This is a genomic window from Sulfitobacter sp. SK012 (assembly GCF_003352085.1).
Lineage (GTDB): Bacteria > Pseudomonadota > Alphaproteobacteria > Rhodobacterales > Rhodobacteraceae > Sulfitobacter.
This window is the reverse complement of the sequence record NZ_CP025804.1, coordinates 3,031,890-3,089,560: the sequence shown is the minus strand read 5'-3', so window position 1 is coordinate 3,089,560 and position 57,671 is coordinate 3,031,890. Positions and strand designations below refer to the sequence as shown.

General features: G+C 52.8%; 54 protein-coding genes and 2 pseudogenes (2 of these 56 cut by a window edge). 37 read left to right on the top strand and 19 right to left on the bottom strand.

What is annotated here, in order from left to right; translation table 11 throughout:
* The 9 genes from soxB to C1J03_RS15065 all read left to right on the top strand — a co-directional run.
* Positions 1 to 1,389, top strand: partial view of a thiosulfohydrolase SoxB gene (gene soxB / locus C1J03_RS15105; protein WP_114887341.1) — the 3' portion only. Its footprint begins 315 nt before the window's first position; only the last 1,389 of its 1,704 coding nucleotides appear in the window; its start codon lies beyond the left edge, outside the window; the stop codon is at positions 1,387 to 1,389.
* Positions 1,390 to 1,415: 26 nt separating this feature from the next.
* On the top strand, positions 1,416 to 1,850 hold the full coding sequence (locus tag C1J03_RS15100; RefSeq protein WP_114887340.1) for a DsrE family protein: 435 nt from the start codon (positions 1,416 to 1,418) through the stop codon (positions 1,848 to 1,850).
* A 36-nt stretch (positions 1,851 to 1,886) separates the two neighbouring features.
* Positions 1,887 to 3,155, top strand: a complete 1,269-nt coding sequence (gene soxC, locus C1J03_RS15095) for a sulfite dehydrogenase (protein ID WP_114887339.1) — start codon at positions 1,887 to 1,889, stop codon at positions 3,153 to 3,155.
* Positions 3,139 to 4,185, top strand: coding sequence for a c-type cytochrome (locus C1J03_RS15090; protein ID WP_114887338.1), 1,047 nt, complete (start codon positions 3,139 to 3,141; stop codon positions 4,183 to 4,185). The genes soxC and C1J03_RS15090 overlap by 17 nt, the downstream gene beginning before the upstream one ends.
* 3 nt (positions 4,186 to 4,188) lie before the next feature.
* Positions 4,189 to 4,893 carry a c-type cytochrome gene (locus C1J03_RS15085; RefSeq protein WP_114887337.1) on the top strand — a complete coding sequence of 235 codons (705 nt, stop codon included), beginning with the start codon at positions 4,189 to 4,191 and terminating at the stop codon, positions 4,891 to 4,893.
* Between the two features lie 27 nt (positions 4,894 to 4,920).
* Positions 4,921 to 6,186: an NAD(P)/FAD-dependent oxidoreductase gene (locus C1J03_RS15080; protein ID WP_114887336.1), complete on the top strand. Its 1,266-nt coding sequence runs from the start codon at positions 4,921 to 4,923 to the stop codon at positions 6,184 to 6,186.
* Positions 6,187 to 6,268: 82 nt separating this feature from the next.
* Positions 6,269 to 6,706, top strand: coding sequence for a DUF302 domain-containing protein (locus tag C1J03_RS15075; RefSeq protein ID WP_114887335.1), 438 nt, complete (start codon positions 6,269 to 6,271; stop codon positions 6,704 to 6,706).
* On the top strand, positions 6,706 to 7,926 hold the full coding sequence (gene hemA, locus C1J03_RS15070; protein WP_114887334.1) for a 5-aminolevulinate synthase: 1,221 nt from the start codon (positions 6,706 to 6,708) through the stop codon (positions 7,924 to 7,926). The genes C1J03_RS15075 and hemA overlap by 1 nt, the downstream gene beginning before the upstream one ends.
* Positions 7,927 to 7,998: 72 nt before the next feature.
* Positions 7,999 to 8,376 carry a methyltransferase family protein gene (locus C1J03_RS15065; protein WP_162798551.1) on the top strand — a complete coding sequence of 126 codons (378 nt, stop codon included), beginning with the start codon at positions 7,999 to 8,001 and terminating at the stop codon, positions 8,374 to 8,376.
* 52 nt (positions 8,377 to 8,428) lie between these two features.
* Here the strand turns inward: C1J03_RS15065 and C1J03_RS15060 are convergent, their stop codons facing one another.
* Entirely contained in the window at positions 8,429 to 9,190 is a 762-nt protein-coding gene (locus C1J03_RS15060; RefSeq protein ID WP_302661625.1) for a YeeE/YedE family protein, read from the bottom strand.
* Positions 9,191 to 9,286: 96 nt separating this feature from the next.
* On the opposite strand from C1J03_RS15060, the gene C1J03_RS15055 reads away from it, so the two are divergent.
* On the top strand, positions 9,287 to 10,534 hold the full coding sequence (locus C1J03_RS15055; protein WP_114883178.1) for an IS256 family transposase: 1,248 nt from the start codon (positions 9,287 to 9,289) through the stop codon (positions 10,532 to 10,534).
* Between the two features lie 34 nt (positions 10,535 to 10,568).
* On the opposite strand, the gene C1J03_RS15050 is transcribed toward C1J03_RS15055, so the two are convergent.
* From C1J03_RS15050 to C1J03_RS15030, 5 genes are read right to left on the bottom strand one after another with little or no spacing between them, the layout of a single operon-like run.
* The gene (locus C1J03_RS15050; protein WP_254694056.1) at positions 10,569 to 10,910 is read right to left on the bottom strand and encodes a YeeE/YedE thiosulfate transporter family protein; all 342 of its coding nucleotides are present in this window, start codon (positions 10,908 to 10,910) and stop codon (positions 10,569 to 10,571) included.
* 52 nt (positions 10,911 to 10,962) lie between these two features.
* Positions 10,963 to 11,364, bottom strand: coding sequence for a rhodanese-like domain-containing protein (locus tag C1J03_RS15045; protein WP_254694055.1), 402 nt, complete (start codon positions 11,362 to 11,364; stop codon positions 10,963 to 10,965).
* 4 nt (positions 11,365 to 11,368) lie between these two features.
* Entirely contained in the window at positions 11,369 to 11,863 is a 495-nt protein-coding gene (locus C1J03_RS15040; protein ID WP_254694272.1) for a rhodanese-like domain-containing protein, read from the bottom strand.
* Positions 11,864 to 11,871: 8 nt separating this feature from the next.
* The gene (locus tag C1J03_RS15035; RefSeq protein WP_114887329.1) at positions 11,872 to 12,816 is read right to left on the bottom strand and encodes an MBL fold metallo-hydrolase; all 945 of its coding nucleotides are present in this window, start codon (positions 12,814 to 12,816) and stop codon (positions 11,872 to 11,874) included.
* Between the two features lie 2 nt (positions 12,817 to 12,818).
* Positions 12,819 to 13,739: an MBL fold metallo-hydrolase gene (locus C1J03_RS15030; protein ID WP_174234504.1), complete on the bottom strand. Its 921-nt coding sequence runs from the start codon at positions 13,737 to 13,739 to the stop codon at positions 12,819 to 12,821.
* Between the two features lie 152 nt (positions 13,740 to 13,891).
* Here C1J03_RS15030 and C1J03_RS15025 point away from each other — a divergent pair, with 152 nt between their 5' ends.
* From C1J03_RS15025 to C1J03_RS14945, 16 genes are all read left to right on the top strand, one after another.
* Entirely contained in the window at positions 13,892 to 14,605 is a 714-nt protein-coding gene (locus C1J03_RS15025; RefSeq protein WP_114887328.1) for a cytochrome c biogenesis CcdA family protein, read from the top strand.
* Between the two features lie 16 nt (positions 14,606 to 14,621).
* Entirely contained in the window at positions 14,622 to 15,020 is a 399-nt protein-coding gene (locus tag C1J03_RS15020) for a thioredoxin family protein (protein WP_114887327.1), read from the top strand.
* 16 nt (positions 15,021 to 15,036) lie between these two features.
* Positions 15,037 to 15,834, top strand: a complete 798-nt coding sequence (locus C1J03_RS15015; protein ID WP_114887326.1) for a sterol desaturase family protein — start codon at positions 15,037 to 15,039, stop codon at positions 15,832 to 15,834.
* A gap of 155 nt (positions 15,835 to 15,989) precedes the next feature.
* Positions 15,990 to 16,721, top strand: coding sequence for a heme ABC transporter permease (locus C1J03_RS15010; RefSeq protein WP_114887325.1), 732 nt, complete (start codon positions 15,990 to 15,992; stop codon positions 16,719 to 16,721).
* The gene (gene ccmD / locus C1J03_RS15005; protein WP_114887324.1) at positions 16,721 to 16,879 is read left to right on the top strand and encodes a heme exporter protein CcmD; all 159 of its coding nucleotides are present in this window, start codon (positions 16,721 to 16,723) and stop codon (positions 16,877 to 16,879) included. The genes C1J03_RS15010 and ccmD overlap by 1 nt, the downstream gene beginning before the upstream one ends.
* 107 nt (positions 16,880 to 16,986) lie before the next feature.
* Positions 16,987 to 17,478, top strand: coding sequence for a cytochrome c maturation protein CcmE (gene ccmE, locus C1J03_RS15000; RefSeq protein WP_114887323.1), 492 nt, complete (start codon positions 16,987 to 16,989; stop codon positions 17,476 to 17,478).
* A complete protein-coding gene (locus tag C1J03_RS14995) occupies positions 17,468 to 19,462 on the top strand; it encodes a heme lyase CcmF/NrfE family subunit (RefSeq protein ID WP_114887322.1) in 1,995 nt (664 codons plus the stop codon). Before ccmE ends, C1J03_RS14995 begins: the two co-directional genes overlap by 11 nt.
* A gap of 3 nt (positions 19,463 to 19,465) precedes the next feature.
* On the top strand, positions 19,466 to 20,020 hold the full coding sequence (locus C1J03_RS14990; RefSeq protein WP_114887321.1) for a DsbE family thiol:disulfide interchange protein: 555 nt from the start codon (positions 19,466 to 19,468) through the stop codon (positions 20,018 to 20,020).
* Positions 20,017 to 20,484, top strand: coding sequence for a cytochrome c-type biogenesis protein (locus tag C1J03_RS14985; protein WP_114887320.1), 468 nt, complete (start codon positions 20,017 to 20,019; stop codon positions 20,482 to 20,484). The genes C1J03_RS14990 and C1J03_RS14985 overlap by 4 nt, the downstream gene beginning before the upstream one ends.
* Positions 20,484 to 21,629 (top strand): c-type cytochrome biogenesis protein CcmI, encoded by a 1,146-nt coding sequence (ccmI, locus tag C1J03_RS14980; protein WP_114887319.1) that lies wholly within the window; start codon positions 20,484 to 20,486, stop codon positions 21,627 to 21,629. Before C1J03_RS14985 ends, ccmI begins: the two co-directional genes overlap by 1 nt.
* A gap of 23 nt (positions 21,630 to 21,652) precedes the next feature.
* On the top strand, positions 21,653 to 23,959 hold the full coding sequence (locus C1J03_RS14975) for a DUF255 domain-containing protein (protein WP_114887318.1): 2,307 nt from the start codon (positions 21,653 to 21,655) through the stop codon (positions 23,957 to 23,959).
* 445 nt (positions 23,960 to 24,404) lie between these two features.
* Positions 24,405 to 24,590: a Y-family DNA polymerase gene (locus C1J03_RS14965; protein WP_254694054.1), complete on the top strand. Its 186-nt coding sequence runs from the start codon at positions 24,405 to 24,407 to the stop codon at positions 24,588 to 24,590.
* A 985-nt stretch (positions 24,591 to 25,575) separates the two neighbouring features.
* Complete coding sequence (locus C1J03_RS14960) at positions 25,576 to 26,709, top strand: ABC transporter permease (RefSeq protein WP_114887317.1); 1,134 nt, start codon at positions 25,576 to 25,578, stop codon at positions 26,707 to 26,709.
* A 5-nt stretch (positions 26,710 to 26,714) separates the two neighbouring features.
* Entirely contained in the window at positions 26,715 to 27,500 is a 786-nt protein-coding gene (locus tag C1J03_RS14955; RefSeq protein ID WP_114889029.1) for an ABC transporter ATP-binding protein, read from the top strand.
* On the top strand, positions 27,500 to 29,215 hold the full coding sequence (locus C1J03_RS14950; RefSeq protein WP_114887316.1) for an MlaD family protein: 1,716 nt from the start codon (positions 27,500 to 27,502) through the stop codon (positions 29,213 to 29,215). The genes C1J03_RS14955 and C1J03_RS14950 overlap by 1 nt, the downstream gene beginning before the upstream one ends.
* 4 nt (positions 29,216 to 29,219) lie before the next feature.
* Positions 29,220 to 29,831 (top strand): ABC-type transport auxiliary lipoprotein family protein, encoded by a 612-nt coding sequence (locus tag C1J03_RS14945; RefSeq protein WP_254694053.1) that lies wholly within the window; start codon positions 29,220 to 29,222, stop codon positions 29,829 to 29,831.
* Between the two features lie 405 nt (positions 29,832 to 30,236).
* Here C1J03_RS14945 and C1J03_RS14940 read toward each other — a convergent pair.
* A pseudogene (locus C1J03_RS14940) lies at positions 30,237 to 31,255 on the bottom strand (IS110 family transposase).
* Positions 31,256 to 31,396: 141 nt separating this feature from the next.
* Positions 31,397 to 32,557: an IS30 family transposase gene (locus C1J03_RS14935; RefSeq protein ID WP_114887314.1), complete on the bottom strand. Its 1,161-nt coding sequence runs from the start codon at positions 32,555 to 32,557 to the stop codon at positions 31,397 to 31,399.
* Between the two features lie 559 nt (positions 32,558 to 33,116).
* Here C1J03_RS14935 and C1J03_RS14930 point away from each other — a divergent pair.
* Positions 33,117 to 33,281, top strand: a pseudogene (locus C1J03_RS14930) (IS30 family transposase); the annotation flags it as partial.
* A 131-nt stretch (positions 33,282 to 33,412) separates the two neighbouring features.
* On the opposite strand, the gene C1J03_RS14925 reads toward C1J03_RS14930, so the two are convergent.
* The 9 genes from C1J03_RS14925 to C1J03_RS14880 all read right to left on the bottom strand — a co-directional run bounded on the left by C1J03_RS14925 (position 33,413) and on the right by C1J03_RS14880 (position 43,387).
* Positions 33,413 to 34,156, bottom strand: a complete 744-nt coding sequence (locus C1J03_RS14925) for a trypsin-like serine peptidase (protein ID WP_114887313.1) — start codon at positions 34,154 to 34,156, stop codon at positions 33,413 to 33,415.
* Between the two features lie 462 nt (positions 34,157 to 34,618).
* Complete coding sequence (locus C1J03_RS14920; RefSeq protein ID WP_114887312.1) at positions 34,619 to 35,116, bottom strand: isoprenylcysteine carboxyl methyltransferase family protein; 498 nt, start codon at positions 35,114 to 35,116, stop codon at positions 34,619 to 34,621.
* Positions 35,116 to 36,180 (bottom strand): type III polyketide synthase, encoded by a 1,065-nt coding sequence (locus C1J03_RS14915; protein WP_114887311.1) that lies wholly within the window; start codon positions 36,178 to 36,180, stop codon positions 35,116 to 35,118. The genes C1J03_RS14920 and C1J03_RS14915 overlap by 1 nt, the downstream gene beginning before the upstream one ends.
* A gap of 874 nt (positions 36,181 to 37,054) precedes the next feature.
* Entirely contained in the window at positions 37,055 to 37,459 is a 405-nt protein-coding gene (locus tag C1J03_RS14905) for a helix-turn-helix domain-containing protein (RefSeq protein WP_114887310.1), read from the bottom strand.
* Between the two features lie 443 nt (positions 37,460 to 37,902).
* Positions 37,903 to 38,640 carry an STAS/SEC14 domain-containing protein gene (locus C1J03_RS14900; protein ID WP_162798550.1) on the bottom strand — a complete coding sequence of 246 codons (738 nt, stop codon included), beginning with the start codon at positions 38,638 to 38,640 and terminating at the stop codon, positions 37,903 to 37,905.
* Between the two features lie 141 nt (positions 38,641 to 38,781).
* Entirely contained in the window at positions 38,782 to 39,189 is a 408-nt protein-coding gene (locus C1J03_RS14895) for a GFA family protein (RefSeq protein ID WP_162798549.1), read from the bottom strand.
* Positions 39,190 to 39,483: 294 nt separating this feature from the next.
* The gene (locus tag C1J03_RS14890; RefSeq protein WP_114887307.1) at positions 39,484 to 39,894 is read right to left on the bottom strand and encodes a hypothetical protein; all 411 of its coding nucleotides are present in this window, start codon (positions 39,892 to 39,894) and stop codon (positions 39,484 to 39,486) included.
* Between the two features lie 522 nt (positions 39,895 to 40,416).
* A complete protein-coding gene (locus C1J03_RS14885; protein WP_114887306.1) occupies positions 40,417 to 41,463 on the bottom strand; it encodes an MBL fold metallo-hydrolase in 1,047 nt (348 codons plus the stop codon).
* A gap of 439 nt (positions 41,464 to 41,902) precedes the next feature.
* Complete coding sequence (locus C1J03_RS14880; RefSeq protein WP_114887305.1) at positions 41,903 to 43,387, bottom strand: inorganic phosphate transporter; 1,485 nt, start codon at positions 43,385 to 43,387, stop codon at positions 41,903 to 41,905.
* A 403-nt stretch (positions 43,388 to 43,790) separates the two neighbouring features.
* Between C1J03_RS14880 and C1J03_RS14870 the strand changes: the two genes are divergently transcribed.
* Both C1J03_RS14870 and alaE read left to right on the top strand, forming a co-directional pair.
* Positions 43,791 to 45,713, top strand: a complete 1,923-nt coding sequence (locus C1J03_RS14870; protein ID WP_114887303.1) for a DUF3604 domain-containing protein — start codon at positions 43,791 to 43,793, stop codon at positions 45,711 to 45,713.
* Between the two features lie 197 nt (positions 45,714 to 45,910).
* A complete protein-coding gene (gene alaE, locus C1J03_RS14865; protein WP_254694052.1) occupies positions 45,911 to 46,255 on the top strand; it encodes an L-alanine exporter AlaE in 345 nt (114 codons plus the stop codon).
* 237 nt (positions 46,256 to 46,492) lie between these two features.
* Here alaE and C1J03_RS14860 read toward each other — a convergent pair whose 3' ends face one another.
* The gene (locus tag C1J03_RS14860; protein ID WP_114887302.1) at positions 46,493 to 48,202 is read right to left on the bottom strand and encodes a hydantoinase B/oxoprolinase family protein; all 1,710 of its coding nucleotides are present in this window, start codon (positions 48,200 to 48,202) and stop codon (positions 46,493 to 46,495) included.
* A gap of 4 nt (positions 48,203 to 48,206) precedes the next feature.
* Positions 48,207 to 50,285: a hydantoinase/oxoprolinase family protein gene (locus C1J03_RS14855; RefSeq protein ID WP_114887301.1), complete on the bottom strand. Its 2,079-nt coding sequence runs from the start codon at positions 50,283 to 50,285 to the stop codon at positions 48,207 to 48,209.
* Positions 50,286 to 50,664: 379 nt separating this feature from the next.
* On the opposite strand from C1J03_RS14855, the gene C1J03_RS14850 reads away from it, so the two are divergent.
* The 8 genes from C1J03_RS14850 to ugpB form a co-directional block, all read left to right on the top strand.
* Positions 50,665 to 51,231, top strand: a complete 567-nt coding sequence (locus C1J03_RS14850; protein ID WP_114887300.1) for a carboxymuconolactone decarboxylase family protein — start codon at positions 50,665 to 50,667, stop codon at positions 51,229 to 51,231.
* A 240-nt stretch (positions 51,232 to 51,471) separates the two neighbouring features.
* Positions 51,472 to 52,125 carry a DsbA family oxidoreductase gene (locus tag C1J03_RS14845; RefSeq protein WP_114887299.1) on the top strand — a complete coding sequence of 218 codons (654 nt, stop codon included), beginning with the start codon at positions 51,472 to 51,474 and terminating at the stop codon, positions 52,123 to 52,125.
* 2 nt (positions 52,126 to 52,127) lie between these two features.
* The gene (locus C1J03_RS14840; RefSeq protein WP_114887298.1) at positions 52,128 to 52,733 is read left to right on the top strand and encodes a TetR/AcrR family transcriptional regulator; all 606 of its coding nucleotides are present in this window, start codon (positions 52,128 to 52,130) and stop codon (positions 52,731 to 52,733) included.
* A 281-nt stretch (positions 52,734 to 53,014) separates the two neighbouring features.
* Entirely contained in the window at positions 53,015 to 53,344 is a 330-nt protein-coding gene (locus C1J03_RS14835; protein ID WP_114887297.1) for a hypothetical protein, read from the top strand.
* A 20-nt stretch (positions 53,345 to 53,364) separates the two neighbouring features.
* Positions 53,365 to 54,165 carry a DUF2145 domain-containing protein gene (locus C1J03_RS14830; RefSeq protein WP_114887296.1) on the top strand — a complete coding sequence of 267 codons (801 nt, stop codon included), beginning with the start codon at positions 53,365 to 53,367 and terminating at the stop codon, positions 54,163 to 54,165.
* A gap of 38 nt (positions 54,166 to 54,203) precedes the next feature.
* Positions 54,204 to 54,809, top strand: coding sequence for a TetR/AcrR family transcriptional regulator (locus C1J03_RS14825; RefSeq protein ID WP_114887295.1), 606 nt, complete (start codon positions 54,204 to 54,206; stop codon positions 54,807 to 54,809).
* Positions 54,810 to 55,018: 209 nt separating this feature from the next.
* Positions 55,019 to 56,299: an MFS transporter gene (locus C1J03_RS14820; RefSeq protein ID WP_114887294.1), complete on the top strand. Its 1,281-nt coding sequence runs from the start codon at positions 55,019 to 55,021 to the stop codon at positions 56,297 to 56,299.
* 208 nt (positions 56,300 to 56,507) lie between these two features.
* Positions 56,508 to 57,671 carry the 5' portion of a sn-glycerol-3-phosphate ABC transporter substrate-binding protein UgpB gene (gene ugpB / locus C1J03_RS14815; RefSeq protein ID WP_114887293.1) on the top strand. It continues 147 nt past the right edge of the window, so 1,164 of the gene's 1,311 nt are visible here — the first part of the coding sequence; the start codon lies at positions 56,508 to 56,510; the stop codon falls past the right edge of the window.

The following is a 57,671-nucleotide window of genomic DNA, read 5'->3' as shown; positions in this document are numbered from 1 at the left end:
CTGACTTACGATGATTTTGCTTCGCTAGCAAAAGGGTATGGTCGCATTGGCGGGGTGGATCGGGTGGCGACTGTCATCAAATCAATTCGTGCAGATCGTCCAGACGCATTGCTACTTGACGGTGGTGATACATGGCACGGTAGCTACACGTGTTATCAAACCCAAGGCCAAGACATGGTCAATGTCATGAATGCGCTTCAGCCTGATGCGATGACCTTTCATTGGGAATTCACTTTGGGTTCAGACCGGGTCAATGAAATCGTGGAAGGCCTGCCGTTCGCGGCACTTGGCCAGAATATATTTGACGCTGAGTGGGACGAGCCAACAGAACTTTTCCCGCCATACAAGTTTTTCGAACGCGGTGGTGTGAAAATTGCCGTTATCGGTCAAGCTTTTCCCTATATGCCTATCGCCAACCCTGGTTGGATGTTCCCGGAATACTCTTTTGGTATCCGTGATGAACGCATGCAGGAAATGGTTGATGAAGTGCGGGCAGCTGGCGCAGAGTTGGTTGTTTGCCTTAGCCACAATGGCTTTGATGTCGACAAAAAGATGGCTGGTAAAGTGACCGGCATTGACGTGATCCTGTCAGGTCACACACATGACGCGCTGCCAGAACCAGTTTTGATCGGCGAAACGGTCATCGTTGCGTCTGGCTCTACTGGTAAATTTGTGAGCCGCGTTGATCTTGACGTGCGTGATGGGCGTATGATGGGCTTTCGCCATAAGCTGATCCCGATATTTTCAGACGTTATCGAGCCTGATGCCGAAGTTGCAAAAGTAATCGAAGAACAGCGGGCACCCCACATGGGTGCGTTGACAGAGGTGATCGGTAAGACCGCTGAAGATCAGACCCTGTACCGTCGTGGTAACTTCAACGGCACATGGGACGACTTGATCTGTGATGCCTTGATTTCAGAACGAGACGCAGACATCGCCCTTTCGCCCGGCGTGCGTTGGGGCCCCTCGATTTTGCCGGGGCAAGATATCACACGTGAAGACATCTGGAATGTCACATCAATGTCCTACGGTGAGGCATACAGAAACGAAATGACTGGGGAGTTCCTTCATGTCGTTCTAGAAGATGTTGCCGATAACCTCTTCAATCCTGATCCTTACTATCAGCAGGGCGGCGACATGGTGCGTGTTGGTGGTCTTGGTTACCGGATCGACATTACAAAACCACAAGGTGAACGGATCACAGAAATGACTTTGCTTAAAACAGGCGAAGCGATTGATCCGTCCAAGACCTATCAGGTCGCCGGTTGGGCATCAGTCAACGAAGGCACTGAAGGCCCGCAAATCTGGGATGTTGTCGAGGCGCATATCGCCAAACAAGATGTTATCTCCCTTGATCCAAATAACAGCGTGAAAGTGGTCGGCGCTTAATACGGCCCGCATTTGGGAGTGAGACTATGATCAAATTACTTGCAACGGCAGTTCTGGTAACCACACTTGCGACAGGCGCGTGGGCTGAAGGTGTGACACACCGCGTTGCCGTTCATGTGGACGAAAACGATCCTCAGGTGATGAACATGGCGCTTAATAACGTGGCGAACTTGACTTCCTATTACGAAGGCCAAGGCGACAAAGTGATCGTCGAAGTTGTCACTTACGGCCCCGGCCTCAACATGCTTATCGACGGCAAAAGCCCCGTTGCAGACCGCGTCGCAACGATGTCGCTTGAAATGGAAAACCTGACCTTTGCAGCATGTGCAAACACGATGGCCGGTATGAAGAAGAAGTCCGGTAAAGATGTCGTTCTCTTGGATGAAGCAGAGGTGGTACCGTCTGGTGTGGTGCAGCTGATTTCGCTCCAAGAAGACGGCTATGCTTACATTCGACCTTAATCATCAAATTTTGACTATAATCGACACGGAGGCGACATGTCAGACCGCAAATCACGCAGAGCGTTTCTAACCAACAGCATAGCCGCTGGAGCGGCGGCTGGACTTGCAAGTAAAGCAAGTGCGCAAACACCTGATTTATTGATCACTGAAGTCCAACCATGGGCACAGGCATTCGGTGATGGTGTCGACGAAACACCCTACGGGCTGCCGATCGAATACGAAAGTGACGTTGTGCGCCGCAACGTAGAATGGCTGACAGCGGACACCGTAAGCTCGATCAACTTTACGCCAATCCATGCGCTGGACGGTACAATCACGCCCCAAGGGTGTGCGTTTGAGCGCCACCATTCTGGCGCGATCGATCTCAAGAAAGAAGACTATCGTTTGATGATCAACGGGTTGGTCGATAACCCGCTGGTGTTTTCCTACGCGGATCTGGAACGCTTCCCGCGCGAAAACCACGTCTATTTTTGTGAATGTGCCGCCAACACCGGCATGGAGTGGGCAGGCGCACAGTTGAACGGTGCGCAGTTTACCCACGGTATGATCCACAACATGGAATACACTGGCGTGCCTTTGCGCACTCTGCTGGAAGAAGCGGGCCTTGATACGGCTGGCGATCTCAAGGACAAATGGGTGTTTGTCGAGGGGGCGGATGCATCTTCAAATGGGCGCTCTATCCCAATGGAAAAAGCACTGGATGATGTGCTGGTGGCTTTCAAAGCCAACGGCGAGGCTTTGCGCAAAGAACACGGCTATCCTGTGCGCCTTGTCGTGCCCGGTTGGGAAGGCAACATGTGGGTCAAATGGATCCGCCGCATTGAGGTAATGGATGGTCCAGTAGAAAGCCGAGAAGAGACCAGCAAATACACTGATGTTTTGGAAGACGGTGTTGCCCGCAAATGGACTTGGGCGATGGATGCCAAATCTGTTGTGACAAGCCCCAGCCCGCAAGCTCCGATCACACATGGCACGGGACCTCTGGTTATCACGGGCTTGGCTTGGACTGGTCACGGTGCAATTACCCGAGTCGATGTCTCCAAAGATGGGGGTATGACGTGGGAGACCGCGCGTCTGGCTAAACCGGGTGAAAAGATGGCGATGACCCGCTTCTATCTCGACACAATTTGGGATGGTTCTGAGATGATGCTGCAATCGCGTGCTATGGATGACACGGGCTATGTTCAGCCAACCAAAACGCAGCTGCGCGAAGTCCGGGGTCTAAATTCCATCTATCACAACAACTGCATTCAAACATGGCTGGTACGCTCTAACGGTGAGGCTGAAAATGTCGAAGTTTCTTAAATCTGCTGTTCTTGTTGCGGCACTTGGATTGATCGCAAGCCCTGCTTTGGCGGAAAAACTTGGCTTAGGTCGAGCTGCGTTGCCTGAAGAAATCGCAGCTTGGGACGGTGACGTGAGCCCCGACGGCAAAGGCTTACCCGCAGGCTCAGGTGACGCAATCGATGGTGAAGAGATTTTTGCCACTCAATGCGCCTCATGTCATGGTGACTTTGCTGAGGGCATTGATAATTGGCCCAAACTGGCTGGTGGTGCTGGCACGTTGGATCATGATGACCCGCTCAAAACTGTTGGATCGTACTGGCCCTATCTGTCCACAGGGTATGACTATATCAAACGGTCCATGCCTTATGGCAATGCAGGCACGCTGAACGATGATGAAGTCTATGCCATTTTGGCGTACATCCTCTATTCCAACGACCTGATCGATGACGATTTCGTTTTGTCGAAAGAGACCTTCTTTGATGTTGAGATGCCTAATGCGGCTGGTTTCGTCGTCGATAACCGTGCCGAAGCGGAATACGCCCAGTGGACAGGCGAGCCTTGCATGGAGAACTGTAAGGATGAGGTAAAGGTGACCATGCGCGCGATGGTGCTGGACGTCACGCCCCAAGAAAAAGGTGTCGCAGAAGCCGCAGGGGTGGAAGTCGCTGAGGTGACTGAAGCGCCGGTTAAAGAAGAAGTAGAAGAGGTTGTGACTGCATCTTTTGACTCTGACTTGGCTGCCAAAGGGGAGAAAGTCTTCAAAAAATGTAAATCTTGCCATCAGATTGGTGAAGGTGCGAAAAACCGGTCGGGTCCAATCCTAACAGGCATTGTCGATAATGCAGCAGGCGCCGTTGACAATTTTAAGTACTCCAAGGCGCTCAAGAAAATGGCCGATGCAGGGCTGATGTGGACCGAAGAAGATCTTGTAGCGTTTCTTGCCAAGCCTAAAGCCTATATGAAGGGGACTAAAATGTCCTTTGCGGGCTTGAAGAAAGAAAGCGATCAGGCGGCGATCGTCGAATACCTGAAGTCGTTCGAGGACTAAGCATTGGGTATTCGTTTGCAAACTTCCTTGACCCTTGCTGCATTCTTCGCAGCAGGGGTCGCTTGGGCCAATGAATTTGGCGATCCTGAAAAGGGCGCTGATGTCTTCAAAAAGTGCAAGTCCTGTCACCAGATTGGTGAAGGTTCGAAGAGCCGTATCGGGCCGCAGCTGAACGGCGTTTTTGGCCGCGTCGCAGGGTCTGTGGACGGTGTTAAATATTCCAAGAGCATGTTGCGTGCCGGTGATGACGGTCTGGTTTGGACCGAAGAAACGCTAGACGCCTATATCGAAAACCCAAAGGCTCTTATCTCGAAAACGCGGATGAGCTTTCGCGGGATATCTGATGCGGAGCAACGATCAGACTTGTTGGCATACTTGAGGGTCTATTCGGACAACCCCTCAAACATTCCAGAGGCGGAACCGACTGCCACCGGAACAGATCACGATATCGATCCAGCAATTCTCGCAATTGTTGGTGACCCCGAATACGGCGAATACCTCGCCAGTGAATGCATGACCTGCCACCAAGTCAGCGGTGACGATGATGGCATCCCCGGCATCAATGGATGGCCTACGGAAGACTTCGTTGTTGCCATGCACGCTTACAAACGAAAACTCAGACCACACCCCGTCATGCAAATGATGGCAGGACGCTTGTCTGATGAAGAGATCGCAGCGATTGCTGCGTATTTTAAGGACTTCGAATAAGAGGTAATACTCTGGGAGGAGAAAACCATGAAACTGAATAGACGTTTATTCCTAGGTACGGGCGCTGCAGCAGCAGCGACGCTTGCCGCACCAACTGTATTTGCAGACGGCCACAGCAAACCGCGTGTAGTCGTCGTTGGTGGTGGTGCCGGTGGTGCAACTGCAGCGCGCTACATCGCCAAAGACAGCAAGGGTGAGATCGCCGTTACGCTGATTGAGCCAACGCGCATGTACTACACATGCTTCTTCTCGAACCTCTATCTGGGTGGCGTTAAAGAGATTGATGATCTTGGCCACTCCTACGGCAACTTGGCCGCCGGTGGCGTGAATGTCGTACATGATTGGGCCGTTGGTGTTGATCGCGATGCCAAAACTGTCGCATTGGCCGGTGGCGGTTCTGTGCAATACGACAAGCTGATCCTGTCACCCGGCATCGACTTTGTTGAGGGTGCCGTTGAAGGTTGGGACTTGTCCGCACAAAACGCGATGCCACACGCTTACAAAGGTGGCTCGCAAACTGAGTTGCTCAAAGCGCAGATCGCTGCAATGCCAGACGGCGGTACATTTGCGATGGTCGCACCGCCAAACCCGTTTCGCTGCCCTCCTGGCCCGTACGAGCGGGTTTCCATGGTTGCGCACTATCTCAAATCTAACAACCCAACAGCCAAGATCATCGTGGCCGACCCTAAGCCTAAGTTTTCAAAGCAGGGCTTGTTCCAGGAAGGCTGGGGAAACCACTATGAAGGTATGATTGATTGGATCGGCGAAGACTTTGGTGGTGGCAACGTATCTGTTGATCCGGCTGCAATGACCGTGACAATTGACGGTGAAGTCACCAAAGTTGATGTTTGTAACGTTATCCCAGCCATGAAGGCTGGGCGTATCGCAGAGCTTGCCGGTGTGACGGATGGTAACTGGGCAACAGTAAATGCGGCTGACATGTCAACTAAGGCGGATGCTGACATTTACGTACTCGGGGATGCATCGTCGCAAGGCGACATGCCGAAGTCTGGTTTCTCTGCCAACAGCCAAGCCAAAGTTTGTGCCAATGCAGTGCGCGGTGCTTTGACAGGATCCAAAGTGTTCCCCGCGAAGTTCTCGAACACCTGCTGGTCGCTGATTGATACTAACGATGGTGTCAAAGTTGGTGCAACTTATGAAGCGACGGGTGAGAAGATTTCTAAGGTCGACGGCTTTATCTCACAGACTGGTGAAAGTGCCGAGTTGCGCAAAGCGACCTACGAAGAGTCCGAGGGCTGGTACAAAGGTATCACCGCTGACATGTTCGGATAACAATCTAGAGAGCCATGATTTCTATCAAGGCTCTCTACCAGGGTTTTTGTAGGGTTAACCAACCAAAAGGGGGAACTAATTTATGAAGTCATTTTTGATAAGTGTGCTGCTAAGTTTTGCTATCACCGGGCTAGCCCAAGCAGATGGAACATCAACGGTCTATGATTTTGACGGTAGTTTTGACGATGCAACATTCAGCGTCGAAAGCGCGATTATCGGAAAAGGCCTAGTAATCGACTACGTCAGTCACACTGGAGAAATGTTGAATCGTACCGGTGCTGATACTGGCAGTGACGTGAAGCTCTTTGACGAAGCTGATATTTTTATCTTTTGCTCTGCAGTTGTCTCAAGAAAAGTCATGGAAATTGACCCCATGAATATCGCGCATTGCCCGTACGGGATTTTTGTTGCCGAACGTGAAGGCAAGGTCATGGTTGGATATCGCAACTATCCAGAGGGTGCGATGCAGGAAGTGCAGAGGTTGTTGGACGGGATTGTCCAAGAAGCGGTGGGGGAATAATGGATTATCAGACGTTTTTCAAAGGTGCGCTAGACCGGTTGCGCGACCAAGGTAACTACCGGACCTTTGCAGAGCTTGAGCGCCATTGTGGGTCTTTCCCTCGTGCCACATCACATGGCACCGCAAACGCTGACGTTATCATCTGGTGTTCAAATGACTATCTCGGAATGGGTCAACATCCCAAGGTGCTTGAAGCCATGCATGAAGCGCTTGACCGATGCGGGGCAGGGGCTGGTGGTACGCGCAACATTTCTGGAACCACGCACGATCATGTTTTGCTTGAAGCCGAGTTGGCCGATTTGCATGGCAAAGAAGCGGCTTTGCTTTTCACATCTGGCTACGTGTCAAACTCTGCTGCAATCAGTACGCTGGCAAGTCGTATCCCTGATTGTGTTATTTTATCGGATGCCCTTAACCATGCGTCAATGATTGAAGGTATCCGGCATTCTAAGGCCGAAAAGATAATCTGGGCCCACAATGATTTGACTGACCTAGAGGCAAAGTTGGCATCTTTGCCATTGAAACAGCCTAAACTGATTGCATTCGAAAGCGTGTACTCAATGGACGGTGACATTGCACCGATCGCCGAGATCTGTGATCTTGCAGACAAGTACAACGCGATGACTTATCTTGATGAGGTTCATGCAGTTGGCCTTTACGGGCCAAGAGGCGGGGGCATTGCTGAACGTGAAGGCCTGATGGACCGCCTCACCGTGATCGAGGGAACGCTTGGAAAAGCGTTTGGCGTAATGGGTGGGTATATCACAGCCTCAGTCGAACTTTGTGATTTCATCCGCAGCTTTGCTAGTGGGTTCATTTTCACCACGGCAATCCCACCGGCGATTGCTGCTGGTGCCGCGGCTTCAATCCGTCACCTAAAGAACAGCAATGTGGAACGAGACATGCAGAAAGAAAAGGTGGCACAGGTCAGAAACCGGCTTGAAGCACTCGGCATTCCGCACGTCAAAAACCCGAGCCATATTATCCCTGTGATGGTGGGTGATCCGGTGAAGTGCAAATATATTTCTGACATTCTACTGAAAGACCATGGTATTTACATCCAGCCTATCAATTACCCAACGGTACCAAAGGGGACTGAGAGACTGCGGATTACGCCATCACCCGTGCATTCAGCTGCGGACATTTTGCATTTGACCGATGCACTTGGGGAACTTTGGGAACAGTGCCAGCTGGCCCGTATGCCGCTGGCGGCACAATAGATGAAAGGGTTTCCTGATCTCCCCCCGTTATGGTGGCTGGGCAGTATTGGGATAGTTTACCTTGGCAAATATATGTTTCCAGGGTGGCATGTTACGTGGCCTGTTCAGACATTCATTTCTTGGGTGTTATTGATTGCGGCCCTGATCCTAATTTGTTGGTCTGGCATCTGGTTTTTCCGCAAGAAAACACCGATTGAACCGCATCACCAGCCGAAGGACCTGATTGTCGAAGGGCCCTACGGTATCTCGCGCAATCCAATCTACCTGGCTCTTGTGATGCTAACTGCTGCGTCTGCAGTCGGACACGGATCCATCCTTGGCTTGGTTTTAGCGGTGCTACTTTGGAAAATTCTAGACCGGAGATTTGCTGAACCAGAAGAGCAGGGCTTACGTCGAGCGTTTGGCGAGGCGGCTGAGCAGTATTTCAAGCAAACAGGCCGCTGGCTCTGACCACCTGCTAAAAAGGATTAAGCGGCAAATTGTGCAATCTCAAACATGAGCGCTAGACAATTCTGAAGGGTTTGCTGCGGCGATGCCCAATGGTGATGGCGAGCTGTGTGATACATGCGCCGACCCACATTGAGAACAAGGCAAGCCATGCCGTAAGTGCAAAGATAGAACCCCCAGACATCCCGGCCCCGACAGCACACCCTCCAGCCAACATGCTCCCAAACCCCATAAGAACACCGCCAGCAAGGTATCTTTCCATTGGCATATCTGGCTCAAACCTTTGAATGCGCGCCTCCTTAGTCATGATCGACATTAGGAGAGCTCCAAAGAAAACACCTGGGACCAGTCCGGACCCAAAACCCATTGGCAGGTCTCTTTCATTAATCAATCCCATCAATGTGTCAGCAGACGGGCCGGTAAATGTGATAGAAGAAATCGCAACGACGTCAAACGATGCCTGAGCGACAGCATACGTGCCTAACCATCCAAGACCGACTGCAATACCAACAAATAGTGCAGCAATGATCCTTGAGGGTTTGCAAGTCCGCTTCCATGAGAACCAGATCGAAATCAATAGGATCAAAAACGCAATATTAAAGACAGCCAAAGGTGATAGCTCGATATATGATAGAAGGTTACGTGAAGGCCCGCCTGACACTGTCCAAAGCGAACTTAGAACTTCACGGGCGGGCGCAAGTACCCCGCGGAGCGATGCCTGCGCGGTTAAAGTGAGAACGAGGCCTGTAACGAAGGCGCGAAGATTGCCCGTTGCAGAAAGGACCAATAGCCGACTGGCGCATCCACGAGGAGCTATGACTGAATCTGGTGTTTGGGGGATTTGAAGGTTGGCGGCGTATCTGGTTGATTTGTTGTTGCGAGACAGCAGCCCAACCGAAGGAGATACACCACCATGGAAACGACTAACATTGTTGATTTTTCGCGTCGAGACGGGATCACGGACGCGCTGACGGATTTATTGAGAACAGGAGCGCAGCAATTGATCGCAACAGCCGTTGAAGCTGAGCTTGAAAGCTATCTGTCTCAGTTTACCACCGCGCGCACTGAGGCCGGTCATGCGACTGTTGTGCGCAATGGGCATCATCCCGAGCGCCCGTTCCAAACGGGCATCGGCCCCGTGAACGTGCGCATTCCCAAGGTTCGCTCAAAAAACGGCCAGCCCGTGACATTCCATTCGGCCCTGGTGCCACCGTACGTGCGCAGAACCAAAACGTTGGAAGCGGCCTTGCCATGGCTGTATCTGAAGGGCATCTCCAGCGGTGAAATGGGCTCGGCTCTCAAGGTTCTTCTGGGCCCTGATGCGGCGGGATTGTCGGCAAATACGGTCTCACGGCTCAAGCGCGATTGGGCCAACGAATACGGCGAGTGGAGAAAGGCAGCGTTGGACGATGAGCCCTTGGTCTACATCTGGGCTGACGGTGTCCACAGCGGCCTTCGGGGCGAGGATGACAAGCTCTGCGCCCTTGTGATTGTGGGGGTAACAGCCCGTGGCAAGAAGCGGTTCTTGGCTATTGAGGACGGGGTGCGCGAGTCCACGCAGAGCTGGCGCGAGGCTCTCCTCAGCCTCAAAAGCCGGGGAATGAACGCCCCGAAACTTGCTATTGGAGATGGTGCCATGGGGTTCTGGGCCGCCATAGATGAAGTCTATCCTGAGACCCGTCATCAACGCTGTTGGCAACACAAAACTATGAATGTGCTCAACTGTTTGCCCAAGCTGTCTCAGCCAAAGGCCAAAGCTGCGATCCACAACATCTGGCAGGCTGAGACCAAAGATGATGCGGGCAAGGCCTTAGATTTGTTCATCAAAACCTACGAACCCAAATACCCCAAGGCGACGCTGTGCCTGCAAAAGGACCGCGAGGAACTCATGGCATTCTTCGACTTTCCAGCACAACACTGGCAAAGCATCCGCACCAGTAATCCAATTGAATCCGCCTTTGCCACGATCCGTCATCGCACCAAACGATCAAAGGGCTGCCTCTCACGCGACGGCATGCTGCACATGATGTTCAAGCTGGGGCAATGCGCCGAGCAAAACTGGAGGAAACTACGCGGCTTTGACTACCTCGCCAAAGTCATCACCGGCGTCGCATTCAAAGACGGAATTGAAGCCACTGAAAACAGCCAGATCGCCGCATGACCAGAAACCCTTAAACACCAGATTTGACAATAACTCATCCACGAGCAAGGATCATGCCGCTGCCGAATAATAGACCACCAATTATGGCGCCAGATAGGCTTCCGGTTGCAGCAATTTGTCGTGCCTCAGAAACGTCGAAGTATTCGGCCGCTATTAAGAACTGTACGCTGGCAACTGCTGCACCAAAGGCTACAAACCACGTCGCAATACTTACACCCCAACGGCGCTCAGAGAATTCTATCGCAGCAGAGCGCAAGCAAAAGCGCGAATGCTGGGCTGCGCCACCAAAGAGAATGCCTACAGCTAAGGCAATAATAAACAATACCGTGCCTGCGCCGAAGTGATCAACTAACTGTTCGATGTCCATACCGCCCATGACCTCGCTTATGTATGTTAAGTCGCTCAGCTAGTGAGCGCCTTGAGCCAGGTCAACGAAGTCGTCTCCAGTCTTCATATCCTCCTTGCAGAATGAGTAGATTCTCAAAGCCTAAGACTCTTAGTCCGAACACAACCTGTGCAGACAACGCGCCAGTGTTGCAAAACAAGATAGTTTTTTTGTCTTTGGGGATGTCTTCTATGCGCGAGAAGACATCCCGCCATTCGATGTGAATCGCTCCTTCGATTGTCGACTCCGCAAACTCTTCTTCAGATCGGGTGTCGACGAAAGTGAAGCTGCTGAACAGATCGTCAGTGATCTGTGCCGGGACAATAATGCCGGCGTCATAAGTTGCGAACTCGGTATAGTCCGCCATTGTTTCTAGCAACGTATTTTGAGCAGAGGCAGCTGTTGTGATCATTGACAATAATATGGTGAGAATGATTTTCCCCAAATCATCAGTCCTTTTTCAACATCGAAGCCGTGTGTTTGCCACGCGCGACCGTGACATCAACAATCGGAAGGTTTCGGGAGATCCACCCCGGCGCTATTCCATTCCCAGACATACCTTCAGATATATCAATGACACCGGACAGGCCGTTTTGTTCAAGAACGGTAGCGACATGATCGCTCCGCCCTCCAGTCGCGCAAATGAGGGCCAAGGACCTGTTGGGGTATCTCTCAATGATGCTTTGTAGGTTCGGCCCGAAATTCGGGCTATGCATTGTCACAGGCCATGCGCCCTTCGCGACGCCGGTTTCGGCCCATTCCCCGGGGCTTCTGATGTCGAGGATGATCAGGTCACCATTGAGTGTCGCGGAATGGGCTTCAATAGCGCTCATTTTTGGAGGTTGTGCGAAAACAACGGCTGTTGTGATGAACAGAACGAGGGCAGCAACTAAAACGGCCAGACAGATAACCGCAAGTTTACGGAGCACGGGCATTGATATCATCGGAGCCACTACTCAAACTCCATCTGCTCATAAACGCGACCTGCATTTTTTGTCGCAAGTTCTTCAAAAGTATCTAGATGCTCGTAGGGTGATTGGTCGATATAATAGGCGTCCGCCAGATCACCACCTTCGTCCAGATGTGCCCCAACCTTCTCGCGCAGATAAATCAGGTAGTCGCGGGTGTAGCGGCGCACTTGGTCCATATTAGTTGGGTGCCCATGCCCTGGAATGACGTAGGTGGCATTCAAAGCTTCAAATTGAGTGTCCCAAGTTTCGATCCAATCAGCGGTCATCGTATGCGAAAAGATGGGAAGCATACGTTCGTGAAATGCCATGTCGCCCGCGATAACAAGGCTCTTTTGTGGTAGCCAAACCACGATGTCACCGGGACTATGAGATGGTCCAAGATTGCGCGCCTCGATCTTTAATCCCCCCAATTCAATAGAATAGACGTCTTCGAATGTTTCGCTCGGCGCCACAACTTGCGTTTGATCTGCACGCTCTTTAACACGCGTCTGCGCAGCTCTCAGGGATTGGCCACCATTCTCTTCAAACTCGTGGGCCGCGTCCACGTGGGCCACAATCTTAACGCCTTGTTCTGCCCAGTACCCATTTCCGAGCATCGCATGTCCTTGCCCATTTTCGTTAAAGACCAGCTTTACGGGTTGATCGGTCACTAGTTTGATCTCTTGGTGCAGGGCAGCGGCCAGTTGATAGGATCCGCCTGCATTCACAACGACGACGCCATCGTTTGTCACGATGAAGCTCAGATTGTTGTTGTGGCCTGCATTTTCGTAAGTAGGTGGTGCCGTTGCGCCGATTGCAGAGAATACCCCCGGAATAAATTCGACGGGTTTGGCATATAGGACCGAGCTGGGGTATTGGTCGGGGATGTCTTCGCTTGCAAATGCGGGCCCGACGCACAAAAAAGTTATGAGGACGATTTTTTCCATCGTCATAGCTCCGGGACAAAAACGTAACCGCCAGGCATCTTGTCGACATAGCCAATGCCATTTCCCGACAGATGGTAACCGATCACGCGCATATTTTGGTGAGACAACTGATCCAAAAGTGTGATCCGTGTCGCCGCTGCGGTCTCTTGGTCCTGATCTGAACCAGAGTGCCATTCAGGCTTGGCGAACGCGATGTGATCGTTCCCGATGCAATCTCCCAAAATCATCAACGACTCAGATCCTTGGCGAACTTCCAGCGCCATGTGGCCCGGAGTATGACCGAACGTAGATCGGGCCAATACACCTGATATGATCTCGTCGCCGTCGGTGAAAAATTCAATGTGGTCTTCGATTAATTTGAGCCGACGTTGGGCCCCGACAGCGAAAGAGACGCGGGCCTCGCCGATCTCATCGATAGTATTTGGGCTCATCCAATAGTCCCATTCGGCTTTACCAATCATATAGCTGGCTTCTGGGAACAAGGGATCATCAAAGTCATCAAGCAAACCCCACAGATGGTCGGGGTGAGCGTGGGTAAAGACGATGTCAGTCACGTCTTCAGGGGCCACCTCAAGTACTTCCAAGGAGTCTAGGAGGATCCCGGAATTCGGCGAGAAATCAGGGCCAGATCCAACATCAAATAATATCGTTCGCTCCCCTTGGCGCATCAGTGTCACGTTGCAAGGAGGGGTCAAAACATCGACGGATTGCCCATACTTTTCCAGAATGGGCAGCAGTTCACTCTCCGGCATTGGTTCAAATATGAAACTCCCAGGAAGGGTAAGAGATCCATCACTGACAACATCAATTTTAATATCACCAAGCGTTACTTGCGCGTGCGCTGAACTTGAGTGCAAGCCGAACATTTTACCAGCAGTCAGTGCGGCACCACCTGCGATAAATTGTCTTCTGGGGAAACTCATTGAACTGTCCAATAATTCTTTTATATGAATATGAATGATTGTTTTGATTGCGGCAAGCAATTTTGCCAATCCAGATCATGTTGACGCTTTCGTGACGTCCCTGTGAGCGTATTTTTATTGCCTAAACGTCATTACATCTTCACATCAAGATAATGGAATTTGTTTTTGCTTATCTTGCCGGCTTGTTGACGTTGATCAATCCCTGCGTCCTGCCAGTTTTACCCATTGTCCTCGTCAGCGCCTTGAACGCAGACCGTTTAGGCCCGGTTGCATTGGCAGCAGGGATGAGTGTGTCATTTGTAACGTTCGGCGTACTTGTGACTGCATTCGGATCTTCCATTGGCTTAACGCAAGATCGTTTGGCACAGATCGGCGCGCTCCTAATGATCGCCTTTGGGGTCATTTTGTTTGTCCCGATATTTTCAAGTCGATTTGAAATGGCGACAGCAGGTGTCGCTGCCGGGGCTGATACGCAAATGAGGCAAATGGATGCTTCGGGCTTGAAAGGGCAATTTGTTGGTGGGTTGTTACTGGGTGCAGTTTGGTCACCTTGCATCGGTCCAACTCTTGGCGGCGCGATTGCCTTGGCTTCTCAGGGTACTAATCTGGGCTATGTTACTCTGATCATGATTTGTTTCGCCTTAGGGGTCTCGACCCTTATCCTTGGTCTTGGGTTGGGCGCGCGCGAAGCTATCCGGTCGCGGGCACAAAAGTTGCGTATCCTAGCAGAAAAGTCCAAGCCAATCCTTGGTGCCACATTCATCGCAGTTGGCCTGATGCTCTATTTTCAGTTTCACCACGTCATCGAAGCATGGGCGCTCGATGTTATGCCTATCTGGCTTCAAGACCTGTCGGTCGTCCTTTGAGAGTTTGGAGAACCTTATGAACCGCCGTATTTTTTTCGTGAGTATCCTCGCGACAACAATGATGCCAGTGATGGCATTAGCCGCAGATTTTGTAGACTATGAGCCTGGCATCATAGAAACTGCTCTTGAGGATGGCAAAACCGTCTTTGTCGACTATTCGGCACGTTGGTGCGGGACATGTAAGAGACAAGAGCGTGTCATCAATGCCCTTCGGGTAGCAGATCCCGCCTATGACAACGCCATGACGTTTGTAAAAGTGGATTGGGATACATACAAAAATCATGAAGTCGCCGTTTTTCGCGACATTCCGCGTCGGTCGACACTGTTGGTTTTACGTGGCGAGCAAGAACTCGGCCGCGTCGTTGCTGGTACTTCTGAAAGCCAGATAAAGGCTTTGATGGATTCTGGCCTTTAAGGTGGGGAAGTAGGTTTTGGAGCACGAAGCGCAAATTCGACTAATTGTATTTGTTAGCCTGTTTGCTGCGTTTGCTTCTTTTGAAACTTTTTGGCCCCGCCGCTTACGTAAGCAAAAACGTTTGCGGCGATGGGCCACCAACTGGGCGATCATTGTACTCGATAGCGTCATGCTAAGGCTGCTGGCCGTAGTGCTTCCTCTTCTTGCTGTCGGTGCCGCAATGGATGCGCAGTCTCAGGGCTGGGGCTTATTGAACTGGGTAGATCTGCCCATTTGGCTAGAGATTATCGGTTCCATCTTCATCCTAGATTTTGTCATTTGGGCACAGCACTGGATCACCCATCGAGTGCCAGTGCTGTGGCGGCTGCATCGGGTACATCACGCCGACGTCGACATTGACGTCACAACCGCAATTAGGTTCCACCCTATCGAAATTGGGTTGTCGATGCTGCTAAAAATTGGAGTAGTCTATCTGCTGGGACCAAGTGCATTTTCCGTCGTTCTGTTCGAAGTCATTTTGAATGGCACCGCGATGTTCAATCACGCCAACATCCGGATCCCGCTGCAGTTGGATAAAGTTATTCGAACTGTTTTGGTCACGCCAGATATGCACCGCGTTCATCACTCAGTTTATTGCGAGGAACACAATAGCAACTACGGGTTTGCCCTCTCAATCTGGGACCGCTTATTCGGAACCTACATCGCACAACCGCAAGATGGACACGACGAAATGAAGATCGGGCTGCAATGGCAAGATGATCGACCGGCCAAGTTGGGATGGTCTCTATTGCTTCCGTTTTTACGTCGTCCCTAGGTGAAGTTGATAGCTTTCATTTGCTTTATGCGCAGCTATCAAATATTCATATGTGAATAATTGATTGTTTAGGGCGTTGCCGTTTGTAATCCTAGACTTAAAATCCTCGCATACAGCGCGCCTAATGCGCTCTTTGAAACATTGGTGATACCTCAATGAACTCGCTTTGGGAGTACGCTAACCCAACCAAGTTTATGGCTCTATCGAAGCGCGTCCTTCCATGGATCGCAGTGCTGGCCGCAATTTGTTTGGCAACTGGCTTGATCTGGGGGTTCTTTTTTACACCAGACGACGTCCGACAGGGATCAACCGTCAAAATCATTTATCTCCATGTCCCTACAGCTTTAATGGCAATCAACGCTTGGCTCATGATGTTGGTTGCCTCTTTGATCTGGCTCATTCGGCGCCACCACGTTTCGGCGCTCGCCGCGCGCGCTGCCGCACCCGTAGGGCTTGCGATGACGTTTGTCGCTCTTTTGACAGGTGCCATTTGGGGGCAACCGATGTGGGGAACATACTGGGCTTGGGATCCGCGTTTGACGTCCTTTATGATCTTGGCGCTGTTCTATCTGGGGTACATTGCATTATGGTCGGCCATCGAAGATCCCGACACAGCAGCGGACTTGACGTCGGTCCTATGCCTTGTTGGGTCAGTCTTCGCACTTATGTCCCGTTACGCTGTAAATTTCTGGAACCAAGGGCTACACCAGGGAGCTTCGTTATCGTTGGACAAGGAAGAGCATGTCTCAAATGTTTTTTGGCAACCTCTCGTTGTTTCCATTGCCGGGTTTGTTTTATTGTTCTTCGCACTCGTACTTTTACGCACGCAGTCAGAAATCATGAGCCGCCGCACGCAGGCCCTTCTTGCTAGGGAGCGCACACTTTGATGCCAGACCTTGGGAAATATGCAATCACGGTTCTGCTGGCTTACGGCGTGTCCGGTCTCATTCTCGTTGCTCTGGTGCTGCAAAGCTTGGTCCGCCATAGGCGTTTGCGGAGAAAACTATCGAATGTCGAAGATCGACGGCCGAGACCTGAATATTGACTAAATGAAGCGTGGGGCAACAAGTGGTAAGCGCAGCACGTGGGTAATCATTGCAATGTATTTATGTCTTCCACTACGGTTTTATCAACTAGCTGAGAGTGAGCACGATGAGTTTAAAGAAGAAGCGTAGAGTCCAGATCATTCTGGTAGCGGTTGTCGCGCTTGCTCTTGCAACTGGGCTGATAGGCTACGCTATGCAGGACGGAATCAATTTCTTTAGATCGCCCACACAGGTAACTGAAACACCGCCAGCTGCCCAAGAGACTTTTCGGATAGGGGGTTTGGTCGAAGAGGGTTCCTTAAAGGTTGTAGGCGACGCCGCGGTGACCTTCCTGGTTACGGACGGCAACGCGTCTGTACCCGTGACTTACAAGGGCGCATTGCCAGACCTTTTCAAAGAGGGGGAGGGCATGATCGGTTCTGGAAATCTCATAGGCGGTACTTTCCAAGCAACAGAGATCCTTGCAAAACATGATGAAGAATACATGCCGGTAGAAGTCATCGACGCCCTTAAGGCGCAAGGCGTGTATCAAGAAGGTCGCAAGACACCTTCGGAGCCGCTCGAAACAGTGACGAATGGAGCAGGAAATGATTCCTGAGCTAGGCCAATTTGCTCTTACGCTTGCGCTGATAACAGCCGTTGTTCAGGGCGTTTTACCAATATGGGGCGCGTCACTAAATAACGCTCTATGGATGCGCAGCGCGACATCTACCGCTTCGCTCCAGTTTGTTCTAATCGCAATAGCGTTTGGTGCCCTCATGAGGTCCTTTGTCGTAAGTGATTTTACGGTATTGAACGTTGTGGAGAACTCAAATTCTCTGAAACCAATGTTGTTTAAGGTAGCGGGAACATGGGGTAGCCACGAAGGCTCGCTATTGTTGTGGACGCTTATTCTTGCGCTGTTTGGTGCTGCGGTTGCTGTGCTAGGTCGTAACATTCCAACGGGTCTCAAAGCCCGGACGCTTAGTGTGCAAGCTTGGATCAGCATTGGCTTTTTGAGTTTCATGCTGTTTACCTCCAACCCGTTTGACCGTGTTTTTCCTGCACCACTGGATGGCAACGATCTCAACCCGCTGCTGCAAGATGTAGGGTTAGCGATGCACCCGCCACTTTTGTATATTGGCTACGTTGGTTTTTCGATTGTCTTCAGCTTTGCGGTCGCCGCATTGATTGAAGGACGGGTTGATCCAGCGTGGGCGCGATGGGTAAGGCCGTGGACATTGGCCGCTTGGGTTGCGTTAACAGGTGGCATCGCATTGGGATCGTGGTGGGCGTATTATGAACTTGGCTGGGGCGGGTGGTGGTTCTGGGATCCGGTTGAGAACGTAAGTTTCATGCCGTGGCTTTTGGGGACTGCGCTATTGCATTCAGCGATTGTGACAGAGAAACGGGGTGCCTTTAAAAGTTGGACCATTTTGTTGGCCATTTTGACGTTCTCTTTGTCACTTCTGGGCACATTCATCGTTCGTTCGGGCCTATTAACTTCCGTGCACGCATTTGCGGTGGATCCAGAACGCGGGATATACATCCTTGGGCTCCTAACGGTTTCCATAGGAGGTTCGCTCACGCTCTATGCTGCGCGCGTTCACAAAATGGAGCCTGGTGGACTCTTTGCGCCAATCAGCCGTGAAGGCGGGCTGTTGTTGAATAATCTACTGCTCACATTGGCGACAGCGACGGTCCTGTTTGGCACGCTCTACCCCTTGTTTCTTGAAGGGTTAACCGGAGATAAAATTTCAGTTGGGCCACCGTTCTTCAATACCAGTTTCATACCTATCATGCTTCCACTGGTACTTATCATGGGTATCGGGCCGTTCTTATCATGGAAACGTGCAGATTTAGCCGGGATTATCAGTCGTCTTAAATGGGTCATCTTGATCGCAGGGATATCAGCGCTTGTGGTCTGGTATATCCAGACAAAGGGACCAGCGCTTGCTGTGATAGCAATGGCAATCGCTGTGTGGCTTTTGCTTGCAACTTTGCGGGAATGGTCTTCAAGGATCAGGCTTGGACAAGTCGAGCTCACTGAGAGTTTGGATAGATTGCGTCGGGTTCCGCGTGCAGCACATGGGATGACGATGGCCCACGCTGGCCTCGCGGTCTGTATGTTTGGGTTTGTAGGCTCATCTGCATGGAAGTCCGAAGAAGTGCTATTTGTTCAACCAGGCAAACTGGTTCAGATTGCTGGATTTGATGTGACGTTTGAAGGCGTTGAGCAGGTGCAAGGACCAAACTATACTGCGAGTGTTGGGAAGTTGAGTGTGATGCGCAATGGGCGCCCCGTCACTATCCTGCGTCCTGAACGTCGCAGCTATCCGGTTGCACAGTCCCAAACCACTGAGGCTGCAATCAGATCGACGCCAGCTGGCGATCTGTATGCATCTATTACAGAGCCAGTAAATCAAGAGATCGAGGGGCAATGGACATTGCGCATCTTGTACGAACCACTTGTTGGTTTTGTATGGTTCGGCTCACTGATGCTGGTTTTTGGGGGGCTGCTATCATTGTCGGACCGTCGACTAAGGGTAGGTGCCCCTAAGCGCAAGGCGCGCTCCGCTAGCCTACCGATAGCGGCGGAATAGACCTTGAAGAAACTTCTATCCTTACTCCCGTTGTGTGCCGCGATTGGCATTGGCATTGCAGGTTGGTGGGGGCTCAACCCTAATCGTGATCCAGGTGCAATCCCGTCGGTTCTAATTGACAAGCCTGTTCCAGTATTTGAACTGTCCGATGTCGCTGGCACTGGGACGCCAGGTTTGGCAACTCAGGATCTGTTGATGAGCCAAGAACCCATTTTGGTTAACGTCTTCGCATCATGGTGCCTCCCTTGCCGTGCGGAACACGCAGTTCTGGCTCGTATGGTGCGCGAAGAAGACCTGAATCTGGTTGGAATTAACTACAAAGACAAACCAGCAACTGCCGCCAAATGGCTAGCGGAACTGGGCAACCCTTATAGTCGGATCGGATCAGATCAAACGGGACGTGCCGGCATCGAATGGGGAATCTCTGGTGTACCAGAGACGTTTATTGTTGGTCCCGGTGGGAAAGTCATTTTTCGCCATGTAGGTCCAATTTCTAGTGATGCAGCGCTAGCCAAAATTCGTGGAGCCCTTGCCGTCGCGAGAAAGGATAAGCCGTGATCCGAATTTTACTTGTCCTCGGGCTGTTCGCTACAGCAGCAAGCGCTGTCGAACCTGATGAGATTCTCTCTGATCCAACTCTTGAGGCGCGCGCGCGGGTGATCTCGGCCAATTTGCGCTGCGTTGTTTGTCAAAATGAGCCTATCGATACTTCAAATGCTGGGGTTGCGAGAGACTTACGATTGCTGGTGCGTGAACGCTTGGTAGCAGGGGACACAGATAAACAGGTCTTCGACTACGTTGTCGCTCGCTATGGTGATTATGTCTTGTTCAAGCCACCTTGGAAGTCGACGACTTATGCACTTTGGCTGACCCCAATTGCGTTTGCCATATTTGGCATGCTTTCGATCTTGCTGATCTTAAGACGTTCAAGCAGAGAATTTACCATTGTAGAAGCTTTGAGCCCTGAAGAAGAGGCGCAATTGTCCGAACTTGAAAAGCGCAAAAAGGATCGAGATATCTAATGATCTACATGTTGGGCGCTATTTTGGTAGCAATGGTTCTTGTCGCTTTTGTTGTGCCAGTGATCCGAAACAGGACAGGTGTCGTTTCGCATTCTGAAAGCGCGCAGGCGATGTTGAACGACCAATTGGGCGAAGTTGAGCGAGATGTGGCGCGGGGGCTAATTTCTACGGAGGACGGGCGTTCGGCCACGGTTGAAATCCAGCGCCGGATAATTGCCACTGATCGGCGAGAAACACTAACGTCCACGCCTTCAGGGTCCGGTGCGTGGGCCATGTTGTTGGCAGCTTTTTTTGTGCCAGTAGCGGCAACAATCCTTTATCTAAGTATTGGATCTCCAATGATCCCAAGCTCTGTTTTCGCAGACCGGAGCGAGGAACTGGAAGTCTTGACTAGGCAAGATGAGTTGACACAAAGGCTCTTTTTGCAGCTCTCCTCAGAAGAAAATGGCGGTGCAACCGAAGGCTGGCTGCTTTTGGCAAATGCCTACATGGGAATGAGGAAATACGACAAGGCCGCAGATGCTTATGGCCGAGTTCTAGGCCGAGACGAAGCGACATTCGTCGAGTTTGGGCAGTTTGCAGAAGCGTTAATATTGCAAGAAAATGGGTTTGTGACGCCGGTTGCGGAACGTGCGTTGGATAGATCATTACAAATGGAACCCGGCAATATTGCCGGCGTCTACTATAAGTCATTCGCTTTAGCTCAGACAGACCAAATCGATGCTGCCTATTCCTTGTTGACCTCTCGGCTTGCCACTGAAGATGGGCTACCTGCATGGATGGAATCTTATATCGCACAGGCAAATTTCTACGGGGAAAAGCTTGGTAAAGCTCCGATCTCACTTGCCGACTATGCGCCTGTCCTCAAGGGACCAACAGCCGAAGATGTTGCGAACGCGTCTGACCTGTCGGTGGAAGACAGAAACGCATTTATCTCTTCAATGGTTGAGAGATTGGCCGCTCGTCTTGAAGATAAGCCCGACGATTTGGACGGCTGGCTACAGTTGGCACGCGCCTATACTGTGCTAGGGGATCAAGATCAGGCCCTTCTTGCGTACCGCCAAGCTGAGCCACTGGCTGAGGCATTGCCAGACAATGACCAGCGCAAGGCTTTGGTTCGTCAGAATTTGCAGATTACCAAGTAGCAGCAAGCAAAGTGGTCCAACTGATGAAAAAATATTTGGCATGGACTTCAAAGATAGCTGAGCATGTTCAGGGTGTTGGGCGCCGCACGCTCCGCTTGGGAAAGCTCATTGGTCTTTTTTCCGTGATGCTTTGCAATCCGATTGACGCCAAAGCACAGGAACCAAACCATCTTCTTGGCGCAAAATCTCCGTATTTATTGCAGCACCTCAACAACCCGGTGGACTGGTATCCGTGGTCAGAAGAAGCGCTCGCAAAGGCAAAGGAAGAAGGGAAGTTGATATTTGTCTCAGTTGGCTATTCGTCGTGCCATTGGTGCCATGTGATGGCCGAAGAGAGTTTTGAAAACCAAGCCTTGGCGGATTTGCTGAACAAAAACTTCGTATCTATTAAGATCGATCGCGAAGCGCGGCCGGACCTCGATAAGCAGTTTTTAAGTGTTACTGAGATTTTGACCGGTGGCAGTGGTGGTTGGCCGAATTCAGTATTCCTAACACCCGATGGCGACCCTTTCTATGCAGGGGGATATTTCCCTCCAAATGCATTCAGATCGACACTACAAAATGTTTGGGCCGCCTGGGATGAAAATCCAGAATTTGTTGCACAGGAGGCAGCTAAAGTGGCCACTGCTGTAGCCAATGAACTGTCTCAAATGTTGTCCAAAAAGACCTTATCTGCATCCGATTTAGAAGCCGCGGCGCTCTCCATCCTGCCTGATCTCGACGGATTTTATGGGGGCTATGGTGTTGCACCCAAATTTCCGAGGGAGGCATTGTTTTTGTTTTTACTAGATCAGGCCGAGCGTACGGCGAACCCTGACATGCTTCTTGCCGTCACCAACATGCTGGATGGAATGATTTTGGGCGGAATCCAAGATCATCTTGGAGGGGGGTTCCATCGGTATACAATCGATCCGGAATGGCGCGCACCGCATTTTGAGAAGATGCTATATACCCAAGCACTGACAGGCCGACTGTTAATCCGTGCTTGGAGTGCGACTGGTGAAGCACGTTACCGCCGCGCGGCTGAGCGATTATTCGACTACGTCTTACGCGATTTGCGCGATCGCGCGGGTGGGTTTTACGCCGCTCAAGACGCTGATAGCATTCTGGAGAACGGCAAGCGGGCCGAAGGTGCCTATTATAAATGGACCCAAGAACAAATCGCTGAGCTTAATCGTTCAAATGAGTTGATAGGTAACTTGTTCGAAGTGGACTCGCCTGATGACCCAAACGGACTTGGTGCCCTTCATTTGCTCAAGCACATTGATGCTGCTTCCGTGGAGTTGCACAAAGATCCAGACGTATTCGCCGCAGAGCTGGATGCCGTGCTTGGGAACATGCGGGGCCTTCTAAATCCCATTTTGAAGCCTAAGACAGACCAAAAAATTATTTTGTCCTGGAATGGACTAATGATTGCAACCCTCGCTGAAGCGTCACATCGGTTGGACAAACCTAACTATTACGATGCTGCTCAAGCTGCTGCGAATTATGTTCTGGCCGAAATGGGCGGTTCTGACGGATTGAAGCGTTTAGGTATTCAAGGAACAGTTGAGGGCCCTGCGCAGCTCGAGGATTATGCGGCGTTCGGATTGGCTCTTGTCGCTCTGCACGATTATGCGCCGACTCAGAAAAGTGCAGCTGCTTGGCTGGACAGCGCTGAAGGAGTTTTACGTGAGATGATCAACAAATTCTCAACCGAGTCTGGCGGATTTAAGATGGTAGAAGCCACCGACGGACTGACGAAGGTCATTCCACTAGATGATACAATGATACCCTCTGGGAACGGTCTCGCTTTGTCTCTCTTGTCTCAACTCAGATCTCGTATGCGTGAGCCTTTGTTTGTGCAGACTACGGAGCGTTTGTTGAGCGCGGTTTCGGGATCCGCAATCAATGACCCAGCTGACCACAGTTCTCTGCTCAGCGCGATTGCCCAAGTTGTTTCAGGGAGTACGAATACAGTCCGCTACGGATCAGGTGGTAACGTGCGCGTAGAGTTCATTAATCATCCAGCAGATGACGATTTCGAGATAGAGCTCACTATCGCAAATGGTTGGCACGTGAACGCTCATTTGCCATTGGACGAATATCTGATTCCAACTTCTCTTAATCTAGAAGGTGGTGCCGATATCGATGCAACCTATCCCAACGGGACTGTAAAGTCGCTCTCGTTTAGTGATGCTCCGTTGGCTTTGTATGAAGGGGTGCTTTCGTTTCGATCCAAAAAACCTGAAGGACCCAACGTGAGCCCTACGAAAGCCGTGCTCACTTTTCAGGCCTGTAGTGATGAGGTTTGTTTGCCGCCCGAGGATATGGTATTTGTGTTGTGGTGAATGGGCGTGTTGAGAGTCCTTCTAAATTTCTCAAATGCGGAATGGCTAAAAATGTCGAAAAGACCAATTGCGCCCGTGGGATTTCGGCGGCCAACCCGTTTGGTATTCTGCAATCGAACTTCCTTTCCAATCTCAGTGGTTAGTTTTGCAAGTCAATGGCGACGGGCCTGTTGCACTAATCTGTGGGGATTGGGAGTGGTCTCTATTTCCGTCATCTAGGAGCATTTGTCCAAGCGAAGGGCAGGCACAGTGGCAGAGGCTGAAGTTTCCAAAAACGCCTCTAGTTTGTCCTTCAGTAGAATTTTGCGCAGTTCAACTTGGACGCGGTACTCCTCAAAGCTAGGCGCTCTCGCATCGCGTAACTGAGCTGCCGCTTGTTGTTCTTGTAGGTTCTCGTTTTCATTAATAACTGGTCTGCAAGCCAGCACCGGAAAGGGAATTTGTAATGGTTGAGAATATCTGCCTGCCTGAGCGGCTCTATCTTGATTTTGATAGTTTTTTTGCTTCTGCGGAACAACATTTTAACCCGTCCTTGCGTGGCAAACCCGTAGGTGTGGTCGCGCTCGATTCAGCATATACTGGCTGCATATGTGGGCGGCAAGATTGCCTTTGGCCGTATTCCAGATCCTGAGGATTTTGAAGGTGCCCCGAGCGAGGATGGTGATACGCATTTCTGTTCGTTCTAGGGGAAAGTTAGATTGCCAATGGTGGTTTGCTAAGGGCCCGAAGGAGACCCTAGCGGCAGGATGCGCCGAGGTCTGCTCAGCGGGACGAACCAATGACCGCTTCTGGCCCACAGCGGTCATTGGTTCGTCCCGCAGCGAAGGTCGGCAAAGAGCCCAATTTACCGATCTTCTGTACCGCAGCTAAAGTCCGCTTTTGGGATGCAGGCAGAATTGTCTGACTAAGCTCCGGTTAAAGTTGAAGCTCGACGTCTAAGAGGGCTACGAGGCCGAGTAAAAGTTCGTTCCAGACTGTTGCGCCGGGTTCCTTCGAAGTGACTGAAGCCGCAGCGGGATTGTCATAGTACCACTGTAGTTCAACATCAGGGGTTTCGACTAATCGATATGTATAGTCAGGTACTCATGGGTCGATTCCAAGTAATCAAGCAGGTCTTCGAAATCCGCCTCAAGCACTTCGCCGTGGGCACCGCCATTTTGTAAACGTGCTGTAAACTGACGGACACAAGGTCGGGCTTAGATGATCTGCCCGCGAGCAATCGCGTTTGTGTCAACGCTCACAGATTGGGTGCAGGTAGACAAAACACCTCACAAATTGTTGCGGAAATGAAAGGGTGAAGGTGCATGCTTTGGAAGCCTCTTTTCGATGCAAAGGACAAGGCGAGAATACAAGCACCAACTATGAAGGGCCAAACTTCCACCGATAAGACTCCTACCATGCGGATTGGTATTGATTGATTTGCGTCAGTGCAGGTGCTAGCCCTCGGTATAGACGGTTTTTAGGTGCAGAGAGTTCATGGCTGGGGAGAAATATGATGTTTTTTGACCTTTCCAAGCTGCCAGCTTTCGTTTTGAAGTTTCCATCCAAACACCTGATTTCTCTGAGCCAGTAGCAAGTATGCAGGGTTCTATCGTCAGTGCATACTTCAACTTCGCATGACAAAGTCAGATGCCTTGCTGAATAAAAGGATCAACGTCTCGGTCGCCGAAGGCAAGGCTACACTAGCCGGCCATTTGTTGATCGACACCTTGATGCAGCTGAGAAGCGACGGCCACTCCTCTATTCCAGATGAAACGACGTCGATTGATATTTCGCCTTTGTACAAGCTGGATACAGCAGGTGCATGGTTCTTAGTTGATCAGCGCGCCCAGGCAGCGAAGCGCGGCATCATGCTCCAGATCATGGGTGCTACATCCGCCCAAGCTCAACTTATTGAGACAGTTGAGCAGAATATGCCGCCTGATCACCAACCTTCTTTGGAGCCGCCAAGCATCGCTGACCGCTTTGAAGTATTCGGGCGAAAAATTGCACGTGGGTTCCGAATGGCTGTCGAGTTAACATCGTTTCTGGGACAAGTGATTGCGACGCTGGGTGGCATCTTGCGGCGGCCCAGCCGGCTGCGCCTCACATCGGTGGTGCATCATTGTCAGGAAATCGGGGTGAGCGCGGTGCCGATAGTTGCTCTGATGGCGTTTTTGATCGGTGTGGTGCTCGCTTTCCAAGGCTCGGCACAATTGCGACAGTTCGGGGCGGAGGTCTTTGTGGTCGACCTGATCGCAATCTCGATCCTTCGTGAACTTGGCATCCTTCTGACATCGATTATTGTCGCAGGGCGTTCCGGCTCCGCGTTCACCGCGGCTATTGGTTCGATGAAAATGCGCGAAGAGATCGACGCTATGCGCACCCTCGGCCTTGATCCAGTAACAATTCTTGTCGTCCCGCGCGTGGTTGCACTGATGCTAATGCTGCCAGCTTTGGGGTTAATCGCCGACATTTCTGGATTGATCGGCGGCGCGCTTATGTCATGGGTCGAGCTTGGCGTATCGCCCGCGGTGTTTCAAACGCGTCTGGTCAGCAACACGGACGTCTGGCACTTTGGTGTTGGTATGATCAAAGCGCCATTCTTTGCGCTGATTATTGGTATTATTGGATGTTATCAGGGCATGAAAGTGGGAGGGAATGCAGAATCTCTGGGTCGTTTGACTTCCGCTTCAGTTGTGCTTTCGATCTTCATGGTGATTGTTGTAGATGCGATGTTCTCGATCTTTTTTGCGATCGTGGGGGTGTGACGCAAATGGCTAATGATCCTATCATCAAGGTGCGCGGATTGGTAACGCGGTTTGGCACGCACACAGTACATGCCGGGCTGGATCTGGATGTGCACCGTGGTGAGATCATTGGTGTTGTTGGCGGGTCTGGCACAGGCAAATCGGTGCTTTTACGTGCTATCGTCGGCTTGCTTGAACCTAATGAAGGCCAAATTGAAGTCTTTGGCGAAAGCGTGCGCGCAACTTCTGACGAGCGGTTCCGGGCCTTGCGTCGCCGGTGGGGCGTTATGTTTCAAGACGGCGCGTTGTTTTCTTCGCTCACCGTGCGCCAGAACGTTGAGGCACCAATGCGCGAGCAGTTGCGTCTGGACGATAGTTTGCGGGAGACACTGGCAGGGATAAAAGTGCGAATGGTCGGTTTGCCGGAAAATGCGATGGGTAAATACCCGTCCGAATTGTCCGGTGGGATGCGAAAGCGTGCTGGATTTGCGCGCGCCATCTCGATGGATCCCGAGATTGTTTTTCTAGATGAACCAACAGCGGGACTTGATCCCATTGGGGCCGCCGCATTTGATATTCTGATCAAACAGCTGCAGGCCTCTCTGGGGCTAACTGTCTTTTTGGTTACGCATGATTTGGACAGCTTGCATGCGATCTGTGACCGCATTGCGGTACTGGCGGATCAGAAGGTTTTGGCGGTGGGTACTATGGACGAAATGCTGCGGATTGATCACCCTTGGGTACATGAGTATTTTCATGGGCCACGCGCGCGGGCCGCTTTGTCGACAGCCACCCAAGAGGGCGTGCTTTGATGGAAACCCGCGCAAACTACATCTTGATTGGGGTTTTTACACTGCTCTCGATATTGGGCACCCTCGCGTTTTTCATCTGGCTGGCAAGCGTTCAGGTGAGCAAACAATATCAAAGTTACGGTATCTTATTCGAAGACGTCTCAGGCCTTGATCCATCGGGAGATGTATTTTTCAACGGCATCTCTGTAGGTCGAGTCATCGGCCTGCGTATTTCAGAAGCAGACCCCTCAAAGGTATTCACCACCATTGAGATTGAGGCAGAAACGCCTATCCGCTCCGACACAATTGCGCAGTTGGAATCGCAAGGCGTGACAGGCGTTGCCTATATCTCGCTGTCTGGCGGAAACCCCGCCGCACCCCCGTTGGTAGATAACGCAGAGGGTTGGAAGGTTATACCTTCGCGGCGTTCTAGCCTGCAATCATTGGTGCAAGACGCGCCTGATTTACTGGAGGAAACGACCAGGTTACTGGAGCAGTTCCAGATATTGACGGGGCCGGAAAATCAAACCTACGTCACAAACATCCTGCGCAATCTGGATGCGTCTTCAGGCCGCCTGGATCAGGCATTGGACAATTTTTCCGAAATATCGGGCACAGTGAGGGACGCAACCGCTCAGATCACTTTATTTACAGACCGGCTGGACACAATCGGTGCATCTGTAACCAGCACACTTGAGCAGTCGGATAGCACAATGGCCGCTGCAACGGATGCGTTTAAGACGGCAGACATGGCACTGGCGAGATCCGTCGATGCGATTGGCAGCGCTGAAGAAACGTTTGATCAGGCAACTCTCATTTTACGAGAACAAGTGCCCGACATCCTCGCTCAAGTGGCAGATGCCGCATCCTTGACCAATGCAGCCATCGCTGATTTGCGGACTCGATCAAGCTTAACCCTTGATGGATTTACACAAACGGCTGACCTCTTGAACGCGCGATTGATTGAACTTGAAGGATCGTTGAAACAGGCCAGTACCGCATTTACTGCAGTCACCGAAGCCTCAAACAGCTTTGACTTGCTTGTAGACGGTGATGGTACGCTGCTAGTGCGTGAGGCACGTGTTGTTCTTGCGGATGCCAAGGCGGCAATTGCGACAATTGAAAGCGTGGTGCTGAATGATGTTCCTGCGATTATGACCGACATTCGTACTGGTGTTGCCAGTGCCAGCCAAGCTGTCGATGATGTTGCCGCAAACCTGACAGGGCTGAGCGACCGTTTTGATCCCTTGGCCAAAGAGGCACAGCAGGCCATCGCTTCGGCCAATGAACTTTTTAGTAAAGCCCAAAGTAGTCTTGGCGCGCTGGACAGCACTCTTGTGGTGGCCGAAGGCGCACTTGGATCAGCGCAAACCGCATTTGACGCCGTGACAGAGGTTTTGGACACTGATCTTGGCCCGACAATGACAGATATCCGAACAGCCTCTGCGCAGATTAGCAAGGCGGTCACAGACGTTGCCAAGGACATGCCCGCAATCACTTCAGAGCTACGTGCACTTATTGCCCGTAGCGATGCGGTCGCACGCCAAATTCAAACCGCTGTTGCGCAAACCACCCCTGGCATTAGTGATTTCGCCAACAAGGGTTTGCTCGAGTTGACACGGCTTTCCGCAGAGGCACGCGGACTGGTCAAAACACTAGGTGATCTGACCCGCCGGATAGAACGTGATCCCGCGCGTTTCATGCTGGATGGCCGTGTTCCCGAATACAGGAGATAGATCTATGTCCCTTCTTACCCGCCGTATCGCCCTTTTGGGAGCCGTTTGCTCTGTGAGCGGCTGTTCAGCGATTTCGTCGCTGAACACTGCTGCCAAACCGTTGGATACCTACGATTTGCGACCTGTTTCGGGATCGCAGGCAGGGGGGCGGAAGTCGCGAACTTTGTTGGTGGCGCAACCCCAAGCCACAGCCGCGCTTGCAACTGACCGTATCATGATTAAACCTGATCCTGCCTCCATCACCTATCTGCCTGATGCACGCTGGAGCGATGAATTGCCGGCGGTCGTTCAGTCGTTACTGATACGAAGTATCTCTCAGACGGGGCGGATCGCGTACGTTGGGCGCAGCGACGCGGGGCCAATACCTGACAAGGCACTGTTGGTCCGAATAGATGCATTCGAGGTTGGTATTTTAGCAGATGGCAGGTTCGAGGTGCAGGTTGGTCTGGACCTCACGATTATCAGCGATGGGGATCAACGTGTTGTCGCCACACGCCGTTTTTCGCAGTCAAGCGTTGTCTCTAGCGACGATCCCAAGCTGATCGTTGCAGCGTTCCAAACTGTGCTGAATGACCTTTTGCCAAACATGTCAAATTGGGCCATTCAGCGAGTCTGAGCCTGTGCCCCAAAGGGCAAGGTCCATTAATCCTGTACCTGTTCAGGGCCTCTAACAGACCAACAGTTGGGCGGCATGCCATGATTGGCTAACCGGGTTTCGATGTCATCGAATGACCTGCTTGGGTGCTACATCTGCATCAGGCGGCTTTGTCCTGTGTGGATGGCACCTGCAAAGCAAGACTTTTTTCGAAGCAATTGGCAATTTGTCAGATACGGTCTTGTGTTCAGCCTGTTCGCGCGGTTTTTAGGGCCGCTGGCCTTGATGGTTTCCGCTGATCAAGTCCCCATTCTCGCAGACGGACAGAGATTGTCCTGGACAAAGCCCGGGGTGTCTTGATGTTGCGGCTGACTTGTCCGCCATCACTTCATTGGTCTTGCTATCTCGTTGTTCTTTCCTTTCGTTTCAGGTTGTTCGCGGTTGATAGGGCTCATTGCGCGATAGCACGGCCCAGATGATCCTCGCGGTTTTGTTTGCCATGGCAATTGCCGCCAGTTTGGCTGGCTTTCGCTGCAAGATGTCGGCGAACCAAGGATCAAATCGCTCCGGTGCGCTTTTGATTTGTTTGATGCGGGATGTCATACAAACGACCATAAGTCGTCGAATGTAACGGTCTCCCATCTTTGATATGCGTCCCAAGCGCTCTTTGCCGCCTGTTGATTTGTTGATTGGCGTCAGGCCCAGCCAAGCCGACAAATCTCTACCGCTTTGGAACTGTTCGCCACTTCCAACGGTGGCGACGATAGCAGAGGCTGTGATTGGACCGATGCCGGGGATCGTTTGCAGCAAGGCAATGCGCGGTTCCAACTTCGCCACTGTGGTCATTCGGCGACCGTACCAATTCACCCGCGCGTGCAGCGCTAAAAGTTGCTCGCTGAGATCTGTGACAACATCGCAGGCGGCCTGCGGAAGCGCAGGTGAATGCCCCTCGATCATACCTTTCGCAAACCTGATGGCATGCCCGACACCTTGAGCAAAGATAATCCCAAACTCTGCCAACAACCCGCGCATCATATTAATGGTTTGGGTTCTTTGCCTAACAATCAGATCCCGTGCGCGGTGTCGCGACAAGATTGCTTGTTGTTCTGGTGACTTCATTTCCACGAACCGCATGGTCGGACGGGTGACGGCTTCGCAGATCGCTTCTGCATCTGCCGCATCGGACTTGCCACGCTTAACATAAGGCTTCACATAAATTGGTGCGATCAGTTTCACTGCATGGCCCAGTTTGCTCAACTCACGCGCCCAATAATGACTGGACCCACACGCCTCCATACCGACCAAGCAAGGCTCTAGCTTTTCGAAAAAGGAAATCATCTGTGCTCGTCGTAACGAACGGTTAAAGGCAATGTTCCGTCTTCGGTAATCCCGTGAACCTGAAAGACGTTCTTGGCCAAGTCTAGGCCGATTGTGCTAACTTGCATTGGGTGGCTCCTCTCATAAGCGGTTAAAGACAACTGCACTATGGCGAATGGCGACGCCGGTTGAAGCAGGAGCCGTCCACCCCATCCCGCACAGCAGACCCCTGCACCTACCGCAGCGAATGTCCGCAAACCGCGGCGATCTCAACCGGTCGATGCAACACACTCTGCGAACTTCTCTGCTGGCGTTTGGTATTGCAAGGTCTTGCGAGGTCGTTCGTTGAGTTGCCTTGCAATTGCACTGAGTTTTGCTTGGGAATGAACGGACAGGTCCGTTCCGCGAGGCAAGTACTGCCTCAAAAGCCGGTTGGTGTTCTCGTTTGACCCGCGCTGCCACGGTGATTGTGGGTCGCAGAAGTAGACATCAACGTCGGTTGCCAACGTGAATCGCGGATGATCTGCCAGCTCTTTGCCACGATCCCACGTCAGCGACTTGTAGAGCTCGCGCGGCAGTTTCTGAGCCGATTTGATCAGCGCCGTGATGACACTCTGTGTGTCTTTGTTCGCGACTTTGACCCGCATCACGTACCGAGAATGCCGTTCCACGAGTGTCGCGATATAACTGTTCTTTGATCCACCGATTAAGTCGCCCTCCCAGTGGCCCCGAACAGCACGATCTTCGACGGACGCAGGCCTTTCGCTGATAGATACAGCGTCCTTGATCTGGCCATTTCCCTTTCGCTTCTGGCTGGCATGCTGTGAGCGCCGTACAGTGCGTTTAGCCCGCAAGTGCTCCAGAAGTTCCTTCTTCAGGACACCGCGGGCCTGTATATATAGGCTTCTGTAAATCGTTTCGTGTGACACCTGTTTGTGCGCCTCTCCAGGGGATGCGCGTTTGAGCCAACCAGCAACTTGTTCTGGCGACCACTTGCGCCGTAACTTTGCGGATACTGCGTGGGCCAACATCGGGTGACAAGCCAACTTGCACATCTTGGGGCGCAAAGCCCGATCCCATGCAGCTTGGTCTGATGCCGTTGCGCGATAGCCCAACTTGCCCCCATTGCGTCGTACCTCGCGGCTGATCGTTGAAGGCGCACGTCGCAACTGACGCGCAATTGCCCGGAGAGATTGCTTGGTGCTGAGCCCACGAGATATCTCTTCACGCTCAGCAAGGCTCAATGCAGAACGACCGCGTCTGCGATCAGGTGGACGTATTCCGCCCGTTGGTGAAATCACGGAAAATACCGACGATGAGTGGCGATCAAAAACGCGCCCAATCGACCTCATCGACTCGCCACGCTGCCATCGATCCCAGATATCGGCACGCTGTTCGGCTGAATAATAGATCCTGCGACGATACTTCATTCAAAACACTCCATCTCTTCCTAAAGATTAAAGTGTTGCGTTGATCAGTTGAGGCCACCGACATTACTGTCGAAGTGTGCGTGCCGCAGCATCGGTCGAAATGGGCTCCAAGCCGCCGTTCGCTGCAAGACGAACGAAGGTCGGCAATGGGCCGAAAGCAGCGGTCGTGTCTTTTGCGGTCAACGGCAGTTTTGTCCCGCAACTCGGTCATAGCCCCGCTTTTTCGCCAGTGTCGGCTCACGGTCAAAGCGGCCGTTGGGGCAGGGATCGGCTTATAGGTCCTGACGGTCCTGATCGCGGCGTAACAAACAGGTAGGGCAGAATTACGCGCCGGGTCTAGGTGGCAACTTGAGGCGTCCCCATTGAAGCTGTTTATGTTCTCTAGGGCTTCTCAACCCACCCAGTGACCTATCCATCGATGCGTCTCGAAGAGTTCAGCCATTCCTAATTCCGCTCACTGATACGTGCATTTGGATCAAGGGCGTCGCTATTTGCGGTTTGAGGTAGTTCAACAGATCTTGACCTAGGCGGAAAAGGGCCGCTGTTCCGGCGACAGCCCAACCGCCTGCTGCGACAGTACTGTCAAGAGGGCACGGACTTGTCGATACATACTCAAGCAAAGCTGAGTGCCGTCGCCAGACCGCTTAACGAACGACCGCGAAAGACGCTGGGATACGAAACTCCCGCAGAGCGTTTCAATGCATGTGTTGCATCGACATGTTGAAACCGTCTAACTATGCGGGCGAAAATACAATTTCGCTGCAGCGTTATCGACGAGATGGCGTCAATTTAGAGTGGTGCGTTTGGAGCGTGGGGCTGGCGCGAATAGACAGATCCGAACAAGCCTCGCGCCTATTATTCGGAGTTTGCTAAGCGCTGTGCCTCCCGTTTCCAAGCTTCGCTGACATGTCCGCGAAGCCAATCGTTGACTTCAACCGCAAGCGCAGTCCCTTCAGGTTCTTTGCTCGCTACAATTACACCTGCCAATTGCCATCCGTGCGCACCTTTAACCAAAACCGCGCCTCCCGAATTGCCTCCAATCACTTGACAGTCAGACGCGATTACTCCGAGGAATGAATTCTGCGAAAGTGGACAGTTAAAACGCCCATGAAGGCTTTTGTCTGGAGCATTCTGATATCCCAGTAGCGCCCCAATTTTTGGCAAGGTGTTTTCAGCCGGAACCAATGGCACAGGGCGAACCTTGTCACGGGGAATAAGGCGGCCCAGGCGGACAACAGCGAGATCAAAGCGAAACTTTGTTGAACCGGATGCATAAGCCCAGGCTGGATAGCGGAATATGTCAACGGAACTACTGTCTGCAACAAGACGGGTGCCATTTTGACCTGCAACAAAATGCAAAGTGCTCAGTAAGCCGTCCTTTTCGGTGGTACAGTGTGCGGCAGTGATTACCAAATCTGGCGCAACCAATGTTCCGCTACAACTCGATGCCCCCTTAGTTCCCTCGGCATTGACCACACCCACAGCAGTCCATTCTAGACGGCTCGTTATATCAAGCGCAGGCAACGGTTCAGCCCGCGCAGAGACACTGATAAGCAGCGCCGTGGCTAGTGTTGTGAGAATAGTGGCTGTTTCATTCATAACACCACACCATAAAAACGGCTCGTCTCTATGGAAAGGTAAAAGGCACCTTAAAGTTCCGCCTACCGCTATGAGGCCTTATTGCCTGCCGCGGCGCCATAAGGTGCTTTCTTAAGGTGGCCTGAACTGAGCGGGTACCTGACCGCAGTCTCTGGCCGCTATAACCGGTCTTTCCACTTGCGGTTTTTAAGGCTTTGCAGGATGCGGTAATTGTGACGGAGGTCTATTTTATGGTCGGGGTCCTCTCGCTTTTCGCGGTCCTGTCGGTTCCTTATCTCACCCGCTATGTGGCTCGATGTTGGATTTATTCTTTTGGCACTTTGTCATCATCATATGTAACCCGGGGTAGGCTGAAGCCGATCAAAACCAGCAGAGCGAACACACAAAGTGAGGCAATCTTGGGAAACATCAGTGCAGCCAGCCCAATGCGCTCCGCGCCAAAACCTATCCCGACAAACAAACCTATGCAGCCCTCAAGGTCGCAAGCGCCTTATGTTCGACTCCGATGCGCACCCATAGCATCGCTGCGTTCAACACGGTAAACACCAGAGCGACCCAGCCAAGCCCCAGCACCATTGGTGCAACAACAATCTCCGCAACGACCAGCATGTAATTGGGATGCGAGAGGTATTTGAACGGACCACGCACTACCAATGGCTCTTCGAGAACGATGATGCGCGTGGTCCAGCGACTGCCAAGGCTTCCTAGTATCCAAACCCGCAGAACTTGCAGAACAGCGAACAGCGCAAGCCAGCCATATGACACTGCTTCAAGGAAGCCGAAGATCACCAAACACGCTATCCAAGCGCTGTGCATGGCGACCATCACAGGATAATGTGCGGCTCCGACTTCATAAGCACCTTTCGCCAAAAGTTTTGCGGTGTTGCGCTTTGCAATCACCAGCTCGCTCAACCGCTGCACGATGATGAACCCGAGAAAGAGGAGTGTTGCCATTTCCATCATGCTGCATCCGCGTTGATGTGGAAGGGCAGAAACGAAGCAGTGAATCCGGGGCCCAGGGCACAAGACATCATTTGACCAGACTTGCCTGCGTCAATCACGGCCTTCATGACAAACATCACAGTGGGTGCTGACATATTACCGGCGGCGCGCAAAGTGTCGCGCTCAGCGTCCAACGACCCTTGCTCAAGTTGCAGTGCGCCTTCGATAGCGTCTGCAACCTTTGCTAAGCCGGGGTGGCAGACATAACGATCAATTTGGTCGTGATTGAGATTTGCGGCCTTAAGAGCGCCAGCGGTGGCAGTGACAAACTCTTGGGTGACAAATGCCGGTATCGAACGATCAAAGACCACGCCAAAGCCGGTCTCGTCCACGTCCCAACCCATGATATCAAGCGTATCGGGCCACATCGTCTGATGCCCTTGGCCGAGCGTTACGATCTTGCCCGCGCGGGGAGGGGTCGCACTGATACATGCAGCTGCGGACCCATCGCCAAACAAAACGGCGGCAATAATATCCGCTTTTTGCAGGCGATCTGCGCGAAAAGACAAAGAGCACGTCTCAACGGCGACCAACAAGACCTTTGCGCTCGGTCGGCCTGCCGCGATTGCTTGGGTCGTAGCCAGCCCTGAAACGCCGCCTGCGCATCCAAGGCCAAAAACTGGAACCCGCATGATATCTTCTCGAAAGCCCATTTCAGTGAAGGCTTGCGCATCAAGGGAAGGGGTTGCGATACCTGTCGAGCAGACGGTGACCACGCAATCAACGTCGGCACCGGTCCATTCAGCATCATCTAGGGCGCGTCGCGCGGCCTCGATGAACATGGCCTTCGCACCTGTCATAAATGCTGCGTTCCGATCTGCCCAGCCGTGATCTTCTGAAAACCAGTCAATGGGGACGACAGAATATCGCCTGTCAATGCCAGCTGTATCAAAGGTCTTCGCAAGCCGATCAAACTGCGGATATCTCTTGCCAAAGATGAGGGACGCGCGTTCCCGAACCTCTGTTTGCGACAAGCAATGAGGCGGTAACGCTGTTGATAGGCCATGAAGATAGACTGACATTGCAGACCCTTTGCTAACCTAGGTCTGATCAATTGGCGATCAGTCCCTATTCGCGATGTAGCTCTTTCAGCACTTATACAACCCACAAACAGGTGTCACGTTCCCTCAGCCAATGCTCGTCGTTGTGATACGCTCGGAAAAACGACTGCTGTGTAAGTTCGTTCAGAAGCCGCTCAATCGGCATAGTGGTCCTGTGCAAATCAAGCGAGCATCTGTCAATCTCAGTAAGGCATGCCTGTGTAGCAGTTGCCGACCTCTGTGTCATTGAGGACGCTTTGCCGCCTAAGGGAGTGCTACAACAGGACGGGCGCGCCCGTCAATTCTTCCAGCCTGCTGACTTGGGAGACTACATGTCTGCCAATCCCACAGATAACTGCATTGCTGCCGTCCACTATCGACTGCGCCTGCCGTAACCCCGCATAACGATCACGATAGATACCGTAATGGATAGCTCAAGGATGCCTTTTTGAGGTGAATCACGCCCCTTTATTATCTTTGTCGAGAGAGGGAAACTTTGGTTTCCGAATACCCATATTTTGTTGACCATTTGAGGTTGCCATAGAGTTGCGGCAACTCTGTTTTGTTTACGTCTGGCCGAAATAGGTTTCCCTCCACGCCACTCAAGTTTCCCTCAAAGTTTCCCATTTCCATCTGATGTAAACTTGTTCGCATGAGTTAGCCATTGACCTGACAACTCAACAGCGGACCCATGAGTCAGACGGACGCCTTCCATCAAAAACGACCCGCAGAGACTGCATGGCAGCAAGAGAGGGTGCTGGGTCTTCACCTTGGCTGAGCGTCCGCAGGAAGCCGATCCATGCCAGTTCATTCTCGGTAACTTCGTGCCGAGAGACCTTCGGGGCGAGTTTATGTATCATTTCCCAAATATTCCCCGAAGCGTTGTGCGTGCCCGCGACGTAAGTGCGGGGTCCTTGTTCTCCGAGGCCTCGCGCAACTCGCTCAGCCAAATTACTTCGTTGCGGCTCACAATCGTCCCGAAGATCTCGTCAATCACCGCACCTGTCGTCCGGTAGCTAGATTGCGCCACTGCCATCCTGAACAGGCGACTGGGATCGCAATCGAGCGCGGTTGCCAAAGCGGGCACACGGTCCAGCGGCAGTTTTGACTTACCTGCCTTCAACATACTCAAAATGTTCGGGTTCACAAAACCCGCTTCATCCGCGATCTGAGTCTGACTTTTACGCGGACGCAACTCAAGCATACGCTGGGTGAGAAAAGCTGACATCTGTGTGTCAGCGTAGGGAGCTTTTGGAGGCATCTGTGTCTATCCTGAATGATTTCGCAGCGTCACTGCTGCTCATCTTCATTATAGTCTTGAGATGCGAGGGTTTCTCGTGGTTTGCAAAGCAAATCGCGTGGGTTCGCAGGATATTTGCGGGAAAGTGTTGGGGGCAGTGAGGCCAATGGGGTCAGAGAATTGAATGCTTTACGATGCGTCCACATTTGTTAACTTTATGGCCGATGACGCAGGGTAATTTGGTCCATTTCACAGATGGTAACATCGTTACAAAAGGCTTCGTAACCTATTGATTTATATGGGGGTATGTGGGGTTCGAGTCCCTTCACCCGTACCAACAATCCTAAAATAGAATATGTAAACAGGGTGCTGTGCGGATGTTGCACCCTGCTGACAGCTTGGCTGTTCTGAGAGCGTTTTTGCTCTGGATCGTTTCACATAACTGTAAAACTACATCACTGCCTTTAGGTGACGATCCACTCTTTTGCGTCGTCCAAATCATCTACGTCAAAGATCATGACTTCCGTCGGCATCAGGCTACCGAAAAGCTTTGCGCTTTTGCGTATCCAGTCGATGTCAGTGACCAAGGCAAGTTTGGAAAAGGTCGTCAGATGGGAAAAGCCAAACCGCATGTCATCCCACATCGCCCCGGCGGAATATCCGTCAAAGTATTGATCGAGCAAGCATAAGAGCTTTAATTTGTCATGCTCCTTCGATGCCGCATTGATCAAAGGGGCCAGGCTCTCAGTATAGTCTTTTGAGGTGATTAAACCGGAAAACCGAAGTGCGATAACGTCTCTCGGGAAATCATCCAACTGGGTTATTGCACCGGGATGATCCTCTTCCATGGCAGCCCAATTGAGCGCATCTTCATAGGCATCGGATTTGAAACGTCGGATTTTCGCGCTTGTAAACACATCAGCCAACGGATGCGCGAGCGACAAAAGAACACTGTCGGTCACGAAAGCAACTTTAGGCACGATTTTCTGCCGCTCATGAACAAATGAAATGTGTGATTTCAACGCGTCAAAACTGTCCCACATTGGAACGCTACCCGTGACGATCACCAGACTAGGCACCTTATCATACGCGTTGATATAGGTGTTCATCGTCTCAACAAGCTTCTCAATGTCTTTGGTAGATATCTTTTGTTCGGGCGAGATTATGAGCAGGTTCTCCCGCTCTTGTGTTTCAATCCTCATGCTTCTGGCTCCTCTATGTTCAAGAGAAAGCATAGCCGAGTTTGCGGTTTTTGCGAACTGGCACGCGGACGCACTCTTTATAGCTGGTAGTTTGTAATGCGGTGAGAATGGTTCGACGGTGCTTTACACACCGCCTACCACTTAACCTGGCATCTTTTCGAAGGCCGGAAGGCCGTCTTCGAGGACGGTAGCGTTCAATTTACTCGACGTGTAAACATTCACCTTCGGCGCGAACTCTTCTTGTTCATTGATAAGCCCGGCGCGCAAGCCGAGCATGCCTTCGCGGGCTGAGTTCTGCGTGAAAAGCGGCGTTCCACAGTTGCCACAGAAATGCTTGGTCATCACCGTACCGGCATCTGAACTGTGCTGGTAGGTTTTCGGCGTGCCGGTGACCTTCACATCGTCGTGTTTCATAAACATCAGTGTGGCATAAGCGCTGCCGGTGGACTGGCGGCATGCGGTACAGTGACAATTCGCCATGACCGGCACCTCGCCATCGGCTTCAAATGAGATGTCTCCACAGAGACAGTTGCCGGTAAGTTTTGTCATTGGTTTCCCTTTGTATTTTGGCATCATTGCAGTCACGACACTAAGGAAATTGGGATAATCATCAAGGGCTGCACAAAGATTTGAACGAATGGATTCTAGCGTAGAAGCTAACACCGTCTAAGTTCAGGCCGGCCTCTTCATGCCGCTGGGTGAATGTCGTGTTTCACTGGTGGGGTATTCGGTGAGGATCGACATGAGGCGCACACACCGGACCTGCGAAAAAATCGCACTGAACGGTAGCCTTGAGACAAGAGCCACCGAGTTGCTTGGTGCCGTCACTGTCCGTGATCAGGTCTACGGTATGGGTATGATAATTTTATAGTGAATAACGATATCGGACAGGATCAAGGGGCCGTCTTCTGCGCGGAACTCTATCCGGAGGCTCCCAATGGTTTGGCCAATCGAGGCGCTGGTCGCGGACACGATGGCATCCAAATTGAACGCCTCTTGGTGCATTCGGGTATGGCTTTTTGAAAACGACGTTCGGTTCATAATCGTCACCGGCCCGGACCCTATGGCACGTGCTGTCAGCCGCCCACTTCCCGCAGGGCGAATGTTAAACGTCAAGAGCCCATGATTGCGCAAAGCTGTCGAATAGTGGAACGCGTTTTGCATATCAAACTGCAACTGATGGCTTTCCCCATCTTCAAGCCTGAGTTCGCTGTCGCGTAAGACCTGATAATCAGAAGCTATGACATTGGGCATAATCGCTGGTCCTTTGATGAAATCGGCTGTGCAAGGTTAGCATGGCCGGTTCATTCAGCAAAATAGTCGAACGGCGGGTAGGTGCTTGTCTTGCGGTGCCGATAACTACTGCTGCGCTTTCTCGTCACAATTCGCGAGCCGTCTTCTGGGCAGTTTTGGAGGTCCAACTAACATAGGCCCAAGCAGGGGGCGGAGGGGCCGCTAGGTACACTTCACGAAGTTTTCTTCCTGTTGCAGCCCTAGAAAAATCAGAACAACCAGCCAAACCTTTCAAAGACCGATCAGCGTCAGTGAGTAGTTGAATGTTTCCGAGAACGGGCACTTTCACTTATGTTTCTGGTGCCCGGTTTATCCGCATGCCCAAGTTTGACCGATCCCTCAGCGAAGGTTGGCTCTGAACCCATGTTACTCGGTATCAACACCGCAAAAAGCAGCCGATTTGCGGTTCCCGTTCCCTTTGGCAGCGTCAACAACCTAACGAAAATGTGGATCGTTTGAGGGGAACGGGTGCATTGGATCGTCTTATTCAGCCACGAGACGCAGGGTCGCCAGATCGGCACCAACGATGACGTTGCCAGTAAATCCACCTTCCATCGCAGCATCTGCATAATCGGCTGGCGTAAGCGGCGCTGGCAATGGGTACGGTCCTTGCCGCGGTGCACCCACTGGTGGGATCAAATGCGTGAGCATCAAGTGCTCCGAGCCCGTGCGCTTGGCCATAGCGCCCAAATCGGTTGCTGTACTTTGACGGAAATAGATCGGCGGTGGAAAACCAGTTTCTCCATCAGGGCCCATGACCGGGTGGATCGTAGAGTGCACGATAACGTCCGCTCCCATCGCAAGGGCTTCGACCCGAGCGGATGTTGAGGTTTCACGTGGTGGTGCAGGCAAATCATTGCCAGCATCGCCGCCGATCACGACACTGCCCGCAGGTGTATCAACACGGTAAGATGCATGGCCCGCAACGTGGCGTGAAAAGACAGCGCTGACTGTAATGTCGCCCATTGACCAGACCTCAACCGGCGTGTCCGTGCCGGCAAAGTTTACCACCTCAAGAAGATCTGCTGGCCCGCCAGCAAGGCGCTTGGGGTTCTCAGCCAAACGTTGTGCCATTTCACCGGAATTAATGAACGCATCGCCAATGTGTGCGGCATAGTTCGTACAACTCATGGTGTGACCTGCGGCGCTTTTTGTATCCTCGGCACAAACGACGGGCAGTTTCGGTCCAGCAGAATTAAAATGCCAGCGCAGTTGCGCCATATCGATCAGCCCTTCGACATGGTCCGAATGTAGGTGCGTCAAGAAAACGCCCGACAGCCGCCCAACAGGAACGCCGATCTTGGACAACTGCTGCGTTGTACCGCGACCTGCGTCGAATTGCATGAGTACGTCGCGGCAGTTGTTTTCTTCGGTCCCGTACGTAACCAACGTCCCAGAACCCGCCTGTCCGTTGAACACTGGCGGGCCACCTTGGACCCCGGTTATTGTTACCTCGACACAATTTGCCGACAATGCAGGGCTCGCTGCAACGGCCATCGCCATTGAAGCGGCGCAAATAAATTTGTTCATTTTGGTCCTCCCCTAGTGTGAGATCGCAAGTTGGATTGCCGAAACAAGCCTGTTTGAGCGGTCCCACATGATTAGATCGTATCTAACGTTAGTGCATGGCTAACGAGCGGTCCATCATGACGATGACCGTCCGTGCGATCATGCGGCAGCCCAGATTTATCTGGGATCCTTTTGGCGTTGTGTTGCCATGAACCTTGCGGAGCCGGTGCGGCTTGCCCGGAATGCGTGACGCCGGGAGCCCCTTGGTTAGGCGCTAAAAACCGACTTTGGTGCAACCGCGAGGAACGGCAACAAGGTCTGCATGGCTACCGGAAGGTGGTAGAGTTTCAGCGGCAGCTATTGCTCATTCCTAAATCAAACTAACACAGTTTTTGTGTTGGCAGGGACGGTTTGAACGTCAACCTGCCAGCTATTCCCTTAAAACACTCAAACAGCACAGTTACGCAGTGACAGAGCTTATCAAATAAAAGATCACCGCGGACAAAATCGCTGCTGCGGGCACCGTGATGATCCAAGCTGCAATAATGGTCATGAAATGCGATCGACGCACCAGCTTACGACGCCTGCGTTCTTCAGGGGCAAAAGCTGTGCGGTCCGGCATTGCGAGGCGCGCGTTCCGGATACGCCGTTCGGCGTCCCACTCCCGAAAGAAACCAACCCCGAACACAGCACCCACAGCGATATGGGTAGAACTCACAGGCAAGCCTAACCAACTCGCAACAATCACTGTGATCGCCGCCGAAAGAGCCACGCAATAGGCGCGCATTGGGTTCAGTTTTGTGATTTGACCGCCCACCATCCGTATCAATTTGGGGCCAAACAGGAACAGTCCAAAGGATATCCCAAACGCCCCAATCACCATCACCCAAATGGGGATGCCGATCGCGTCAGTGAAGTTTCCTGATTGGGATGCCTGCACAATGGCAGCCAATGGTCCGACGGCGTTCGCCACATCGTTTGCGCCGTGAGCAAAGCTGAGGAGTGCCGCGGATACAACCAAAGGAACGCCAAACAGCACTTTGAGTGACTTGTTGCGGTTCTCCAAGCCTTGCGACTGTTTCCGGATAACGGGGATCATCACGATCCAGACCAGAGCGCCGATTGCGGCCCCGATCAGCAACGCGGTCGGCATGTCGATCTTGATGATCTTCTTAAGTCCCTTAAGAGCAAGATAGGCCGAGAAGACGCCCGCCATAATGCCTACAAGAACCGGCACCCATTTGCGCGCAGCCGCGATCTTGTCGTCGCGGTAGATAATCCTTGATTTGATCAACCAGAGAAACAGGGCCGCGATAACCCCACCCAAAACTGGCGAAATCACCCAGCTTGCCACAATGCCACTCATTGTCGCCCAGTTCACCGCAGAAAACCCTGCCGCTGCGATCCCAGCGCCCATAACGCCGCCAACCACAGAATGCGTTGTTGATACGGGAGCACCAACCCAGGTGGCAAGATTGACCCAAAGAGAGGCCGACAAAAGCGCGGCCATCATGGCCCAGACAAACACAGATGAATTTCCCATGCTCTCTGGCGCAATAATACCTTTGGCAACTGTCTTGACGACGTCGCCGCCTGCAAGGAGAGCGCCCGCGCTTTCAAAGATTACTGCGATGGCTATGGCACCGCCCATTGAGAGCGCATTCGCTCCCACGGCTGGCCCCATATTGTTGGCAACGTCGTTCGCGCCAATATTCAACGCCATATAGGCACCAAGGCAGGCGGCAATGATCACGATCAGCGAATTGTTTTCGTGTCCAAAAAACAGCATCGCAATGATGCCGGCCAGCAAAACAAAGACAAGAGAGATGCCGACACCAATCATCGGACGCGACACATAACTGGTCGCCATTTCAAGATTGGAATATCGCGCCAAATCTCGGTCAAGCGTTTCTAAATGGCGCTGGTCGCCCTGTTGTTCGGTCATTGTCGAGTCTCCCCCGGTTTGCCGATGACGACTAGCCCTGTTTTGACGGCAAAATCAAATGTTCAATGAAGGCTTGCGGAAATTATTTGCTGACCGCGGGAAAGTGACTTCAGTTCACTTCCAATCGCCATCGCTGCTGCTGTTTCCACTCAAACGACCTGCGCTTGTGTCCAAGGCCTTGCAAAAGCTTTTTGAGCGTTCCTCAACGGTAGCAAAATGCAGTATTACTTCGACAGTGATTCCAAGCAGTTACTGCAGAACAGGCCTTCCAAAGTTGACAACTCAAGAAGTTCTCAACTAAGTTTTTGATCAAGTATATTTGCTCTCAGTTTGTTGCCGAACCTACGTGCGGGGGCAATATTTTGAGCGAGCTATTGTAATGATTCTGATTGGAGCTCTCCGAATGCGTTATTCATTTATTTTGCTAGGGATCGTGCTTTTGGCGCCTGCCGGGATGTCAGGCGCACAAGATGCTTCTACTGCGGATCTGACCTCCGGCGTTCTCAAAGGCCGGCCATATTCACCTAATGCTGATCGCGGTTTCCCGGACAAAGCGCTGTTTGGGGACACCCACGTGCATTCAGCATTGTCCGCGGACGCAGGCGGTGGCGGCACGACGCTTATGCCGCGAGACATGTATCGGTTCGCACAAGGCGAACAGGTTCGATCCAACACTGGGCAACCTGTGAAAATGGCCCGCCCGTTTGATTTTTACATGCTGACGGAACACACCGACGGGATGGGCGTGATCACCGATATCATGCGCGGTGCGCCGAACATTATGGCGGATGAACAGGGCAATAAATTCCACGAAGAATTTGCCAAGGGCGGGGACGCGGCCAAGAAGGCGTCCATCGATCTGATCGCTCAGTTCAGTCAGGGCACTTTGAGCGAAGCTTTGCTCTATCAACCTGGCAGCCCCGGGTATGACAATACATGGCGTGATATTGTTCAGGCAGCGGAAGAGTTCAACGAACCGCATGTGTTCACCGCGATGATCGCCTACGAATGGACATCATTGGTGGCCGGTAACAATCTGCACCGCAACGTTATTTTCCGCGACGGACCTGAGCGCGCCCTGCAGGTTGTGCCCTTTTTGATGGCCCCCCCACTTGGCAGCCCCGATCCGCGCGATCTGTGGAAGTGGATGCAGAACTACGAAGACGACACCGGTGGCGATGTCTTGGCGATCCCTCATAACCCGAACCTGTCCAATGGTATCATGTTTGCGCCAAATGACACATTCAACGATGGCGCACCATTTGATCGCGAGTATCTGGTGACACGTTCGCGTTGGGAAAAGCTCTTGGAAATAGGGCAGACAAAGGGGGACAGCGAAACGCACCCCTTGCTGTCACCGACCGACGAATTTGCCAACTATGAAAGCTGGGATTGGGCAAACCTTGATGTCTCAGAGGCAAAAACGCCCGAAATGATCCCGTTTGAGTACGCGCGCTCGATCTTGAAGAAGGGTCTTCAATTTCAAAAAGACGAAGGCGTGAACCCGTTCAAATTGGGCTTTGTCGGCGGGTCAGACATTCATACCGGTCTGACGACACAGGATGATAACAACTATTTTGGCGCGTTCACCTGGATGGAACCTTCTGAAACCCGCGCAACTACAGTGGCTAAGGGCAACGAAAAGTTAGATATTAGCTATAAGGGTTGGCAATATGCCACGCCGGGCCCAACCGCCGTTTGGGCAACTGAAAACACCCGAGCAGGTATCTTTGACGCAATGGAACGTCGCGAAGTGTACGCAACGACCGGACCGCGCATCACAGTGCGGTTCTTTGGGGGCAATTTTTCAGCGGATGACATCCAAGAGCGTGATCTGGCACGCATCGGGTATTCCAAGGGCGTTCCAATGGGAGGCGATCTTTCCGTTCAGGATGGTGAGGCCCCTTCATTCCTCGTCTATGCGCTACGCGATCCTATCGGCGCGAACCTTGACCGCGTGCAAATTGTAAAAGGTTGGATCGATGCGGATGGGAGCCAGCAGGAAAAGGTTTATGATGTCGCTTGGGCAGGGGAACGTACCGCTGGCGCAGATGGAAAGTTACCACCCGTCGGAAACACTGTGGATCTTTCGGTGCCATCTTGGACGAACGATATTGGCCGGGCAGAGCTTGGTGCAGTATGGGCGGACCCTGACTTTGATGCGTCAGAGAATGCTTTCTACTACGCAAGGGTAATTGAAATTCCGACCCCGCGCTGGACAGCTTATGATGCCGTTCGCTTCGGCATCGAGATGCCAGATGAAGTCAAAATGATAACCCAGGAACGGGCCTACACATCCCCGATTTGGCATACACCCGAAGGGTAACCAAGGGCCGAGCGACAAGGGTTTTGCCGCTTTAGGCAAAGCTCGATTGGTCTTACTCAATTAGCTTGTTAGCAAAGCGCGGCGAACGGCGGCTTTGCTAACAAGACGGCCATCGACTTCAGTGATTTCAGGCGATAGTCAAAACGCATGCGTTTGACCCTTGTAGATACTCTGACAACAGTGGTTTTTTTACTGTTTTGGCCGCTCTGACCGAGCTCTATATTGCAGGGATGGAACCCTTTGAGGTTCTGAAGACGCGCCTAATTATGGTGCTGACGGGACGGCCATATGGTGCGTGGCGCGATTGGTTCTTTTCAACTACGAAACCGACAGTTTCTTGGAGTAAATCCCTGATTGATGGCGTCGCGTTTCTGACATTCCAACCCCCTGTTTACGGGCTGACCCTTTGGATAGCGGGGGCGGCAAAGGATGAAATACTCACACTCCTCGCCACAACAGCTGTGCTCATGCTGATCGTCAGCCGCCCTTTCGGTCTGGTTCTTGAGGTGGCGCGCAGGTTCGCAGGTGCCAAAGCCGAATAATCTGACGAACGTGGGCAATGCTCAACACGTGCCAATTTGTACCCCACAAACCCGGTAGACAGTTGCGTGGGCCTCCGGTCCGCTTTGGCGTAAGGGTGCTCTTCACCCGTACCAACATCTCTTTTGATATTAAATCCGAACACCACGACCTGCGGTGACCTTCCTGATGCTCTCGAGTGGCATAAGAGGCGTCTCAGCGTGGCCGCAAACTTGGATCATGAGAGGTTTGTGTCTTGATCAAATGTCTTCGCCATTAGCGATAGCTGCTTGGACGATTGCAATATCGTCGGCACTTAAACCGTAGTCATTAACTGCTGTCTGCGCTGAGATATACCCGCGTGCGAGGTCACGTTTTACCGATGCCACGGTTCGATTTTTTGGGTCGCCGTAGCCAGCGCCGCCCGGAAAAGCCATCATCACTTTACGGCCATGCCCGACGAATTGTTTGCCTTTGCCGTTCATCTTGGATCCGTCGTCTTGGACGATTGTGGTAGGCGCACCTGGGCCGCCGCCGCGCCGTCCCAAGGCGGGGTGGTCGACACGGTCAAACATCGCTTGAATGTCAAACTCGTGACCTTCGCGCGCGCCAACTTCCATGAACTGGCCCAATCCACCGCGCTGCTTGCCTGCCCCGCCAGAATCGGGCCGCAGTTCTTTGCGCCAGATGATCACGGGGCCTGCGTGTTCTGTCGCCTCAACTGGCATGGTCATCACGCCCGACGGAAAGGCGGTCGCATTCAGCCCGTCGTGTTCGGGCCGCGCGCCTGAGCCGCCGGAGTTAAAAGTCAAAACCTCGGAGCGCCGGGCGTCTGCCGGGGCGGGCGCATCGCTGCGCGGACGAAGCGAAACCTGGAAATTGCACAAGCAGCCGGCCCCTTCGGCGGGCACCAATCCGGGGACGATCTGATCAAATGCGTTGAACACCGCATCAGGCACAAAATGACCCACGATGTGACGCAAGGCGACTGGGGCAGGGTGCACCGCGTTGACAATTGAATTGACGGGCGCTTTGATCTCAAAGGGTGCAAGCGATGCCGCATTGTTCGGAATTTCGGGCGCGATGGCCACTTTCAAGGCATAGCATGCGTAGGCTTTGGCATAGACTAAGGGGCAGTTGATGCCCTTTTTATCGAGGCCCGACGTCCCAGTGAAATCCGATACAATACGGTCCTCATGGATTGTCACTTTCACCTTCAGGGTGATCGGTTTGTCGAACCCATCCACAGTCAGTTCGCCCTGCGCAGACGTGCGCGGTAGTTCGGCGATCCGTTCAAGGGTCGCGCGACGTGAATTTTCTAGGATAAAGCTCGCGATGCCGCTCAGATCATCCAGCTCGAATTCCTGCATCATGTCGATCAGGCGGCGGTGGCCAATCTCGTTACAGGTCGCCAAGGCATAGAGATCGCCGATCAATTGGTCGGGTTCACGTACATTGCCGCGCACGATGCGCACCAGCGTTTGATCCACCTCACCACGTTCGGCGAATTTCATGATCGGGAGATATAGACCTTCTTCGTAAACGCTTGCCGCATCTGCGCCAAACCCGCGCCCACCAATGTCCACGATATGGGCTGTGCAGGCAAAAAACCCAACCAGTTTACCGCCATGAAACGAGGGGCTGACCATCGTAATGTCGTGCAGGTGGCCGGTGCCCTCCCATGGATCGTTGGTGATATAAACGTCACCTTCAAAGATGTTCTCGCGCCCGATGCGGCGGATGAAATGTGCCACAGCATCCGCCATGGCATTCACATGTCCAGGGGTCCCTGTGACGGCCTGTGCAAGCATCTGCCCCTGCAGGTCATAGACGCCAGCGGACAGATCTCCTGCCTCTCGAACTGAGGTTGAAAACGCCGTGCGAACAAGAGCTTGGGCTTGTTCTTCGACAACCGAAATCAACCGGTTCCACATAACTTGATAGGCGACGTTGGCATGTGTCTTGGCCATGGTTCTATCCTTTCAAACGCACGTCGATGCAGCCGTCAGGCTGTCGAACGGCATTGCGGCTGGAGGGGACGATGATTGTGGTTTCATCTTCGGTAATCACCGAAGGGCCGTCTATTGCGGCGCCTATGGCCATGTCGTCGCGCAGCACAACGCTTGCTTTGACAAAATCGGCGAAGGCGGGATCAAAAAGACTGCGATCGCCGGCGGTTTCCGCGGTACTCGAGCCCGTATCTTCGGCAACCCGTGCGACGGTTTCCGGGGGGGTCGTCGCATTGACGGACCAGACGGTAATCTCGATGTCCATGCCGTCAACCGCGCGCCCAAATAGCTTGACGTAATCTTCGATAAACTGGGCCTCAAACGTGACCGCATCGGGGGTCATTGCTTGATCTTGGGTCAAGGTGATTGGGATTTCCCAGCCTTGGCCGGAATAGCGCATGTAGACTTTGAACTCAGACAGGATGGGGCTGACGGCATCGCAATTGCGCACAAAACTTGTGGCCTCGGCTTGCAGGTCCGTAAGAAGCGTTTTGATCTTGTCGGGCTCAAAGCCAGCGAGGGTCATGTAAACCGACCGGTTTGCCTCAAAACTGAAAGGCGCGCGTAAGAACCCGATGGCAGATCCGACCCCAGCACCTTGAGGCACCAACAGCCGGTCCACGCCCAGCTTTTCACACAACCGGCCCGCATGCAGGGGGGCCGCCCCGCCAAAGGCGATCATTGTATATTCGGAAAGGTCCTCGCCGTTTTCAACAGCATGAACGCGGGCGGCATTAGCCATGTTTTCATCCACGACTTCGGCCAGACCAAAGGCAGAGGTTGCCGCGTCCATATCAAGCACATCGCCCAACACATCTGTAAGCGCCTTGGCCGATGCATCTGCATCAAGCGTCATAGTGCCACCGGCGAAATTCGCGGGATCGAGCTTCCCCAAAACCAGGTCAGCGTCAGTGACTGCAGGATTTGAACCACCGCGTCCGTAGCACGCAGGGCCCGGTTCTGATCCCGCACTTTCTGGACCTACGCGGATTTGGCGCATCGCATCGACATGGGCCAATGATCCCCCACCGGCACCGATCTCGACCATGTCGATCACAGGGATCGAGATGGGCATGCCGGACCCTTTTTTGAACCGGTAAGTGCGGGCAACTTCAAATACGCGGCTGGTCTTAGGGGTTTTGTTTTTAATCAAGCAGATCTTGGCCGTTGTGCCACCCATGTCAAAAGACAGCACTTTGTCCAAGCCGTAGCGCGCCGCAATGTTGGCGGCGAATACCGCACCGCCTGCAGGGCCAGATTCGACTAAACGGACGGGGAATTCGGCTGCGTTCTCGATTGAGAGAATGCCGCCGCCCGAATGCATCAAAAAGATTTTGCAGCGCACACCTGTTTCTCGCAAACGCCCTTCAAGACGGCCGAGATAGGATTTCATCATCGGTTTGATATAGGCGTTCGCGACCACAGTGTTGAAACGCTCATATTCGCGCATCTGCGGTGACACTTCGCAAGACAGCGACACCATGGCATCCGGCATCATGTCCGCCAAGACGTCACCAACCAGCTTTTCATGCGCGTCATTGAGGTAGGAATGGATCAACCCGACAGCGACGCTCTCGTATCCTGCCGCCGCGATCTTTTCGACGATGGGTTCGATGTCTGCGCGGGTCAGGGGCAGCAGTTCGTTGCCACTGGCATCCATTCGGCCCGGCACCGTGTAGCGCATTTGGCGCGGCAGCAATGGCTCTGGCAGGCTGAGGTTCAGATCATATTGTTCAAACCGGGATTCAGTGCGCATCTCGATCACGTCACGAAACCCTTCGGTCGTGATCAGCGCCGTTTTAGCGCCGCGCCGCTCGATCAAAGCGTTGGTGGCAAGGGTGGTCCCATGAAAAATCTGATCAATCTTGGACGGGGTGATCCCAGCCTTGTCGCAGACTTGCCGCATGCCATCGATAATCGCGTTTTCCGGAGCGACATAGGTGGTCAGCACTTTGGTTGAAAACGACATCGCGCCAACTTCGACCACAACGTCTGTAAACGTCCCGCCGATATCGACACCTAGGCGCACGGATTGTTCGGCCATGGGGCTTACCTCTTGTTCTACTTGGCCACAGTTAGTGAAATTTCATTGCTGATTACAATTCAATTATCGACAGGTGGATGATCAATTCGAGCATTCAACCGCGACCGGCTCACTCGGCCGCCGTCAGGGGCGTGGGGCGATCACGATGGAGCGTTCGGCGCGATTGATTGGCGCGAGTGTTTAGGCAATATCTTCGCCAACTGCCCAAGCAATCTTGCGAGCTTGTTTGCCGTTTTCCTTGCTGGAGTGGTTCACTCAAGCTGACGTTCAGTCTGGGCGGGGAACTTCACAATTGAGTGATCGCTCAAATGAGATATTGAGTGATCGCTCAATGATCCCTAAGTGCAACTCAGCACCGTAACTCAATGAGGGAAACCCAATGACTGACTTCGTCAAACACACCATCGAAACAGCACCAGAAGCGTCCAAACCGCTTTTGGAAACATCATTCAAAAACAATGGTCGTATCCCCGGTCTGCATTCCGTGATGGCAGATGCACCCGCTTTGTTGGCCGCTTATAACTTTGCCCACCAACAGTTCATGGCCACCAGCCTGACCGACGAAGAAAAGACTGTCGTTTGGCAGACAATCAATGTTGAGCAAGACTGCCACTACTGCGTTCCGGCGCATACCGGCATTGCCAAGATGATGAAGGTTGATGACGCGATCACCGACGCATTACGCAACGAGACGCCTTTGCCGACTGCAAAGCTGGAAGCACTGCGCGACTTTACCTTGCTGGTTGTTCGCAATCGCGGTTTTGTGGGGGACGCCGACACGCAGGCCTTTTTTGACGCGGGTTTCACCACCACCAACATTCTCGAAGTCATTCTGGGCGCTGCACAGAAATTGATGTCCAACTACACCAACCACTTTGCTCAGACGCCTGTCGATCAGGTGTTCCAAAAGTTCGCGTGGGAAAGAACAGCCCAAGCTGCTGAATGATCTAATGTTTTGGGGCGGAGAAATCTCTGCCCCAAAACCTACTTCCGGACCCAAGCCTGCGCACCCAGCTGGGATGGGACATCAACGGTTCGAAATCCTGACAACTACCGCGTGATAGGGTGGCGTCTTCAAGTGACAGCGATCTCAAGCCCGCTGGCTTGGGTCATTGTCTAGTTGGTGATATTAGGATGCGTAAATGTGGCCCGCGTGGCCTTTCTTTGACAGGCCCCGGGAGGCAACATGACTGACCCTACACAACCACTGCGCATCGACATCGTGTCAGACGTAATGTGCCCATGGTGCATCATCGGATACCGTCAGCTGTCCCAGGCGTTAGAGGCCACAGGCGTCGCGCATGAAGTCCACTGGCATCCGTTCGAGTTGAACCCCGAAATGCCGCCAGAGGGGCAGAATACCCGCGAACATATTATCGAGAAATACGGCTCAACCCCTGAGCAATCTGAGCAAAGTCGCCAACAAATGGCAGCACTCGGGCGCGATTTGGGGTTTGACTTCAAGTTTACGCAAGACATGCGGATGCACAACACCTTCAATACGCACCAATTGCTGCATTGGGCGGATACGCAAGGGCGCAGGCATGACCTCAAAATGGCGTTGTTCACCGCTCATTTCACGGCCGGACGCGACCTGTCTGATGTTGCGGTTCTGGCAGATGTGGCCGGCGAAATTAGCCTTGACCGGGATGCGGCGATGGCCGTTTTGGAAGACCAACGCTATGCGTCTGACGTCCGCAATGAGCAGACGTTTTGGACGCAACAAGGTATTCGCGGTGTGCCGGCTGTGGTCTTTGATCGCCAGCATCTTGTCACGGGCGCGCAAGGGGTCGATAATTACACAAGCATCCTGACGCAGCTGACCAAGGAGACCACCTGAACGTGCCACGCTCTGCGCCATATGATCGGGGCACTGCCCTTGATGCGGCCGTGGCGCTGTTTTGGGAAAAAGGGTTCCATGCGACCTCTCTCAAGGATCTTGAAGGGGCGCTAAGCATGAAGCCCGGCAGCATCTATGCTGCGTTTTCTAGCAAAGAGAACCTGTATCTGTTGGCGCTTGAGCGTTATTTTGAGAAATCCCGGGCAAGGTTCCGTGATCAGATGGCGCGCGCGTCCTCACCTCTGGATGCGATGGCTGATCACTTCCGTGGCTACGCGCGTATGGCTCCAGATGATGCATCACGGCAGGCTTGCATGCTGACAAAGACCATGGTGGACACGCGGATGACGGACCCAGCCATTGCGAGCGCAACGCAAGATTATATGGCCGCAATGCAAAACGAATTTGCCGCCACCTTTACTGCCGCCCAAAATGCGGGCGAATTGGCAAAGGGCGCAAACCCCCAACGTTTGGCCCGCCGCTTTCAGGCAAATGTCACCGCCCTCCGACTGGCAGTTCATCACGGCATGCCGGCAGATGATTTTGCCCAACTTGCCGAAGACATGGCCTCAGAAATCGAAGCTTTGCGCGTAGACGCGACTTCATAGCCAATCTTTAAGCAGGGCAGTAGCCGCAAGCCACACGCGCGGGGTTGATTGCAGTCAGCGCCGTGGCGATAGGCCGAGGGATGGCCGTCGCGTTAGGTGCCCTGTCCCCAATTGAACAATTGCATTTGGCTATTTTACTTCACCTGCATCGAGAAAACCTCTCCGAGTGCTTCAAGGGAAGGGTGCTTTCTCAATTAGGTGAACGGAGTTCATGAAGTCGTTGACAGCGAACTTATCACCCACTATGCATTGTGAACGTCGTTCATAATTGGAGAAATTTCATGAACATTCGCTCAACTGCTTTTACCTTGATTGCCGCTCTTATCGCCGTGCCAGCCTTTGCTGGGTCAAGCGGCCAGCATTCAGCACAATCTGCTAATCATAGCGGACAAGCCGCGAGCCACGGATCCGCTGCTGTGTCAGAGGGGGCAGCATTGGTGGTTGCGGTGCCAATTGTTGTGTTTGGTTCGGCTGTCGCAATTTCTGGCGCGGCACTTGAAGAGGTCGGGACAGGGGCCCTTACGCTTGGCAGTGACATTGCCCGCGTCGGTACAGGTCATACAGTCGCGGGCAATGGCGTAAAGCCAAATGGCGCACCAACGCTCGATTAACACACGAATAGGAGGCTGTTATGCCCCGCTTATTTTCTCTGATGTTTGTTGCGGTTATCGCTGTTTGGCCGACTATTTCGATGGCCGGCAGCAGCGAAGCCGGCAAACCCCAACTGCCCGTGGCAGACGTCGCAACGTTCGCAAACCGCGTTCAACATGACCTTGCGGCGCGCGGTGCGAACATTGCGATTGTATCGCGCATAGGGCGCGATCCCAGAGTGATGCCAAAAGGTGTTCAGTACACGCATGTGGGTATCTGGGTCTATTCGCAGATCACCCGCGCTGACGGCAGTACTGGTCGCGGTTACCAAGTTTATAACCTCTACCAGGTCAATGGAACGCCAACGCGCAGCCGCCTTGTCCGGGACAGTCCGGCGGATTTTTTTGCTGGGGCCTACCGGTTGGAAGCCGGGATCATCATTCCTGACCTTCGATTGCAGAAAAAGCTGCTGAAGGTGATCACCAGCCCCACCTATTCGGCCCTGCACAACCCGCAATACTCGGTGTTGGCGAATCCCAACACGAGTCAGTTTCAGAACTGCACCGAACATACGCTCGATGTATTGATGGCAAGCGTTTACGGCACAAGCGATCCCGCCCAGATCAAAGCAAACATTGGGGCCCACTTCAAACCGCAGCCCATTCGGCTTGGTGGTCTAAAACGGATGCTGGCCCCCGGAGCCTACAAGGCGATGACAACAGTGGATCATGGTTCAAAGGTGTCGACGGCGACATTCGGCTCCATTGCTCGGTTCATGGAGGCAAATAAACTGACGTCGGAGACTTACCGTATCACCCCTGACAAGGTTATGCGGTTCTAGAAATTGACTTAGGAAGCAAGTTGTCTCAAATACCGTCCATGACAAAAGACAAACCTCTCTCCACCCGAGACCGCAACCTTGCCGATATTCGCGAACGGGCGACCATAGTTGCCGAGCGCATCGTCCTCGAAAACGGGGTCGATGCACTAAGCGCGCGGGGACTTGTCAAAGAGATCAACGTGTCTGTTGGCTCGCTTTATAATGCCTTTGGCGATCTGGATGCCGTTATGCGCGCCGTTATAGCAAGATCAGCAGAGATCCTGTCGGAAACCTTGCATTCAGCCAGCAAGCCATCAGGGCTGGATAAGCGGCAAAGGGTTGTTGCCATCGGTGAGGCGTATTTTGATTTTGCCGTTGCTGAACCACAGCGTTGGTGGTTGTTGTTTGAGTATAATTCGAAGACTCCAAACGACGACAAGGCACAGGAGTTCCAGCTGGGTCTTTTGGAGATGCTCATTCAGGCGGGGGATGGCGATCCGAAATCAGAGCAGCAACGGCAGTTGTTTTTGCTATTGTGGGCGTCTGTGCACGGATTGGTGGCGCTTGCATGCCGCCCGACCATTATTGCGATCAACCCAGAGGTGGCGCGGACCTATATTGGCGTTTTAGTCGATTCAGGGTTCAACGCATTTCCAGTTGACTGAAACCGCCACCGTTTTCCTTTAGCGACGGGCTAAGCACCGGTCCGCGATGGCGGCAACCGGAGGGTTTTCAGTATCTTTCTCGGTTACAGTTGAGAATGGCGAGTGGATTTCCGATATCCTTGTGAGGGGCCGGCAATCTCGGCAACAACCGCAAAACGGCGGCCGCAAGCCGTGTTGCTCATCACTCAAAATTGGCGCTATTTGTTTGAATGAACACAGCGCCCCACACCAACCAATTGCCACGTTTCATTATGGCAAGCGGGATGACGAACCTTGCTGACGGTATTGCGGTGGTCGTTTGGGCATGGATCGCAACCTTGTTGACCCGCGATCCCATTTTGGTCGCTCTTATGCCTGTCGCATTGCGTCTGCCGTGGTTTTTGTTTGCGCTGCCCGCGGGAATCATCACCGACCGGGTTGACCGTCATCACCTGATCCTTGCGATGGACATTGTGCGAGCGGTGGCGTTTGGCGCGGCTGCGTTCATTGTCTGGGCGTCATTGCCGCTGGCTCCTCCGCTTGAAAAGGGCACCGCAATGCCCACGCTATTCTTGGCCTTGTTGGGGTGTGCCGTGCTGGTTGGGACCGCTGAAGTGTTTCGCGATAATGCCGCGCAAACGATGTTGCCTGCGATTGTGCCTCACGATCAGTTGGAGCGCGCAAACGGGCGGCTTTGGAGTGTCGAGCTTGTTGGAAATTCACTTTTGGGCCCGGCTTTGGGTGCGTTTCTGATCGCCTCGGTGATCTGGCTGCCATTTGCATTGAATGCAGGCGCGTTCGTGATCGCGGCGCTGCTTATCGTCGGCCTAAAGGGCAATTTTGCGCCTGTTCAAAAGGGGCCGCGTGATTGGCGCAAAGAACTCGGTCAGGGCGTTGCGTTCTTGCGGGACGCGCCGTTGCTTCGGTTGTTGGCCATCACAACGGGTGTTTGGAACCTCTTGCATCAGATGGTTGTGATTGCCCTCGTTCTTTATGTCCAAGAGGCTCTGGGGCTTGAGGCGTGGGGCTATGGTTTGATCCTTGCCGCAGGGGCCGTCGGCGGCATCATGGGTGGTTTTGTTGCTGACCGGGTGGTCAAGATGTTGGGGCAGGGCGCTGCTGCTCAATGGATGACGCTGGCGTCCGCCGTGGCCTTTGCAGCAATTCCCTTTGCGCCCAATGGAATTGCTTTGGCGTTGGTTTTGGCGGCATTCGAATTTACCGGGATAATCTGGAACACAGTCTCGGTGTCCTACCGTCAAAGGGTGATCCCGGACGAATTGTTAGGCCGGGTAAACAGCGTGTACCGGCTTTTGGCGTGGGGTATGATGCCGATCGGATTGCTATTATCTGGGATGATCGTCAGTGGCTCTGAAACGATCATGTCGCGCGATGTTGCACTGATTATGCCGTTTGTGGCTGCAGCGATTGGTGCCGCTATCTTAACGCTTTGCGCGTGGAAGCCACTGGGTGTTGGTTTCGCTTTGGCATCGGATGGTCAACCGAGATAAGTCTCCGGCGCTGCAAAATAGGTTGTCATGCTGGCCGGCATTCAAACGATGATATTTGGGCGTGCTTCTTCGCAAAATCGCTCCGGCCGGCTGCTGGGTTTCTCGCGCTCACTCTTTTAGAGGGCGCAAAGTTCAACACTGGGTTGTTGCGTCTGCCAAAAGTTTAGCGCTATCATAGCGCTACATAAATTGGTTTGGGAGGATCATCATGAACATCAAACATCTATTGCTCGCATCAACATCCGCAGCCGTTATCGGCGCGCCACTCGCCGCGCAAACGGAAGTCGAATTTTGGCACGCCTTTACGGGCCGCCTAGGAGAGTTGGTTGCTGCTCAGGTCGAAGATTTTAACGGCTCACAGTCAGAGTATTCTGTGACCGCGTCCCACAAGGGTAACTATTCCGAGACGTTGAATGCCGGCATCGCTGCGTTCCGTGCGGGCGAACAACCCGACATCTTGATGGTGTTCGAAGTGGGGACCGCAACGATGATGTCCGCTCAGGGCGCCGTAAACCCTGTCTATGAAGTGATGGCAAACGCCGGTGCGGATTTCGCTCCGGATGGCTTTATCGGGTCGGTTAAGGGCTACTATACATCCAGCAATGGCGACATGCTGTCGATGCCTTTCAACTCTTCGACGCCAGTGCTTTGGGTCAACCGCAATGCGCTGACAGACGCAGGTATCGACCCTGACACAGACCTGTCGACTTGGGAAAATGTTGGTACGGTTCTGGGTCAACTAAAAGAAGCTGGTAGCAGCTGCCCCTTGACCACCGCATGGCAAAGCTGGGTCCATCTGGAAAACCTATCTGCCTATCACGATGTACCTTTTGCGACCCAAGCCAACGGCTTTGGCGGTCTGGATACTGAGCTGGCGCTGAACGGCCCAGCACAGGTCGCGCATATCTCAGCAATGGGTGAGTGGGCCAAGGACGGCAAGTTCATCTATGCAGGTCGTCGCAACGAAGGTGGTGCAAACTTCCGGGCGGGAGAATGTGCGCTCTTTACCGAAAGCTCAGCTGGCTATGCCGGGATCAAATCCGAAGCCAAGTTTGACTTTGATGTGCGTCCGCTTCCCTATTGGTCAGCACTGGTTGATGCCCCACAAAACACCATCATTGGTGGTGCGTCGCTTTGGGTGATGGCCGGTCAGGAAGATGGCGAATACAAAGGCGTTGCCGCATTCTTGAACTACCTTTCCTCGCCAGAGGTTCAGGCGCAATGGCATCAGGACACCGGCTATCTGCCGATTACCAGTGCCGCAGCTGAGCTGACACGCGAGCAAGGCTTCTATGAGAGCAACCCCGGTACTGACGTTGCGGTGATCCAGATGACCACCAATGCGCCGACGGAAAACTCCAAAGGCTTGCGT

Bases quoted from the DNA above. Each gene is read 5' to 3' on its own strand.
- C1J03_RS15100 (WP_114887340.1), top strand. From the start codon at position 1,416: ATGATCAAATTACTTGCAACGGCAGTTCTGGTAACCACACTTGCGACA.
- soxC (WP_114887339.1), top strand. From the start codon at position 1,887: ATGTCAGACCGCAAATCACGCAGAGCGTTTCTAACCAACAGCATAGCC.
- C1J03_RS15090 (WP_114887338.1), top strand. From the start codon at position 3,139: ATGTCGAAGTTTCTTAAATCTGCTGTTCTTGTTGCGGCACTTGGATTG.
- C1J03_RS15080 (WP_114887336.1), top strand. From the start codon at position 4,921: ATGAAACTGAATAGACGTTTATTCCTAGGTACGGGCGCTGCAGCAGCA.
- C1J03_RS15075 (WP_114887335.1), top strand. From the start codon at position 6,269: ATGAAGTCATTTTTGATAAGTGTGCTGCTAAGTTTTGCTATCACCGGG.
- hemA (WP_114887334.1), top strand. From the start codon at position 6,706: ATGGATTATCAGACGTTTTTCAAAGGTGCGCTAGACCGGTTGCGCGAC.
- C1J03_RS15065 (WP_162798551.1), top strand. From the start codon at position 7,999: ATGTTTCCAGGGTGGCATGTTACGTGGCCTGTTCAGACATTCATTTCT.
- C1J03_RS15055 (WP_114883178.1), top strand. From the start codon at position 9,287: ATGGAAACGACTAACATTGTTGATTTTTCGCGTCGAGACGGGATCACG.
- C1J03_RS15050 (WP_254694056.1), bottom strand. From the start codon at position 10,910: ATGGGCGGTATGGACATCGAACAGTTAGTTGATCACTTCGGCGCAGGC.
- C1J03_RS15040 (WP_254694272.1), bottom strand. From the start codon at position 11,863: ATGATATCAATGCCCGTGCTCCGTAAACTTGCGGTTATCTGTCTGGCC.
- C1J03_RS15035 (WP_114887329.1), bottom strand. From the start codon at position 12,816: ATGGAAAAAATCGTCCTCATAACTTTTTTGTGCGTCGGGCCCGCATTT.
- C1J03_RS15030 (WP_174234504.1), bottom strand. From the start codon at position 13,739: ATGAGTTTCCCCAGAAGACAATTTATCGCAGGTGGTGCCGCACTGACT.
- C1J03_RS15025 (WP_114887328.1), top strand. From the start codon at position 13,892: ATGGAATTTGTTTTTGCTTATCTTGCCGGCTTGTTGACGTTGATCAAT.
- C1J03_RS15020 (WP_114887327.1), top strand. From the start codon at position 14,622: ATGAACCGCCGTATTTTTTTCGTGAGTATCCTCGCGACAACAATGATG.
- C1J03_RS15010 (WP_114887325.1), top strand. From the start codon at position 15,990: ATGAACTCGCTTTGGGAGTACGCTAACCCAACCAAGTTTATGGCTCTA.
- ccmD (WP_114887324.1), top strand. From the start codon at position 16,721: ATGCCAGACCTTGGGAAATATGCAATCACGGTTCTGCTGGCTTACGGC.
- ccmE (WP_114887323.1), top strand. From the start codon at position 16,987: ATGAGTTTAAAGAAGAAGCGTAGAGTCCAGATCATTCTGGTAGCGGTT.
- C1J03_RS14995 (WP_114887322.1), top strand. From the start codon at position 17,468: ATGATTCCTGAGCTAGGCCAATTTGCTCTTACGCTTGCGCTGATAACA.
- ccmI (WP_114887319.1), top strand. From the start codon at position 20,484: ATGATCTACATGTTGGGCGCTATTTTGGTAGCAATGGTTCTTGTCGCT.
- C1J03_RS14975 (WP_114887318.1), top strand. From the start codon at position 21,653: ATGAAAAAATATTTGGCATGGACTTCAAAGATAGCTGAGCATGTTCAG.
- C1J03_RS14965 (WP_254694054.1), top strand. From the start codon at position 24,405: ATGGTTGAGAATATCTGCCTGCCTGAGCGGCTCTATCTTGATTTTGAT.
- C1J03_RS14960 (WP_114887317.1), top strand. From the start codon at position 25,576: ATGACAAAGTCAGATGCCTTGCTGAATAAAAGGATCAACGTCTCGGTC.
- C1J03_RS14955 (WP_114889029.1), top strand. From the start codon at position 26,715: ATGGCTAATGATCCTATCATCAAGGTGCGCGGATTGGTAACGCGGTTT.
- C1J03_RS14950 (WP_114887316.1), top strand. From the start codon at position 27,500: ATGGAAACCCGCGCAAACTACATCTTGATTGGGGTTTTTACACTGCTC.
- C1J03_RS14945 (WP_254694053.1), top strand. From the start codon at position 29,220: ATGTCCCTTCTTACCCGCCGTATCGCCCTTTTGGGAGCCGTTTGCTCT.
- C1J03_RS14935 (WP_114887314.1), bottom strand. From the start codon at position 32,557: ATGAAGTATCGTCGCAGGATCTATTATTCAGCCGAACAGCGTGCCGAT.
- C1J03_RS14925 (WP_114887313.1), bottom strand. From the start codon at position 34,156: ATGAATGAAACAGCCACTATTCTCACAACACTAGCCACGGCGCTGCTT.
- C1J03_RS14920 (WP_114887312.1), bottom strand. From the start codon at position 35,116: ATGGAAATGGCAACACTCCTCTTTCTCGGGTTCATCATCGTGCAGCGG.
- C1J03_RS14915 (WP_114887311.1), bottom strand. From the start codon at position 36,180: ATGTCAGTCTATCTTCATGGCCTATCAACAGCGTTACCGCCTCATTGC.
- C1J03_RS14905 (WP_114887310.1), bottom strand. From the start codon at position 37,459: ATGCCTCCAAAAGCTCCCTACGCTGACACACAGATGTCAGCTTTTCTC.
- C1J03_RS14900 (WP_162798550.1), bottom strand. From the start codon at position 38,640: ATGAGGATTGAAACACAAGAGCGGGAGAACCTGCTCATAATCTCGCCC.
- C1J03_RS14895 (WP_162798549.1), bottom strand. From the start codon at position 39,189: ATGACAAAACTTACCGGCAACTGTCTCTGTGGAGACATCTCATTTGAA.
- C1J03_RS14890 (WP_114887307.1), bottom strand. From the start codon at position 39,894: ATGCCCAATGTCATAGCTTCTGATTATCAGGTCTTACGCGACAGCGAA.
- C1J03_RS14885 (WP_114887306.1), bottom strand. From the start codon at position 41,463: ATGAACAAATTTATTTGCGCCGCTTCAATGGCGATGGCCGTTGCAGCG.
- C1J03_RS14880 (WP_114887305.1), bottom strand. From the start codon at position 43,387: ATGACCGAACAACAGGGCGACCAGCGCCATTTAGAAACGCTTGACCGA.
- C1J03_RS14870 (WP_114887303.1), top strand. From the start codon at position 43,791: ATGCGTTATTCATTTATTTTGCTAGGGATCGTGCTTTTGGCGCCTGCC.
- C1J03_RS14860 (WP_114887302.1), bottom strand. From the start codon at position 48,202: ATGGCCAAGACACATGCCAACGTCGCCTATCAAGTTATGTGGAACCGG.
- C1J03_RS14855 (WP_114887301.1), bottom strand. From the start codon at position 50,285: ATGGCCGAACAATCCGTGCGCCTAGGTGTCGATATCGGCGGGACGTTT.
- C1J03_RS14850 (WP_114887300.1), top strand. From the start codon at position 50,665: ATGACTGACTTCGTCAAACACACCATCGAAACAGCACCAGAAGCGTCC.
- C1J03_RS14845 (WP_114887299.1), top strand. From the start codon at position 51,472: ATGACTGACCCTACACAACCACTGCGCATCGACATCGTGTCAGACGTA.
- C1J03_RS14835 (WP_114887297.1), top strand. From the start codon at position 53,015: ATGAACATTCGCTCAACTGCTTTTACCTTGATTGCCGCTCTTATCGCC.
- C1J03_RS14830 (WP_114887296.1), top strand. From the start codon at position 53,365: ATGCCCCGCTTATTTTCTCTGATGTTTGTTGCGGTTATCGCTGTTTGG.
- C1J03_RS14825 (WP_114887295.1), top strand. From the start codon at position 54,204: ATGACAAAAGACAAACCTCTCTCCACCCGAGACCGCAACCTTGCCGAT.
- C1J03_RS14820 (WP_114887294.1), top strand. From the start codon at position 55,019: ATGAACACAGCGCCCCACACCAACCAATTGCCACGTTTCATTATGGCA.